Origin of the sequence: Phytopseudomonas daroniae (assembly GCF_004327275.1) — a bacterium.
GTDB lineage: Bacteria > Pseudomonadota > Gammaproteobacteria > Pseudomonadales > Pseudomonadaceae > Aquipseudomonas > Aquipseudomonas daroniae.
The window spans coordinates 1-56856 of the sequence record NZ_QJUJ01000015.1 but is presented as its reverse complement, the minus strand read 5'-3'; the positions used below and the strand labels follow the sequence as shown (position 1 = coordinate 56856).

Sequence of the window (56856 nt, the reverse complement as noted above, 5' to 3'; positions counted from 1 at the left end):
CGCTCACTGCGTTCGCAGCTTGCTGCACCTTTACCTTATTCAGCTCACCCTTGCTGGCCGCCGACGAGGAGAGTTGCAAGACCGTCCGCCTCGGCGCCGTTGGCTGGACGGATGTGGTTGCTACCACCGCCGTAGCCAGCGAATTGCTGCAGGGTCTTGGTTACCAGACCACCCAGACGCAGGCGTCGCAGCAGATCATCTTCGCCGGCATCCAGAAAGGCCAGGTCGACGCCTTTCTCGGCTACTGGAAGCCGATCATGGACGACAACATCAAGCCTTTCCTCGCCTCCGGCGCGGTGAAGGTGGCCGATCAGCCCTCGCTGGACGATGCCGTGGCAGTGCTGGCCGTACCCGGTTACGCGGCCGAGAAGGGCCTGAAAACCCTGGCCGACATCGCCCGCTTCAAGGACGAGCTGGATGGCAAGATCTACGGTATCGAGGCGGGTTCCGGAGCCAACACGGCGATCCAGAAGATGATCGACGGCAACCAGTTCGGTCTCGGTGATTTCAAATTGGTGGAGTCCAGCGAAGCCGGCATGCTCGCTGCCGTCGGGCGCGCGGTGAGGAATGAGAAACCGGTGGTGTTCTTTGGCTGGAAACCACACCCGATGAACCTGCAGATGCCGATCACCTACCTGACCGGCACCGAGGATGTGTTCGGCCCCAATGACGGCGCCGCTACCGTATCCACGGTCACTGCGCCGGACTATGCCCAGCGTTGTCCGAATGCCAACCGCTTGCTGACCAGCCTGCGCTTTACCAGCGAGCAGGAGGCGGAGCTTATGCAGCCGATCATGGATCGTCAGCCGGCTGCCAAGGTGGCCCGCGAGTGGATTGCCGCCAATCCACAGGTAGTCGTCGGCTGGCTGGAAGGCGTCACCACCTTCGACGGCAAACCGGCCAGCGAAGCGCTAGCAAACTAATACTCAACTTGCCGTGACCGTGCCTGCGCGCGGGGGCGGCGTTCGTCCCGAACAAAGGAGATCGACCGTGAACCATGAAATCATCGTCACCTGCGCGGTCACCGGCGCTGGCGATACCGTGGGCCGCCATCCGGCCATTCCGGTGACGCCGAAGCAGATCGCCGATGCCGCCATCGAAGCCGCCAAGGCCGGCGCCACCGTTGCCCACTGTCACGTGCGTGACCCGCAGACCGGCAAGCCGAGCCGCGACGTGGCGCTGTATCGCGAGTTGGTCGAGCGCATCCGCGAGAGCGACACCGATGTGATCATCAACCTGACCGCCGGCATGGGCGGCGACCTGGAGATCGGTCGGGGCGAGCAGCCGCTGGAGTTCGGTGCCGGCACCGATCTGGTCGGGCCGTTGACTAGGCTGGCCCATATCGAGGAGCTGCTGCCGGAGATCTGCACCCTGGATTGCGGCACCCTGAATTTCGGTGATGGCGACTTCATCTACGTCTCCACTCCGGCACAACTGCGTGCGGGTGCCAAGCGCATCACCGAGCTGGGTGTGAAGGCCGAGCTGGAAATCTTCGACACCGGCCACCTGTGGTTCGCCAAGCAGATGATCAAGGAGGGCTTGCTGGACGACCCACTGATCCAGCTATGCCTGGGCATTCCCTGGGGCGCACCAGCGGATACCGCGACCATGAAGGCCATGGTCGACAACCTGCCGGCGGGTCTGACCTGGGCCGGCTTCGGTATCGGTCGCATGCAGATGCCCATGGCTGCCCAGGCCATGTTGCTAGGCGGCAACGTGCGGGTCGGCCTGGAAGACAACATCTGGCTGGACAAGGGCGTGCCGGCCAGTAACGGCTCGCTGGTCGAGCGTGCGGTAGAGATCATCGAACGTCTTGGCGGGCGGGTGCTGAGCCCGGCCGAAGGACGCGAAAAGATGAGCCTCAAACCTCGTTGAGCCTGCGATCTGGAGCCTGATATGTCTTTCGTTACCACTGTCAAAACCTTCGCCGCCCTTGGCACTGGCGTAATTGGCGCCGGTTGGGTCGCCCGCGCCCTGGCCCACGGCCTCGACGTGCATGCCTGGGATCCGGCGCCCGGCGCCGAGGCCGCGCTGCGGACACGCATTGCCAACGCCTGGCCGGCGCTGCAGAAGCAGGGACTGGCGCCGGGCGCCGCGATGGAGCGCTTGCGCTTTTTCGACGACCTCGAGGCCTGCGTGGCCGATGCCGATTTCATCCAGGAGAGCGCGCCCGAGCGGCTCGACCTCAAGCTCGAACTGCACGGTCGGATCAGTGTGGCTGCGCGGCCGGATGTGATCATCGGTTCCAGTACCTCGGGCCTGCTGCCCAGCGAGTTCTATGCCGAAGCGCAGCACCCGGAGCGCTGCGTGGTCGGCCATCCCTTCAACCCGGTGTACCTGCTGCCGCTGGTGGAAGTGGTCGGTGGCGAACGCACCGCGCCTGACGCGGTGCAGGCCGCCATCGCCATCTACGGCGCTTTGGGTATGCGCCCGTTGCACGTGCGCAAGGAAGTGCCGGGCTTTATCGCCGACCGCCTGCTCGAAGCGCTATGGCGTGAGGCGCTGCACCTGGTCAACGATGGCGTGGCCAGCACCGACGAGATCGACGATGCGATCCGCTTTGGCGCCGGGCTGCGCTGGTCGTTCATGGGTACCTTCATGACCTACACCCTGGCTGGCGGCGACGCCGGCATGCGCCATTTCATGGCCCAGTTCGGCCCCGCTCTGAAGCTGCCCTGGACCTATCTGCAGGCACCCGAACTGACCGAATCGCTGATCGATGACGTGGTCGCCGGCACCAGTGTGCAGCAGGGCCAGCGCAGCATTGCCGAGCTGGAACGCTATCGTGACGACTGCCTGCTAGCGGTGCTCGATGCCGTGCGCCAGACCAAGGCGCGCCACGGTTTCGCCTTCGAGGAATGAGCATGTTGCCCGTCACCTACCGTACCGCCGTGCAAGCCGATTGGGTGGATTACAACGGCCATCTGCGCGATGCCTATTACCTGCTGATCTGCAGCTTCGCCACCGATGGGCTGATGGATCTTGTCGGCCTGGACGAGGCGGGCAGGGCACGTACCGGGCACACGCTCTATACCCTGGAATGCCACATCAATTTCCTCGCCGAGGTGAAACTCGGTGTGGGCGTTCAGGTGCGCACCCAACTGCTCGACCATGACCGCAAGCGCCTGCATATCCTTCACCGCCTGGAGACCGTCGAGGGCGAGCGACTGCTGGCCGAAAGCGAGCAGATGCTGATGAACATCGACACGCCAAGCGGCCGCTCTGCGCCGTTCGATGTGCAGGTGGCGCAACGGGTTGCCGAACTGGCTGACTCGCAACAGGGCGTGCCGCGCTCCGTCCATGTCGGTCGAGTGATCGGGTTGCCGGTGAGGTAGCGCTTCAAGACAAGGCTTCTACAGGTGCGCAACTGACCCGTACGTGTGCAGCCACAATCGCCCGCAAGCGGGCTCCTACCGAGCCTGCTGCCAACCGGGGCTCTTCTGTAGGAGCCGGCTTGCCGGCGATCATTAGGTGCTCGATCAGCCGCAGGGGGTAACGCGCCGAGCTGCGGGTCGCCCGCAAGCGGGCTCCTACTGAACCCTGTTGCCAATCGATCCTCCCTGTCGGAGTCGGTAAGTTTGCTTCTGCAGATTATCCGCGCATCACCCGCCAGGCCGGCGTATTGTCGTTGGGGTTGTAGGTCAGCTCGCTTTTGTCGGTCTTCTCTACGCCGATGGCTTTCAGCCAGGTTTCCAGGTCGCCAGTGCTGATTTTGCCGTCGCGGCGGTCGTTCTTGGCCAGGTTGTCGAGCTGGTCGAAGAAGCCCTGGTTGTCGAGCAGGAAGCGCGCGGCCTCTTTCTCGGCGTCGCTGCCGTCGCCATCCGCGATCTTCTCCAGATCCTTCTTGCTGACGATGTCGTCCTTGCCGTTCCAGTCATCCCAACGGTCGCGGATGGTATCGATGATGCTCTGGTGCTCGTCGAAGAAGGCCCGGTCGAACTTCTCCTCATGGGCACCGACCATTTTCAGCCAGGTGTTGAGGTCGTTGGTGCTTACCTTGCCATCCTGGCCGCCCTTGCCCCATTGGGTGTCGAGCTGGTCGAAGAAGTCGTTGTTGTCGAGCAGGAACTGCGCGGCCGCTTTCTCCTCGTCGCTGCCATCGCCATTGGCGATCTTTTCCAGATCCTTCTTGCTGACGATGGCGTCCTTGCCGTTCCAGTCATCCCAGCGCTCACGGATGGTGTGGATGACCTCGCGATTCTCCTGGTAGAAGGCCCTGTCGTACTTGGCCAGGTGCAGGTCATCGTCGAGGCGATTGATAGACGAGCCCCCTTCCTGGGGCGTGTCCTTGAAATGCTCCCACTCGTCCTTCTGATAGTCGTAGATGCTTTGCCCGGCCGGGGCGTCGCGGCCGTCGTATTCGTAGAAGCTGTAACGTGCGTATTCGAGCTTGTCGCCCCAGTCTTCCTGGGTCAGGCCGAGTTCGGCGAGATCCTTGAACCACTGGCCTTCCTTGTCGGTGGCTTTCTGCTTTTTCTCGTGATCGACGAAAATGCCGATGATCCCGGCGATCAGCCCGAGGCCTGCGGTGATCAGGAACAGCGGTCCGGTGGCGCCCGCCAGTGCACCGATGCTGGCGAACAGGCCGACGGTGCCGATCACGCCGGCCGTTGTGCCGGCCACGCCACTGATGATTTGCAAGGCACCGGCAGCCTTGCCCAGGTCGCTGTTGTTGGCGATGGCGTCCTTGATCGCGAAGCCGCCCATCACGATATCGGCGACGCTGAGGATATCCGGGGCCACGCCCAGCACCTTGGTCAGCGTGCCGCCAATTTTCGCCGCCAGGCCAGGTTTGATCGATGGTGTATCGGTGGTGCTCAGCGCATCCTGGATGGTGCGCGTGTCGACGATGCCCTGTACCGAGGTATTGCTGCGCACGGAGGCGTTGACCCGTTCGATGGCATCATCGACGACGTCGGCGGCCGGAGGCGTGCGATTTTCGTGCTCGAACATCTCGTTGATCGATTGACGATCGAGCTCCAGGTTGCCGTCGAACGGATCGCTGCCGGCCGGCGTGCTGCGGCCTGACTCTTCCAGCCGTTCGTTGACCACCCGATCGAAGGACTCGCGGCTCGGTGGGGTGATGTTGCGCTCTTCGAAATACTCCACGGCGTCTTCGTAGATCGAAGACAGGGCGTCGGTGTAGGTGGAATAGCCGGAGGAGGTGATGGACGGTGGCAGCGCACGGTTGGCGGCGTCGTCCAGATGGTTGGCGAACTCGTTGACCGAGGCATCGTCGGGAATGTCGCCCAGACCGTTGGCCGCACGGCGTTCGGCGATAGCGTCATTGATGTGCTCTTCGCTGATGGTCAGGTTCTGTTCTTTGGCGATCTGGTTGAGGCTGTTGTAGCGAGACCAGTCCTCGGGCGGGTTGCCGCCAGCGCGGGTGATGATGTCGTCGAGCAGGGCGCGACTGCCGGCGTCGTCCAGGGAGCCGATGCCCGACGCTTCGGCCGAGAGCCTGACCTGGTCGAGTGCGTCGCTGCCGCCGCCGCTGTTCAATGAGCCCAGCTCGATCATGCTGTTGGCGCGATCCTGCACCGCTTCGGGAATGCCAGAGATGCCCTTGTCGCGCAGGAATCCTTCGATCTTCTTGCCGAGCGCGCTTTCCTTGCCCCAGATTTCCGGCACGGTCTTGCTCAGGCCCAGCAGCTCGGCGGTGTTGGTTTTGGTGAACAGGTCGAATATGCCGGTCTTCTCGAACTGCGCGCCGCCACCGAGGAAGGTGATGAAGTCCTTGGCGATGGCCAGGCGCTCCAGCGGCTCGTCGGCCAGCTGGCCGTTCTTCGCCGAGAGCATGTAGATGGCGCCGCCCAGTGAGCCGAAGGCGGAGATGGTGCCGAGCACGCCGTATTTGTTGAGGGTGCCCAAGGCCTTGGCGAAGTCGTCCTTGCTGACATCCATGGGCACGTACTTGCCCTGCATCTGCTGGTCGAACTCGGCCTGGGTGATGGTGCCATTGTTCAGTTGGTTGCTGAGCTCGACGAAGTCGGCCATCTTGGTCTTGTCGTTGAGCAGCTCGTTGTAGAACTTCTCGATGGTCTCCTGCACTCGACGCGGGATGTCGGCGGACTTGAGCACGGTCTTGATCAGCGCGCCCATGTCCTTGTAGGCCATTTCCTTGTATTCGTCGGGAATCGCACCGGGGTCGCCGACCAGGGTGTCGATCTCGATCAGAATGCCGTTCTGCTTGAGCGCCGATTCAGCCTGGCGGGCGCGCTCCGGGTCGAGCAGTTCCAGGCTCGAAGCGAGGCGGGCGACTTCCGCTTGGCCTTCGCTGTTCAGGCCCTGTTTCTTCATGTCCGCCAGGTATCTGACGAAGTCCAGGCTGGTCAGGGTTTCGTAGATTTCGTCCGCCAGCTTGGTCTTGTCTTCGCCGCTGACCTTCTCGATGGCGCTGTCCAGCTCGGCCTGGAATTCCTTGCCGATCTTGTCTTTCTCGCCGTCACCGCTGGTGAACATCTCGCTGAGCAGCTTATCCACCGAGTTGCCGTTGAGGATGTCCTGCATGTCCTCTTCGCTGAGGGTTTCGCCATCGGTGTCGAACTTTCGCCAGGTGGTGTCGCCGCCACGCGGGTCTTCTATGTAGGGGGTGATCTGGTGGCCGCTCTCCATGGCGGCCTTGGCCTCGATGGCCTTGACCAACTTGTAGATGTCGCTGTCCTTGCCGACCTCGCCGTCGTCGATGAGCTTCTTGTACTTGTCGAGCAGGTTCTTGGTGGCCAGCTCGACCACCGTCATCTCATCCTTGTCGTCCTTGTTGGCTTTCTCGCCACTGCTCTGGCCGAGCAGATCCAGAGCATCGAGGTCGGGCAGATCGTACTTTTCACGAAGTTCCTGGATCGAGTCGCCGCCTTTGACGTGATCACTCCACATCCCCGCGACACGGTCGTACATCTCCTTGTTTTCGTGCTGGGATACGACGTACTTCTTGCCGTCCTTGGTCTCGAACTGGATGACCCCATTGCCGAACTCGTCCGGGCCGCCCCAAAGGGCAATGTCATGCTCGGCCACATAGGTGTCGGCACCAGCGACCTCACGTCCATCGGCCACGCGCTGCTCGAGTGTGTAGCGTGACAGGCCGATCTGCTGCACCGAGGCGAACAGCTCGGGGGTCAGCGCCTTGGAGACGCTGACGGTTTCGCCGTCGGCGGTGATGTAGGTGATCACTTCGGCGTCTTCCAGGTTGCCCTGCCACTTGAACTGGGCGTAGTCGCCCCAGTCCTGCACCTCGGTGTTACGGTCGGCGATAAGGTGTTCGTCGCCCATCGCTGCAACCACTTGAGCTTTCTGTCCGGGCGACTGGTTGAGGGCGTGCAGGTTGACCAGAAACTTGTACAGCTCCGGGTTGACCGAACGCTCGACCACCACGCCCTGGCCGTTCAGCTCGTAACGGATCTTGCCGTCCTTGGCTGCTTCGACCTGGGTCTTGTCCACGGGTGGCCACTTCTCGTTATCGGTGGCGATGCGGTCTTCCTTGGGCTTCGTGTCACCCTTGGCCTTCAGGCTCAGGCGCATGAGGCTATCGAATCGCAGGCCATCACCGCCTGTCTGTTCGTTGGGGCCTTTGCTCAGTGGTTTCACGCTCACGGTAGATTCCTCGCGAAGTGGAAGCTGGTGGCCGAGCCGCTTCGCAGAGGGAGCCGCGTGTGCGTCTATGGCCGGGACTGCCTCGATTGTTTCGCTTACCGGCGTGAAATGCTGTGAAACATCCCGTTCATAAACCGAGCGGGCAAAGAGAAGCCCCGCCGGTGTTGAGTCCGGCGGGGCTGCGGGGCCATTTTCGGGGTGGCAGGCCGGTCAAAGGCGAAAGCAGCCACAAGCTGCAAGCTTCAAGCGGCAAGTTAAAAGCGGCTCGGAGCGCTCCATTGCTCTTGCTTCTATCTTGTAGCTTGAAGCTTGTGGCTTGCAGCTCAATGGCTGCTTACGCCACTCTGCAGCCGTATGTCGCTTACTGCGCGGTGACGTCGCGCAGGTAGGGAGCGGGTGCAGCGCCGAGGTTGTTGAGCATGCGTTCGCTGTACCAGTCGATGAAGTTGACCACGCCGAACTCATAGGTCTTGGAGTAGGGGCCGGGCTGGTAGGCGGTGGAGTTGATGCCGCGCTGGTTCTCTTCGGCCAGGCGCCGATCCTGGTTGTTGGTGGCGTCCCATACTTCACGCAGGCGTGCCACGTCGTAGTCCACGCCTTCGACGGCGTCCTTGTGTACCAGCCACTTGGTGGAGACCATGGTTTCCTGGGCGCTGATCGGCCACACCGTGAAGACGATGAGGTGATCACCCATGCAGTGGTTCCACGAGTGCGGCAGGTGCAGGATGCGCATGGAGCCCAGATCCGGGTTCTGGATGCGGCCCATGAGCTTTTTGCTGCCCTGTTTGCCATCCATGGTCATGGATACCGTGCCCTTGAGCAGCGGCATGCGCACGATGCGGTTGCGCAGGCCGAAGCTGGCGTGGGCGAAGGGAATTTTCTCGGCTTCCCACTTGGCCGCCGATTCGGCGACATGATCCTTGAATGACTGACTGGCCCGAGGGTCGGTAACGTCGTCCCACTCCAGCAAGGTGTTGAGCAGCTCCGGGTGCGAGCCGTTGCAGTGATAGCACTCGCGGTTGTTTTCCAGCACCAGCTTCCAGTTGGCCTTTTCCATCAGGGTGGTCTGCACCGCCACCTTGGTGTTCTCCATATCGTAGGGCTCCATGTAATGGGCCAGCGTGGAGAGGAACTCGTCGATAGCCGGTGGATTCTCGGCCAGTGAGATGAAGATGTAACCGCCCGCCGTCTTGCAGCTAACCGGCTTGAGGCCGAACTGCTGCATGTCGAAGTCGGCGCCCATTTCGGTGCCTGCGAACAGCAGCCGGCCATCCAGTTCGTACGTCCACTGGTGGTAGGGACAGACCAGCTTGGCCACCTTGCCCTTGTCGCTGGTGCACAGGCGCGAGCCGCGATGCCGGCAGACGTTGTGGAAAGCATGCACGATGCCATCGGCACCGCGGATGACGAGGATCGGGTTGTCGCCGATTTGCAGGGTCAGATAGTTGCCCTTGGTGGGGATTTCGCAGGTCATGCCGGCGATCAGCCATTCCTTGTGGAAGATCTCCTGCATGTCGAGCTGGAACACGCGTTCGTCGTTGTAGAACGGCTGCGGCAGGGAAAAGGTGCGCTCGCGGTTCTGCAGCATCTCGGCGGTAGCGGCGCGTGCCGGTTCCAGTGGATCGCCAAGGCTCAGCGTAGAGGTGACGGTCATCGGAAAACTCCTCGTGGCGAGCGCGCTGCGCACGCCGTAAAAGTGGCTATTGCGGTGGTACGCAAGGTGGCGCGTCGCTCCCTGATCGCCTGCCGAATGGCGTTTTGCTTAGGGGCTGCGGCTGGCGCTCTTATCCTGTTCGGCTTGGGGGCGAGTGTGGAGCCGGGCGCGGCGCGAACCTTATCCATGGGCGACATGCTCGAATCATTTCCCGACTCGGTACGCCAGTGTCTACGGGGCAGGTCGCCGTTAGCATGCCGATGTCGCTGGCAGGTAAATGGGCGACAGGTGCGTTGCGCACAATCGCGGCAAAGACAGGGCCGGTGAGCGGCCTGCGTGCGCGAGAGAAACGACCATGTCGAACGACTTCCTCTATCCCGTCACTACCCAGACCTGGAGCAATGGCCGCCACGTGGTGCGTTGCGTCAAGGTCATCCAGGAAACATGGGATGTCCGCACCTTCTGCTTCATGGCCGACCAGCCGGTGCTGTTCTTCTTCAAGCCGGGGCAGTTCGTCACCCTGGAGCTGGAGATCGACGGCCTGCCGGTGATGCGCTCCTACACCATTTCCAGCGCGCCCTCGGTGCCTTACAGTTTTTCCATCACCATCAAGCGGGTGCCGGGCGGCAAGGTTTCCAACTGGCTGCACGACAATCTCGCCGAAGGGCAGGAACTGGCGGTGCATGGCCCGGTGGGGTTGTTCAACGCCATCGACTTTCCGGCGGACAAGGTACTGTTTCTCAGCGGTGGGGTCGGCATCACCCCGGTCATGTCGATGGCCCGCTGGTTCTATGACACCAACGCCAACGTCGATATGGTCTTCGTGCACAGCGCGCGCTCGCCGAAGGACATCATCTATCACCGCGAGCTGGAGCACATGGCGGCGCGGATCAGCAACTTCAACTTGCATGTGATCTGCGAGAAGCACGGCCTGGGCGAGGCCTGGTCCGGCTACCGCGGATACCTCAACGAGTCCATGTTGCAACTGATGGCGCCGGACTATCTGCAACGGGAAATCTTCTGCTGTGGGCCTACGCCCTATATGGCGGCAGTCAAGCGGCTGCTCGAAGCCAAGGGCTTCGATATGAGCCGCTACCATGAGGAAGCCTTTGGCCCGGTGCCGGCGGAGGTGCGTCAGGATGTCCGGGAGCTTGCCGAGCAGGCCGCCGATGCGCCACGGGTGCCGGCGGCCGACCTCAATCAGGTGCAGTTCACCAGCACGGGCAAGAGCATTCAGGTCGGCCCAGGCGAAACCGTGCATGCGGCGGCGGCGAAACTCGGCCTGCATATCCCCAAGGCCTGCGGTATGGGCATCTGCGGTACCTGCAAGGTGCTCAAGACCGCCGGGGAAGTGGATATGGAACACAACGGCGGGATCACCGACGAAGACGTGGCCGAGGGGTACATCCTGTCCTGCTGCAGCGTACCGCGTAGCGATGTGAGCATCGATTACTGATATCGAGCCGTTGGCTAGAAAGTAGCCAACGGCCTGCAGGGCTTGCTGTTCGTGGGCTGCAGCCAGTGTCGAACAGCTTGTCCACAGTCAGGCGCACAGTAATTGTGTGCAAGCCTTGCTGCTGATTCGTCTGTCATCCAATGGGACACGCACCGTTCGGCTGCGCGGTGCAGGTATTGAACGAAAATGCAGCACACGCCTGCAGAAGCCACGGGCGTTGGAGGTGGTGGATTGTTGGACAGGTTATCCACAGCTGTATACACAGTTATTGTGTGTAAAACAGAGTGAGTCACTCCCGTGCAGGTGTTTTGAGTGATAAGTCAACCTTATGAAATCGTTCGATTTTTGATCGTTTCCCTACAGGCATGATGGATAAAGGCCTGCGGCCGAGTGACGACAGGTTATTCACAGCTTGATCCACGGACTTTGGGGAAAGGCAGCCGCAGGGTTATTCACCTGTAGCCAGCCCCGACGGTGCTTGCATGCTCTTGGTGAACGCTAGGCGCAGCGAAACACGCGTCGAACAAAAAATGATCAGTACGCTGCAGCCGCCGTATTCACTGGCCTGTAGCCTGTACTGAACACCTTATGCACAGGTAAGCGCACAGCTTCTGTGTGTAGATAACTCTCCAACCTTTTGAAATAGAACGTTTTTCGCTCAAATCGCTGAGACCCTTGTCTGGCAATGGCTGTAGGGGTTTACCTACAGTTTATCCACGTCATCGTCCACGGATTATGGGGACGGCTGTCCACAAGGCTTGGATGACACTTCCTGATAGCTGTGGACGAAATTGTCTCTGGCGGGAGTGATCAAAAAACAATCAGTCCGCTACAAGCCAAGTAATACCTGGCCTGTGAGTACATATGCACAGCTTGTGCAAAGGCTGCTGCACAGCGAGTGTGTGTAACCCTAAGCTCAACCTATTGAAATAGAACGTTTTTTGTACGAACCGCCAAAGGCGCCAAACTGTGTGGCCTGTAGCCCGTTGCCGACAGCTTATCCACAGCGTCGCCCACCTTATCTGGGGATTGTGTCATCGGTTATCCCCAGTCGCTGAAAATGGGCGCTCGAGCCGACCCTTATCAGCCGTTATCGATGGCTCGGGTGTTGAGGTGGTGAGCTGCACGAGTCCCATTACGCTATCTGGCGGTGTCGCTGTTGGGACTGAGCCAGCGCTGAGGGAGCCGGGATTTTACCCACAGCACGCCGGGCGGGTGGCAGAGATCGATACGCGAGGAGGGATGGAATGAAGCCCGGACTACGGGGCTGGAGATACCCGGTAGGCGAGGGTGGGTGAGATGAGCGTCTTGACCCCACCTTGATTGAGGGTCTTGCTGATGCTCTGCGTCAGGTGGCCGGTTTCAGCCGGCCATCACCTCGCGAATATCCGCTGCCAGTTGGCGGACACGGGCCTCTTCGGTGTCCCAGGAGCACATGAAGCGGGCGCCGCCAGCACCGATAAAGGTATAGAAGCGCCAGCCGCGGGCGGTCAGGGCGGCGATGGCGGGTTCGGACATCTGCAGGAACACGCCGTTGGCCTCCACCGGAAACATCAGGCTGACACCGGGCACGTCCTCCACCAGCTTGGCGAGCAGTTGCGCACAGTGGTTGGCGTGATTGGCATAGCGCAGCCAGGCGTCGTTCTGCAGAATGCCGACCCAGGGCGCCGACAGGTAGCGCATCTTCGAGGCCAGCTGCCCGGCCTGCTTGCAGCGGTAGTCGAAGTCTTCGGCTAGGTCACGGTTGAAGAACAGGATCGCCTCGCCGACCGCCATGCCGTTCTTGGTGCCGCCGAAGCAGAGCACATCGACACCGGCTTTCCAGGTCAGCTCCGCCGGGCTGCAGTTGAGGAAGGCGCAGGCATTGGAGAAGCGCGCGCCGTCCATGTGCAGGTTCAGGCCGAGTTCGTCGCAGGTCTGGCTGATCGCCTGGATTTCCTCGGGGCGGTAGACGGTGCCGACTTCGGTGGCCTGGGTCAGGGTGACCACGCGAGGTTTCGGGTAATGGATGTCCTTGCGCTTGAGGGCGATTTCGCGGATCGAGGCCGGGGTCAGCTTGCCCTGCTCGGTGTGTGCGATGAGCAGCTTGGAACCGTTGGAAAAGAATTCCGGCGCGCCGCATTCGTCGGTCTCGACGTGGGCGGTCTCCGAGCAGATCACGCTGTGGTAGCTCTGGCACAGCGCGGAAAGAGCCAGGGAGTTGGCGGCGGTGCCATTGAAGGCGAAGAACACGTCGCAGTCGGTTTCGAACAGGCTGCGGAAATGGTCGGCGGCGCGGGCTGTCCATTCGTCATCGCCGTAGGCGCGCTGGTGGCCCTGGTTGGCCTCTGCCATGGCTTCCCAGGCCTCGGGGCAGATGCCAGAGTAGTTGTCGCTGGCGAATTGCTGGGCGTTGTCGGGCATTGGAAAATCCTTGTCTGCGTCGCCCCGTGCGGGCGTATGCCGCTACTTTAGCCCGCCTTGGGTATGCATAGAACTCGCTGGCGCGACATATTGTTCAGGGCATTCATTCTGAACTCACAGGCGCCGATGGGCTCACAAAGCAGAGAGTCGTATTCAAGGACTCGCCGATTCCAAGCTACAGGAGCCCACCATGAGCTACCGTCATCTGATCGCACTTTTCGCACCGCTCGCCTTCGCCCTACCGGCCGTGGCAGCCGAGCCCTGGTCACCAGAAGCCAAAGCGACCTTCGTTCAGGAGTGCGTGAAAGGCGCTCAGTCCGGCCACTCTCAGGAGAAACTCACCGCGTTCTGCGACTGCGCCGCGACCAAGGTCAGCGAGGAGTTCAGCGAGGCGGAAATGGCCGAGATGAGCCAGCAGGTTCCGCCGGATGCAGCGCTGCAACAGCGTCTGGTCACTGCCTCGAGCAGTTGCAACGCGCAATTGCAGTAGTCAGTGTCGTACGGACGGCGCAGGGTGCAGCCCTGCGCCGCCTTTTGATTTGCGCCGAGGCGCAGACAGCCTCTACCGTGCAGCTTCATCCCCCAGCGTGACGCATGCGCATGCCTCCAGCCCCACCTGCTTCCCTGCAAATGCCTTTTGGCCGTGACGCGGCCCTCGATCTGATCAAATGGCTGGCGCTGCTGACCATGCTGATCGATCACCTTCGCCATGTCTGGCCCTCCCTGTATTTTCTCTACGTGCCTGGCCGCCTGGCCTTTCCGCTGTTCTGTCTGGCGATCGCCGCCAATGTCGCACGGCCGAGAGTCGGCGCTTCGAGTGGCGTGTCCCTGAGCTATCTCGGCTGGTTGCTGCTGTTCTCGCTGCTGTCCGAGTGGCCTTACCGCATGCTGGTGCCTACGGCGGAATCGCTCAACGTGCTGCCGACCCTGGTGCTTGGCCTGCTGATCGCCAACGCCGTGCAGCGGCCGCAGCTCCAGGCCTGCTTGCTGGGTGCGGCTGCGCTGGTGATCGCCGTGTTCGGCCATGACTGGCTGATGTTCGGCTCCTTTGGAGCCGTGTTGCCCGCCGCCTTCCTGCTGGCGCTGCGCAAACCCTATATCGCTTGGTTGCTGCCGATGCTCTGCTGCCTGGCGGCCAACTACTGGGCACCGTTCTACCGCGACGCCGCTCGTGGCGACCCGTTCGCCTGGAGCGTGCTCGGCATCTGCCTGCTCGCCCCGCTGATCGGTCTCTTGCTGTTGCGTCAGCGCCCGCCGTTCCCGATACCGCCGGTACGGCGCTGGGCCTACCTGTTCTACCCCGCGCACTTTCTTGTCCTGGTGGCGCTGCGCAGCGTCTGACCGGCTTTCACGCATGCGTGATTGCGACACTCGCCCATGTCGCAAACGCAATCTCCCGTGGCGTGCATAGGCATCTGGTTCTCGAGGGCGAGTCATACCATCGCTGCAACAAGACTCATATCGAGCAACCGAGCCAGATGCGGCGCCTTCAGGCGCCTCGGGGAGATACGTGATGTTCAGCAAGCAAGACCGGATTCAGGGCTACGATGACGCACTGCTCAGCGCGATGAATGCAGAGGAGCGTCGTCAGGAACATCACATCGAACTGATCGCCTCGGAAAACTACACCAGCAAGCGGGTGATGGAGGCGCAGGGCAGCGGCCTGACCAACAAGTACGCCGAAGGCTATCCGGGCAAGCGCTACTACGGCGGTTGCGAGCATGTGGATAAAGTCGAGCAGTTGGCCATCGATCGCGCCAAGCAGCTGTTCGGTGCCGATTACGCCAACGTGCAGCCGCACTCCGGTTCGTCGGCCAACTCCGCCGTATACCTGGCGCTGCTGCAGGCCGGCGACACTATCCTCGGCATGAGCCTGGCCCATGGTGGTCACCTGACCCACGGCGCCAAGGTCAGCTCGTCCGGCAAGCTGTACAACGCCGTGCAGTACGGCATCGATACCGACACCGGGCTGATCGACTACGACGAAGTCGAGCGCCTGGCCATCGAGCACAAGCCGAAGATGGTCGTCGCCGGTTTCTCCGCCTACTCCAAGACCCTGGATTTCCCACGCTTTCGTGCCATCGCCGACAAGGTCGGCGCATACCTGTTCGTCGACATGGCCCACGTTGCCGGGCTGGTCGCGGCCGGTCTGTACCCGAATCCGATTCCCTTCGCCGATGTGGTCACCACCACCACCCACAAGACCCTGCGTGGGCCGCGTGGCGGGCTGATCCTCGCCAAGGCCAACGAAGAAATCGAGAAGAAACTCAACGCCGCGGTTTTCCCGGGCGCCCAGGGCGGCCCGCTGATGCATGTGATCGCTGGCAAGGCGGTGTGTTTCAAGGAAGCTCTGGAGCCGAGTTTCAAGGACTACCAGGCACAGGTGATCAAGAATGCCCAGGCCATGGCCGAGGTATTCATCGAGCGCGGTTTCGACGTGGTCTCCGGTGGTACCGACAACCACCTGTTCCTGCTCTCGCTGATCAAGCAGGGCATTACCGGCAAGGATGCCGACGCTGCTCTTGGCCGCGCCGGCATCACGGTGAACAAGAACGCCGTGCCCAACGATCCGCAATCGCCGTTCGTGACGTCCGGCCTGCGTATCGGTACCCCGGCGGTCACCACCCGCGGCTTCAAGGAAGTCCAGTGCCGTGAGCTGGCGGGCTGGATCAGCGACATCCTCGAGCACCTCGGCGACGCCGATGTCGAGGCCCAGGTGGCCGGGCTGGCTGCCGGGTTGTGTGCCGATTACCCGGTCTATCGCTAACGCATTGTCGTCACGTAGGGGCCGCAGGCTTTGACACCGTAGGATGGGTGAAACCCATCGAAAACTGATGAGTTTCACCCATCCTACGGTTCAGGTGAGCTCCTACAAGCAAGCAGAATTCAGGAGTTCCCCATGCAGCGCTATTCCGGCTTCGGCCTGTTCAAGCATTCCTTCAGCCACCACGAGAACTGGCAGCGCATGTGGCGCAACCCGACGCCCAAGCCGGTCTACGATGTGGTCATCATCGGTGGTGGCGGTCACGGCCTGGCCACCGCCTATTACTTGGCCAAAGTGCATGGCATCAAGAATATCGCGGTGATCGAGAAGGGTTGGCTGGGCGGCGGCAACACCGCGCGCAACACCACCATCGTACGCTCCAACTACCTGCTGGACGAGTCGTCGGCGCTGTACGAACACGCCATGAAGTTGTGGGAAGGCCTGTCCCAGGATCTGAACTACAACGTGATGTTCTCCCAGCGCGGTTGCTACCACTTGTGCCATACCCTTCAGGACTTGCGTGACGCCGAACGTCTGGTGACCGCCAACATCCTCAACGGCATCCCCAACGAATTGCTCGACACCAAGCAGGTGGCCGAGGAAATCCCCTACCTGGATTGCAGCGCCAATACCCGTTATCCGGTGCTTGGCGCCTCGGTACAGCGCCGTGCCGGCAATGCCCGTCACGATGCCGTGGCCTGGGGCTACGCGCGCGCCGCCGATGCCCTGGGTGTGGATCTGATCCAGCAGACCGAAGTCACCGGCTTCCGCAAGCAGGACGGTGCGGTGATCGGCGTGGAAACCAACAAGGGTTTCATCGGCGCCAAGCGCGTCGGCATGGTGGTGGCGGGCAACACCGGGCCGCTGGCACACAAGGCCGGCTTCAGGTTGCCGATCGAATCCCATCCGTTGCAGGCCCTGGTTTCCGAACCGATCAAGCCGATCATCGACAGCGTGATCATGTCCAACGCCGTGCACGGCTACATCAGCCAGTCGGACAAGGGCGACCTGGTCATCGGTGCCGGTATCGACGGCTGGGTCGGCTATGGCCAGCGCGGCTCCTACCCGATCATCGAGCACACCATCGAGGCCATCGTCGAGATGTTCCCGGTGCTCTCGCGGGTGCGCATGAACCGTCAGTGGGGCGGGATCGTCGACACCACGCCGGACGCCTGCCCGATCATCGGCAAGACACCGGTCAAGAACCTGTTCATCAACTGCGGTTGGGGAACCGGCGGCTTCAAGGCCACACCGGGCTCCGGCCATGTGTTCGCCGCGACCCTGGCCAAGGGCGAGCCCCATCCGTTGGCTGAACCGTTCTCCATCGAGCGCTTTCACACCGGCGCGCTGGTGGATGAGCACGGCGCCGCGGCAGTCGCACATTGAAAGGTTGCGCGCAGCGCAACAACTGATGCCCCTCTCCCTCTGGGAGAGGGTGCCCGAAGGGCGGGTGAGGGTTGTTTCAGGCGCCACGATTGGCCCGGGAGCCCCTCTCCCCAGCCCTCTCCCAGGGGGAGAGGGAGCGGAACGAGCCCTTCTCGACGATTCGAGCAGGTAACAAGATTCACCGGAGGCTCCAACCATGCTGCACATCTTCTGCCCGCACTGCGGCGAACTTCGCGCCGAAGAGGAATTCAGCCCGGCCGGCCAGGCCCACATCCCGCGGCCGCTGGATCCGGCTGCCTGCAGCGATGCCGAATGGGGCGAGTACATGTGGTTCCGCGACAACCCCCGTGGCCTGCGTCATGAGCTATGGCTGCATGCTGCCGGTTGCCGCAAGTATTTCAACGCCACCCGCCACACCGTCAGCTACCAGATTCTCGAGACCTACCGGATCGGCGAGAAACCCAGCGTGACCGAAGCAGTCGCCGAGCCAGCACCGCTCGCCCAAGGAGCCACGGCATGAGCCAGATCAATCGCCTCGCCAACGGCGGTCGCATCGACCGCAGCCAGCCGCTGAGCTTCACCTTCAACGGCCAGTCCTACAGCGGGTATGCGGGCGACACCCTGGCTGCCGCGTTGCTGGCCAATGGCGTCGATATCATCGGCCGCAGCTTCAAATACTCACGCCCGCGCGGCATCGTTGCCGCGGGTGCCGAGGAGCCGAACGCCGTACTGCAGGTCGGCTCCCGCGAAGCCACTCAGGTACCGAACATTCGCGCGACCCAGCAGGCGCTCTATGCCGGTCTGGTGGCCGGCAGCACCAACGGCTGGCCGAGCGTGAACACCGACCTGATGGGCATTCTCGGCAAGGTCGGCGGCGGCATGATGCCGCCCGGTTTCTACTACAAGACCTTCATGTATCCGCAGAACATGTGGCTGACGTACGAGAAGTACATCCGCAAGGCCGCCGGGCTCGGCCGTGCGCCGAAAGAGAATGACGTGGACACCTACGATCACGTCAACCGGCACTGTGACGTGCTGGTGGTCGGCGCGGGCGCGGCTGGTCTGGCCGCAGCGCTGGCTGCCGCGCGCAGTGGTGCGCGGGTGATTCTCGCCGACGAGCAGGAAGAGTTCGGCGGCAGCCTGCTGGATACCCGTGAGCAACTCGACGGCCTGCCCGCTACCGAGTGGGTGAGCAAGGTGGTGGCCGAGCTGAAGACCTTCCCGGAAGTCGTCCTGCTGCCGCGTGCCACGGTCAACGGTTACCACGACCACAACTTCCTGACCATTCACGAGCGCTGCACCGATCACCTCGGCGACAGCGCGCCGCTTGGCGCATTCGCCCATCGTCCGGCCCGCCAGCGTCTGCACCGCGTACGTGCCAAGCGCGTGGTGCTGGCGGTCGGTGCCCACGAGCGCCCGCTGGTGTACGGCAACAACGATGTGCCGGGCAACATGCTGGCCGGGGCCGTTTCCACCTACGTGCGCCGTTATGGCGTGGCGCCCGGCAAGAAGCTGGTGCTCGCCACCACCAACGATTACGCCTACAAGACGGCCCTGGACTGGCTCGATGCCGGTCTCAAGGTGGTGGCCATCGCCGATGCGCGCAGCAACCCGCGCGGCAGCTGGGCCGAAGAGGCGCGCTCCCGGGGCGTACGCGTACTGACCGGCAGCTCGGTGCTCGACGTCAAGGGCAGCAAGCGCGTGGAGGCCGCACGCATCGCCGCCATCGATCCGCAATCCTTCAAGGTCACCAGCCCCGGCGAGTGGCTGGAGTGCGATCTGATCGCCAGCTCCGGCGGCTATAGCCCGGTGGTGCACCTGGCGTCGCACCTGGGCGGTCGCCCGACCTGGCAGGAAGACATCCTCGCCTTCGTGCCCGGCGATGGCCTGGGTATGCAGGCACGGGTTTGCGCCGGTGCGGTGAATGGCGTGTTCAAGCTCGGTGACGTGCTGGCTGACGGTTTCGAAGCGGGCGCCAAGGCCGCGGCCGAGAGCGGCTTCGCAGCCGTCAGCGGTGAGCTGCCGCGTGCCGAAAAGCGCGTCGAGGAAGCCTCCATCGGTCTTTATCAGGTGCCCCACGACAAGCCCACGGCGCGTGCTCCCAAGCAGTTCGTCGACCTGCAGAACGACGTCACCACCGCTGGCATCGAGCTGGCCGTGCGCGAGGGCTTCGAGTCGGTCGAGCACGTCAAGCGCTACACCGCGCTGGGCTTCGGTACCGACCAGGGCAAGCTGGGCAATATCAATGGTCTGGCCATCGCTGCCCGCGCCCTGGGCGTGAGCATTGCGCAGATGGGCACCACGATGTTCCGCCCCAATTACACACCGGTTTCCTTCGGTGCGGTAGCCGGGCGCAACGCCGGTGCGCTGTTCGAGCCCAAGCGCTACACCGCGCTGCAGGCCTGGCACGTCCGGCAGGGCGCCAAGTTCGAGGATGTCGGCCAGTGGAAGCGGCCGTGGTACTTCCCGCGTGGCGCCGAAGACCTGCATGCCGCCGTCGCCCGCGAGTGCAAGGCGGTGCGTGCCAGCGTCGGCCTGCTGGACGCCTCGACCCTCGGCAAGATCGACATCCAGGGCCCGGACGCCCGCGAGTTCCTCAACCGCGTCTACACCAACGCCTGGACCAAGCTCGACGTGGGCAAGGCGCGCTATGGCCTGATGTGCAAGGAAGACGGCATGGTCTTCGATGACGGCGTGACCGCCTGCCTTGCCGACAATCACTTCCTGATGACCACCACCACGGGCGGCGCCGCTCGGGTGCTGCAGTGGCTGGAGCTGTACCACCAGACCGAATGGCCGGAGCTGAAGGTGTACTTCACCTCGGTCACCGACCACTGGGCGACCCTGACCCTGTCCGGCCCCAACAGCCGCAAACTGCTGGCCGAGGTCACCGATATCGATCTGTCGCCGGAAGCCTTCCCGTTCATGACCTGGCAGGAAGGCTTGGTCGCCGGCGTGCCGGCCAGGGTGTTCCGCATCTCCTTCACCGGCGAGCTGAGCTACGAGGTGAACATCCAGGCCGACTACGCCATGGGCGTGCTGGAAAAGATCGCCGAAGCCGGCAAGCAATACGACCTGACCCCGTACGGCACCGAGACCATGCACGTGCTGCGTGCCGAGAAGGGCTTCATCATCGTTGGCCAGGACACCGACTCCACCGTCACTCCGGACGATCTCAACATGGGCTGGTGCGTCGGCCGCACCAAGCCGTTCTCGTGGATCGGCTGGCGCGGCATGAACCGCGAGGACACCCTCAAGGAAGACCGCAAGCAACTGGTCGGCCTCAAACCGGTGAACCTCAATGACGTGCTGCCCGAGGGCACCCAACTGGTATTCGACCCGAACCAGCCCAAGCCGATGAAGATGGCCGGCCACGTGACCTCCAGCTACATGAGCGCGACTCTGGGCCACGGTATCGCCCTGGCATTGGTCAAGGGCGGCATCAAGCGCATGGGCCAGAAGGTGTTCGCACCGACCCGCGACGGTCGGTTGATCGAAGCGGAGATCGTCAGCTCGGTGTTCTACGACCCGAAAGGCGAACGGCAGAACGTGGTTTGAGCAGCGGCAAGCTCCAAGTTGCAAGCCGCAAGCAAGAGCGAAAGGGTGGCGTCCTCGAAGGCGTCTCCCACCTATGAAGGACTGACGACATGACAGCAGCAAACGTCTACCAGCAGCGTCCCGATGATTCCGGCGTAAAAGTCGAGTCGCCGCTGCACCATGCCGGCTTCAACGAGCTGGTCGGCAAGGGCAGAAGTGGTGCGGGCGTGACCCTGCGCGAGAAGAAGCTCCTGGGGCACCTGACCTTGCGTGGTGACGGCAAGGACGCGGCTTTCGCCGAAGGTGTGCACAAGGCCCTGGGGTTGGAACTGCCGGTGGCCCTGGGCCTGGTGGCCAAGGGCGACAGCTCGGTGCAGTGGATGAGTCCGGACGAGTTCCTGGTCATCGTGCCGCGTGGCGAGGAGCTCGCCACCGAGCAGAGGCTACGTGAGGCGCTGGATGGCCAGCACATTCAGGTGGTCAACGTCAGCGGCGGGCAGACCCTCCTCGAACTGAGCGGCCCGAACGTGCGCGACGTGTTGATGAAATCCACCAGCTACGACGTTCATCCCAGCCAGTTCCCGGTGGGCAAGGCGGTCGGCAGCAACTTCGCCAAGACCCAGTTGTATATCCGCCATACCGGCGAAGACACCTGGGAACTGCTGGTGCGCCGCAGCTTCGCCGATTACATCTGGGCCTGGCTGCAGGACGCCAGTGGCGAGTACGGTCTGGCGGTCGAGGCCTAGGCTCTCGTTTCGGTGAGTGGCAGGATCAAGGCGCAAGCGGACGGTCGTAGTATCAAGGCGTAAGCAGACGTAGGGTGGATCGGGGCGCGTAGCTGATGCTCTTTTCATCCACCATTGTGATTGCAGGGCGGTGGACGGATCGGGCCGCGTAGGCAAGCGTCGTCCACCCTAGGAACCAGCAGTTCGAGCATGAAACTGAGCAAGCCCAGAGAACCCTCACCCCCGGCCCCTCTCCCGGGGGGGGAGGGGTGAACATCATCGGAGTTTGTTATGAGCCGCACCCCCGACACCTGGATTCTTACCGCCCACTGCCCGAGCCTGCTTGGCACGGTGGATGTGGTCACACGTTACCTGTTCGAACAGGGCTGCTACGTCACCGAACACCACAGCTTCGATGACCGGCTGGCCAGCCGATTCTTCATCCGCGTCGAATTTCGTGCCCAGGCCGATTTCGATGAATCGGCCTTCCTCGCCGGCCTCGGCGAGCGCACCGCGCCGTTCGATATGCACACCGAACTGACGCCGCCGGGCTATCGCGCCAAGGTGGTGATCATGGTCTCCAAGGCCGATCACTGCCTCAACGATCTGCTCTACCGTCAGCGCACCGGGCAGTTGCCGATGGACATCACCGCCATCGTCTCCAACCATCCGGATCTCAAGCCGCTGGCCGACTGGCACGGCATCCCGTATCACCACTTCCCCCTCGATCCCAACGACAAACCGGCGCAAGAGCGCAGGGTGATGCAGGTGGTCGAGGAAACCGGCGCCGAGCTGGTGGTGCTCGCCCGCTACATGCAGGTACTGTCCGCCGACCTGTGCCGCAAGCTCGACGGCCGGGCGATCAACATCCATCACTCGCTGTTGCCCGGCTTCAAGGGCGCCAAGCCCTATCACCAGGCTTACCAGAAGGGCGTGAAGCTGGTCGGTGCCACGGCGCACTTCATCAATAACGATCTCGACGAAGGCCCGATCATCACCCAGGGCGTGGAAAGCGTCGATCACGCGCACTACCCCGAGGATCTGGTCGCCAAGGGCCGTGATATCGAGTGCCTGACCCTGGCCCGTGCCGTCGGTTATTTCCTCGAGCGTCGGGTGTTCCTCAACGCCAACCGCACCGTGGTGCTGTAGCGCCAACGACATCCTGGCGGCTGTATCTGCCGCACATGGAACGTCGACTGTCGGTTCTGCGCCCACGCAACCGACAGCCGCTGGCTACTCTCCCCAGACCTGCGTTCGACGATCGATCGTCGATACGCCGATTCGGCGCGCCTCCTGCCAGTTTACGGCGCGTGCCGATACAGACGCTTCAACGCTCCGCTACAAGGCCTGCGCGACAGCCGTCGCGTCTTTGTATCCACAAGAAGAAAGGAGAGACATATGTCTGGTAATCGCGGTGTCGTCTATCTCGGCACAGGCAAGGTCGAAGTACAGAAGATCGACTACCCGAAAATGCAGGATCCGCGTGGTCGCAAGATCGAACACGGTGTCATCCTCAAGGTGGTCTCCACCAATATCTGTGGCTCCGACCAGCATATGGTACGTGGCCGTACCACCGCCCAGGTCGGCCTGGTGCTCGGCCACGAGATCACCGGTGAAGTGATCGAGAAAGGCAGCGATGTCGAGAACCTGAAGATCGGCGACCTGGTGTCCGTGCCCTTCAACGTCGCCTGCGGCCGCTGCCGCTCCTGCAAGGAACAGCACACCGGCGTCTGCCTGACCGTCAACCCGGCGCGTGCCGGTGGTGCCTATGGCTACGTGGATATGGGCGACTGGACGGGCGGTCAGGCCGAATACGTGCTGGTACCTTACGCCGACTTCAACCTGCTGAAACTGCCGGATCGCGACAAGGCCATGGAGAAGATTCGCGACCTGACCTGCCTCTCCGACATTCTGCCGACCGGTTACCACGGTGCCGTCACGGCCGGCGTCGGCCCTGGCAGCACCGTCTATGTGGCGGGTGCCGGCCCGGTTGGCCTGGCGGCAGCGGCTTCGGCTCGGCTGCTCGGCGCGGCGGTGGTCATCATCGGTGACGTCAATCCGGTGCGCCTGGCACACGCCAAGGCACAGGGGTTCGAAATCGCCGACCTGTCCAAGGACACGCCGCTGCACGAGCAGATCGCCGACCTGCTCGGTGAACCGGAAGTGGATTGCGCCGTCGATGCGGTGGGCTTCGAGGCCCGGGGGCATGGCCATGCCGGCGCTCAGCACGAGGCACCTGCCACGGTTCTCAACTCGTTGATGGGCGTGGTACGGGTGGCCGGCAAGATCGGCATTCCCGGCCTCTACGTCACCGAAGACCCGGGCGCGGTGGACGCGGCGGCGAAGATCGGCAGCCTGAGCATCCGCTTCGGTCTCGGCTGGGCCAAGTCGCACAGCTTCCACACTGGCCAGACCCCGGTGATGAAGTACAACCGCGCGCTGATGCAGGCGATCATGTGGGATCGCATCAACATCGCCGAGGTGGTCGGCGTGCAGGTCATCAGCCTGGACGATGCGCCACGCGGTTACGGCGAGTTCGATGCCGGCGTGCCGAAGAAATTCGTCATCGACCCGCACAAGACCTTCAGCGCGGCGTGAAGCCAGCCGGGAGCGGGGCCAGCCGGCTCCGCTTCCAGGTTTCGGAAGCGGCTATGGCGTTGCTCAGGTGTGTGGGAGCCGCGCCCCCGCGGCGATGGGTGGTCGCACCGCGAATCCCGTTGTATGGCTGCCATCGCATCGCCCCGAGGTCGGGGCTCCTACGCGTGCGATACTGCATCGTTGACATGGCCCTGGCCTCGATGCGGCCAAGACGTATGGATCCCCCCCTGACAATATGCATTTGCCACTGGAGACCGGCATGTCCTTCGACCGAGGTATTTCCCTGATCACCCTTGGCGTCGACGACGTTCAAGCCAGCGCGGCGTTTTACCAGAGACTGGGCTGGAAACGCTCCTCGGCCTCCCAGGAGCAGATCGTTTTCATCAAGCTCAAGGGACTCGTGCTGACGCTGTTCGCCCGGGATGAACTGGCCCGGGACGCGAACATCGACGAGCAACCGGGCAAGCCGGCCTTTTCCGGCGTGACCCTGGCGCACAACCTGGAAAGCCCGGAGGCGGTGGACGCCGCCATGGCCCACGCCATCGCCTGCGGAGGCACACTGCTCAAGGCACCGGAGAAGGTCTTCTGGGGTGGCTACTCCGGTTATTTCGCCGACCCCGATGGACATGTGTGGGAGTTGGCCCACAACCCCTTCGCGCCGCTGGACGAGTCGGGGCACATGATCCTGCCCGATTGAACACGGCGCACCGCGATGGCGCGTGCCGTACTTGGCTGGCCGGGGAACGGAACTTGCATTGCCTAGGGTCTGTTGACGTTTCAGCACGACCGCGCCGGAGCCCGTTTTGCCGCGAGGCAAGGCACGAGACGTGAAGTTTGGTCGTTCCAAATGAGCGTCGAGAAACGCAGCATTCGCGGCAACGTCAACAGACCCTAGCACCCTTCAGGCTGTATTCGGAGCATCCCCATGCGCCACCTCGATACCGATGCCCTGGCCGCTTTCGTCGCGGTCATCGACCACGGCGGCTTCACGGCGGCAGGTGAGCACATCGGCAAGACCCAGGCCGCCGTGAGCCTGATGATCTCGCGCCTGGAAGATCGCCTGGGCAAGCGGCTGGTCGAACGCTCGCGGCGTGGTGTCAGTCTGACCCGTGCCGGTGAGCTGCTGATCGGCTATGCACGGCGCATCCGCGAGCTGGAGGACGAGGCGCTGTTCGCGCTGGGAGAAAGCGAGGCGACACGTATTCGGGTGGGCATGCCCGACGATTACCTGGAAAGCATCGGCTCGCTGCTGCTGCGCGATTACCCGCTACGGCAGGCCGATGCCCAGGTCGAGGTAATCTGTGACTTCTCCTACCGCCTGGAGCAGATGCTGCAGGATGGCACCCTGGACATGGCCATCATTTCCCGGGAGAAGGATCGCCCCATCGGAGTGCTGCTCAAGCGCGAGGCCCTGCTCTGGTGCACGCATCCGGACAGGCGACCGGAACTGCTCTCGCCCTTGCCACTGGTGCTGTTTCCCGAGGGCTGCCGGGCGCGGCCCAAGGCCATCGCGGCCCTCGATCGGGCCGGGTGCCAGTGGCGTATCGTCTGTACCTCATCACATATCCAGGGCGTGCAGGCCGCCATCCGCATGGGCGAAGCGCTGACCGTGCTGCCCGCCACGGCCGTCCCCGCCGACTGGCGCATTCTCGGCCCCGAAGAGGGCCTGCCCGCCCTCGCCAGCCAGGAGCTCGCCCTGGTCATGCCGAGTGGCGCGCGCCTGGCCGTGCGCCGCCTGGCGCACTTCATCGAGCAGCAATTCGACGCCGATAGCTGCCAGGCCGCCATCGCCTGAGCGCTCTATCTAACGCGAACGAAGCTGTCTCCGCGCGATGCGATGGCAGCCATACAGCGGGATTCACGGTGCGACCACCCATCGCCGCGGGGTCGCGGCTCCCACAGAGCCAGGGCAAACCGCCGTTTTGTGGGGCAAATGCTTGACTGACTGGCATTTGGGGCTAGGCCCAGGCTTCGGCCACTTCGCTGAATATCTCCAGCATCTGCTCCAGCACGGCACGGGTATGCGCGACCGAAAGGTAGATGCGCCCGTATCCGGCGGGCATCGTCAGCAGGCCGCGCCGGCGCAGTGCCAGGTGCAGATCCAGCGAGCGCTGCGGCTTCAGCCAGGCGCTGGCCTCGCTGTAATCGCGCGGTGCCCGTGGCGCGTGCCAGCAACTGAAGACACTGCCATAGCCGCTGGTGCTCAGTGCCAGGCCGTTGCGCGCGAAGACCTGTTCCAGCGCCTGACGCAACCAGTTACCGTCGGCCTGGTGCGCCGCGTAGTCGAAGCGCTTGAGCTTGTCGAGCGTCGCCAGGACAGCCGCGCAGGCCGGTGGGTTGCCGCTGTAAGTGCCGGCGCGCACGACTTTGCCGGTTTCGAATTCGCGCATGACTTCTGCCGTTCCCAGCACCGCCGCGACCGGAATACCGCTGCCTATCGCCTTGCCGACGCAGGCCAGATCGGCGTCCACCGCGAAGGCCTGGCTGAACAGCCCGGCACGCACCTGGAAGCCCATCAGCACTTCGTCGAGGATCACCAGTGCGCCATGGGCGTGGGCGCTCTTGCACAGTCGCTCCAGATAACCGGGCGCCGGAACCACGCAGCCGGCGTTGGCCAGCATCGGCTCGAGCAGTACCGCGGCGATGTCGGGGTGCTGCGCGAACAGTCGCTCGATGTCGTCGAAGTCGTTGTAGCGCAGCAGGGTCATGCCGTCCTTCACCGGCCGCGCGCCGGGCATCTCGGCGTCAGCGCTGGCGGCGTTGCCGAAGGCGACCGGGTCGTACCAGCCGTCGTAGCCGGCGGCGAACTTGGCCACCAGCTTGCGCCCGGTATAGGCCCGGGCGGCACGGCAGGCGAGGTGCACCGCTTCGCTGCCGGTGTTGACGAAGATCACCTGATCCAGCGCGCCAGTACAGCTCGCCAGCGCGCTGGCCGCCTGCTCCTCCAGGGCGTGGGCGTAGGATGGCATGGGCGCGCGTCGCAGCGCCTCGGTCACCGCGTCCAGCACGTCCGGGTCGGCATGGCCGAGCTTGGCCGCGCCGAAGCCCATGGCCGTATCGATATAGGCGCGGCCATTCGTATCCCAGACCTGATGGGCCGCGGCACGCTGTGCCAGAAAGGGGATTCCGTCCAGAGCGGGCAAAGCGCGGCCGGCGCTGGATATTCCACCAACGAGATGGTGCATCGCATGATTTCCTTGAAGTCGGGTAGAGCGGTTCAGTGATAAAGGGGGGTCAGTAACCGGCCATTCTCGGCAGCCACTCGGTGAGTTCGGGGAAGATCACCAGCAGCACGATGGCCACGGCGCTGGCTATCCAGAACGGCACCAGGCGCCGCGATACCGCGCCGATGCTCAGCTTGGCGACGTTACAGACGACGAAGATGTTGGTGCCCACCGGTGGGGTGAACAGGCCGACGCCGAGGGTGACGGTGAACAGCACGCCGATCTGGTAGGGTTCCAGGCCCGCGCTCTGGGCGATCGGCACCAGGATCGGCGCGAGGATGATCAGCGCCGGGCCCAGATCCAGCCACAGGCCGACCACCACCAGGGCGAGAATGACCAGGACGATGTCCACCACCGCGCCGCCATGCAGGCTGGTGATCCAGGTGGCGATGGTCTGTGGCACCTGCTCCACGGTCAGCAGCCAGCTGAAGGGTACCGCCACGGCCATGATGATCATGATCGCCCCGGTGGTGCTGACCGCTTCGATGATCGAGGGCCAGAGCACGTCCCAGGACAGCTCGCGATAGACCAGCGCGCCGACCAGCAGGGCGTAGATCACTGACAGCGCCGCTGCCTCGGTGGCCGTGGCCAGGCCGCTGACGATCGAGCCGAGAATCAGCGGCGGCATCAGCAGCGCCGGCAGCGCCGCGCGCAGGTCGAGGAAGAGGCGCCGCCAGCTCGGCCGGGTGTCCTGGCGCGGGAAGTTCTCCTTCACGCCGACCACGTAGGCGGCGACCATGAAGGTCAGCGCCAGCAGCACGCCCGGCAGGATGCCGGCCATGAACAGGCCGCCGATGGAGGTGTTGGTCAGCACGCCGTAGATGATGAACACCACGCTCGGCGGCAGGATGATGCCCAGGGTGCCGGACGCCGCCGTGACCGCGGCGGCGAAGGCCTTGGGATAGCCCCGCTCCTCCATGGCCGGGATCATCACCTTGGCCACTGCGCCGGTGTCGGCGGTGGCCGAGCCGGTCAGGCCGCCGTAGACGAACGAGGTGGCCACGTTGACCAGGCCGAGACCGCCGCGAAAGCGTCCGAAAATGTGCTCGGCGATACGCATGATCTGCCGGGTCAGGCCGCCGCGGTTCATCAGCTCGCCGGCGAACAGGAACAATGGAATGGCCATCAGCGAGATCGAGTCGGCGCCGCGGATGGTCTGCTGCGCCAGCCAGCCCACCGGTACGCCGACATCGCCGAAGATCAGGGTGATGATGGTGGCGGCGGCCATCGACCAGACCACCGGCACGCCCAGCAGGAGGAGCAGGAAGAAGCCACCGAACAGCAGGGCGATGATCATCGGGTCGCTCCCAGTACGCGGCCGCGGCCGGAAAATACCTTGAACAGGCGGATGGCCGCGATCAGCAGCAGAACCACCGCACAACTGATCAGGGCCAGGGTGGTGATGCCGGTGGGCCAGCGCAGCACCGGCGTGGGAACCCAGGCCGAGCGCTTGAGCACCGCCAGTGCGCTGTACAGCAGCCAGCCGGACACGCCGGCCAGCAACACGGCGCAGAGCACCGTCATGGCGTGCTGGGCGCGGGCCGGCATGAGCTTCAACAGGCCGTCGAAGCAGACGTTCTCACCGCGCAGCTCGGCGATGGCGGTGCCGATGAAGGTGATCCAGATGAAGCCGATGCCGGCGATCTCGAACGACCACTCGAAGCCCGACAGCTTGAAGCTGCGCGCGGCCATGCCCGCCACGATGGCGGTGAAGGTGGCGATAAACAGCAACCCACCGATCAGGCACAACACGCGCTCGCCCCAGCCTTGCCGGGCGCTGGTTTCAGGCAACTGACTCATGCGGGCTCCTTCAGGGCTGGGCGCTGGCTGCGGCGGCGCTGCGCACGTGCTGGATGAGTTCGTCGCCCCATTCCCTGGCGAAGGTGTCGTACACCGGGCCGGCCATGGCCCCGAACGGTGCGGTATCGACCTGGTTGACCTTGACGCCCTTGGTCTGCAGCTCGGCGATCACCTGCTCGGTCACGGCGCCCAGCTGGCCGCGGTACCAGGCGGTGACATCGGCCACGGCGGCATCGAGCGCGTCGCGCTGGGCAGGCTCGAGGCTTTCGTAGGTGTCGAGATTCATGTACCACCAGTTCGCCGACCACAGGTAGTTGGCGATCGACAGGTAGCCTGCCGGCTCGTACCACTTCTGGTCGTAGTAGTCGCGGGCCTCCGGTTCGGCGCCGTCGACCACGCCGGATTGCAGCGAGGTGTAGACCTCGCCGTAGGGAATCGACTGGGCCAGGGCGCCGAACTGCTTCATGGTGGCGAGGATGGTCGGCATCGGCGGCGTGCGCACCTTCATGCCGGCCAGATCCGCGGGTGTGACGATGGCCTTGCGGCTGCCGACGAACTGACGGAAGCCCGAGTCCAGTGGGGCCAGCACCTTGTAACCGTGATCGTGGCCGAAGCCCAGTACTTCCTTGCCGGCGTCCGTATCGAAGAAGGCATAGACATTGGCCGCATCCTGGAACAGGAAGGGCAGGGTGACCACGTTCAGCCTCGGGTCGATGGGTTCGACCACGCCACCCAGGCCGATGTCGATCGAGCCCATGCCCACGGATTCGGCGATCGGGCCTTCATCGCCCAGCTGTCCGTCGGGGAACACCCTGGCTTTCAACTCGCCGCCGCTTCTGGCCTCGAGTTCGGCGGCGAAGCGCGTCATCGCCTGGTTGACCAGGCTGTCGCCGCTCGAGGCGTGGGCGACACGCAATGTGCGCTCCGCCCAGCTGTGGCCCGATGCCAGCAGGCACACGGCGGACAACGTGATCATGGGCAGCAGGCCGGCGCCACGCAGCAGGTTTGTCGATTTCATGTTGAACCCTCCCCGTTGAATAGCCTCGAGTGTACCCAGCGGCTTTCAGCGGCAGGCGGGTTTCGCCATAACAATAACTAATGCCGGCATGCGCTTTTTTATGGCCTGCCATCCCTGGCGGCCACCCTGCGGGCTGTCGCCAGCGACGTTAAAAATGGCTCCCGGACATTTTTTATGGCCTGCCAGAGCCGTTCGGCGCCCGTAGGAGCGTCGACCCCGGCGCGAGGCGCTGGCGGCCTTTCCACAAACCGTGTCACGGCCACCAATCGCCGCGGGGGTCGCGGCTCCTGCATGAATCTGGCGAGTCGAACGCTATCCGTAGCTCGGGTCGAGCCGTACTCCGGCCACGATCCACATGGCGGCGTAACCCGCAGGTATGGGGGGAGACGCGGCACACCACGCTCGCGATGCCTGTACCGGCCGGGGTGAGCTCAGGGTCGGTACAGCTTCAGGCTTTCCACCCGCGCGCGGTACGCCGCCAGGCGCTCCTTGAGCTGATCCTTGCGCGAACTGGCCACGCAGTGCAGCAGCACGTTGAGGGCGCTGGTCAGGCCGCCGGTGGACTCCAGGATCAGGCCGGTCTTGGTCTTCATGGTGATGATGTGGGGGGTGTCGATATGCCGGGCGATGCCGTACTCGTCGGTGAACACCACCAGGTCGGTGCCCTGCTGCAGGCAGTTGTTGGCGAAGGCGACGCCGGCCTCGGCATAGGGCGCGATGTCGATCAGGATCACGCAGCAGCGCTGGTTGTGGCTGTCGATCCACTGGCCGAGCACGCCGCTGTAGAGGTCGAGGAACTCCACGCCCGAGCGCACCAGGGCCAGGCGGTTGGCGAAGTCCTCGGCCAGCCCGCGGATGGTCTGGAAGCCGCAGACGAACACCCGTTCGGCGTCGCTGACCCGGGCGACGATGTCCTGCCAGTGCTGGCTGCCGAGCTGGTTGGCGAAGGCGCTGAGCGCCTCGATCTCCTCGTTGAGGTGGGCCAGCAGGTCGTCGGGCTGCTGTTCGACGCGGTCGATCAGCGTGGTGTTGAGCAGTGATTGCACGCGGACTTCGTCGCGCAGTTCTTCCTTGAGGCTCTTCAGGCCCTTGTAGCCGAGCCGGCGCAGGAAGCGGCTGACGGTGTTGGGGCTGACCCCGCTCTTGGCCGCCAGGCTGGCGCCGTTCTCGAACGCCAGGGTTTCCAGGTTGGCCTGGATATAGGCCCACAAGGTGCGCTCGGCCGGCGTCAGCTTGCCTTCCAGGTGTTGCATCTTGCCATCGAGCATGTCCGTTTCCCCTGCCATGCCAAATCGTTATGACATTTAAATGTCAAATTGTTGGTCTTTGGAATAAATATATTCTACGCTACAACCGTACCGCAAAGAGACCTCGATCTGCCGCTATACGGGTGAAGAAAGCCAGCAGAAGCCTTTCCGCCCCGCGCTCGACTCTTGCGCAATTCCTGCCGCAACAAGCAAATGCCGCGCCTTCGAGCGGTCATAACAGTGGAGAACAGGAATATGCCCATCCCGCGTCCCCTGCGTCATCTCGCCCTGTGCGTCGCCTGCGGCGGCAGTCTCGTCTCCGGCGCCGCCCAGGCTGCCGAGGAACTGCGGCTATACAACTGGGGGGATTACATCAACCCCGAGGTGCTGAGCCGCTTCAGCGCCGAAACCGGCATCAAGGTGTCGCTCGACACCTACGGCAGCAACGAGGAAATGCTCGCCAAGCTGCAGGCCGGCGCCAAAGGCTACGACATCGTCTTCCCCTCGGTACACATGCACGACAGCATGGCCGCGCTCGGCCTGTTGGAGAAGACCGACATCAACCAGGATCCGGGCTTCGCCAACATCGATCCGGCCTTCCTGCGCGCCAAGTCCGATCCCCAGGGCGAGTACTGCATGCCTTACGCCTGGGGCACGGTGGGCATCTTCTACAACAAGAGCAAGGTGTCCAGGCCGATCGAGAGCTGGGACGATTTCTTCGCCGAGGCGCAGGCCGGCAAGAAGGTGATCATGCTCGACGACATGCGCGAAACCCTCGGCGTCGGTCTGATCAAGGACGGCAAGTCGGTCAACAGCAGCGATGCCGCCGAGCTCAGGCAGGCCGCCGACTGGCTGATCGAGCGCAAGCCGCTGATCTCCGCCTTCACCTACGATAGCGTGCCGATGGTGCAGTCCGGCGATGCCGCGGCCGCGCATTATTTCGTCGGCGCGATGATGTACGTGAAGCAGGATCCGCAGAATCTCGCCTACGTCATCCCCAGAGAAGGTGCGACCCTGTACCAGGAAGACATGTGCGTGCTCAGGAGCGCGCCGAACAAGGCCAACGCCAAGCGCTTCATGAGCTTCTTTCTGCAACCGGAGATCGCCGCGCTGAACACCGCGCAGCAGATGAACGGCACGCCCAACAAGGAAGCGCTCAAGCTGCTGCCGGCCGAGCTGCGCGACAACCCGCAGGTCAACCCGCCCGCCGAGGTGATGGCCAAGCTGCAGATCTTCGAGGATCTGGGCAAGGGCCTGCGTCAGTACGACCGGGTGTGGACGCGCGTGCGTACCGCCAACTGAGTGCTGGCAGGTCGCAGCTGAAGCATCGTATCGAAGTAGCCTGGGTATCGCTTCGCTCAACCCATCCTACGGATGTATGGGCAGGGCTTTAGCTGCGGCGGCTTTACATCTTTCCGGGAGTTGTCATGACTGTCTTCACCCAGACCGCGCCGGTGGTCGAGATTCGCGCCGCCGTGAAGCATTACCGCGCCCCCGAAGGGCATCTGGTGCGCGCCCTCGATGGTCTCGACCTGGCCGTCGGTGCCAACGAATTCGTCACCCTGCTGGGGCCGTCCGGCTGTGGCAAGACCACGCTGTTGCGCACCATCAGCGGCTTCGAGCAACTGGACGGCGGCGAGTTGCTGATCCAGGGTCAGTCGATGAACCTCGTGCCGCCGCACCGCCGTCCGGTGCATACGGTGTTCCAGAGCTACGCGCTGTTTCCGCACATGAGCATCGGCGACAACGTCGGCTATGCGCTGGATGTGCGTGGCGTGGGCAAGGCCGAGCAACGCCAACGTGTCGGCGAAGCGCTGGAGCTGGTCGGCCTGGCCGACATGCAACTGCGCAAGCCCGGCCAGCTTTCCGGCGGCCAGCAGCAGCGCGTGGCGCTGGCCCGCGCCATCGTCGACCGCCCGGCGCTGCTGCTGCTCGACGAGCCACTGTCGGCGCTCGACCGGCAGTTGCGCCAAGCCATGCAGCGCGAGCTGAAGAACCTGCAGCACGAACTGGGTATCGCCTTCGTCTTCGTCACCCATGACCAGGAAGAGGCGCTGACCATGAGCGACCGCATCGTCGTGCTCAATGGCGGCCATATCCAGCAGATCGGCGCCCCTGCGGAGATCTACCATCGCCCCGTCAATGTCTTCGTCGCCGGCTTCATCGGCGAGAGCAACCTGTTCGACGTGCATGTCGGCTCAGTCAATGACGGCACCGCCTACCTGATGGACAGCCAGGGTGACTTGCTGCTGGCCCGCAATCCCCATTTGCGCGTCGGTCAGTACGCCCAGTTGATGCTGCGCCCGGAACAGTTCCACCTGCAGTGTCCGGGCGAGGGTTTCGCCGCGCTCGACGGAAAGCTGGAACAGGTGCTGTTCATCGGCAAGGATTTCGAGCTGCTGCTGCGTACCGTCCATGGCCGGCAGATCAAGGCGGTGCTGCGCGATGCCGCGCTGCAGGGCGTGCAGCGCCTGCGCCCGGGTGACGCGCTGCAACTCTGGTATGGCCTGGAGGCCGCGCACCTTATCCAGGGAGGTGCCTGATGCTGGGCGAACGCTTGCGCCTGATCGGCATGCTCGGCCCGGTGACGCTGGTCATCGGCGTGTTCTTCCTCTCTCCGCTGGCGATCATGGCGCTCTACAGCCTGCTCGAGCCGGGGTTGTATGGCGGTGTTGAATGGAATTTCTATCCGGACAATTTCGGCCGCGTGCTGGGCTGGGCCGATGGCACCGTTGAGGACTTCGACCCGGTCTACCTGGCGATCATCCTGCGCTCGTTCAAGCTGGCCGGGCTGACCGTGCTGGCGACCCTGGCGCTGTGCTATCCGGCCGCCTTCTGGGTGGCTCGCCAGCCCGAGCGCATGCGCAACTTCTGCCTGTTCCTGATCACCCTGCCGTTCTTCACCAGCCTGATCGTGCGTTTGTACGCCTGGCTGCTGATCCTGCGCCCCAGCGGCGTCATCAACACCACGCTGCTGGCGCTGGGCATCCACAATCCGCTGGAGCTGATCTACACCGAGACGGCGGTGCTGATCGGCATGACCTACATCTTCATCCCGTTCATGTTCATGCCGGTCTACGCCAGTGTCGAGAAGCTCGACCGGCGCCTGCTGGAAGCCTCGGCCGATCTTGGCGCGAGCCGCTGGCAGACCTTCTGGAAGGTGATCTTCCCCATGACCCTGCCGGGTATCGCCGCCGGCTCGATCATCGTGTTCATCCCCAGCCTGGGCAACTTCATCGTGCCGTCGCTGCTGGGCGGCGCGCGCGTGCTGATGATCGGCAGCCTGGTCGAGCAGCAGTTCCTCGCCGCGCGCAACTGGCCGTTCGGCGCGGCCCTCGCGATGCTGCTGATGGCGGCGGTACTGATCTGCCTGGTGCTCTACGTAGTGGTTCAGGGACGCAACAGCATGCAGGAGACCAGCCGATGAACACGATGCTCGCATGGCTCGGCCGCCGCCTGCTGGGCGGCTACAGCCTGGCCTTCTTCGTCTTCCTGTACCTGCCGATCGGCCTGATCGTCGCCTACTCGTTCAACAGCAACCCGATCAACATGATGATCTGGGACAGTTTCAGCCTGGACTGGTACCGCTCGTTGTTCGGCCTATCCACCAGCCTCAGCGAGAACGCGCTGTACGTGGAGTCCACCGACCAGTTGCTGGCGGCGCTACGCACCAGTCTGATGGTGGCGCTGACCACCACGGCGATCTCCACCGTGATCGGTACGCTCACCGCGCTGGCCCTGGCGCGCCATCGCTTCCGCCTGCAGACGTTCTACCGGGTGCTGCTGTTCATGCCGATGCTGATGCCCGACATCGTGCTCGGCATTGCCCTGCTGATCTTCTTCGTCGGCGTCGGACTGCCGCTGGGCAAGACTTCGATCATCATCGGCCACTGCACCTTCCTGATCAGCTACGTGTTCCTCATCGTCAGCGCGCGCCTGGCCGGCATGGACACACGCCTGGAAGAGGCCTCGGCCGACCTCGGCGCCTCGCCTTGGATCACCTTCCGCCGGGTGACCCTGCCGCAGATCCTGCCCGGAGTGGTCGGTGGGGCATTGCTGGCGTTCATCATCTCGATGGACGACCTGGTGATCACCTACTTCATCGCCGGTGTCGACTCGACCACGCTGCCGGTCTTCATCTACGGCATGATCCGTCGCGGCATCAAGCCCGAGATCAACGCCATCGCCACCCTGCTGCTGATCGCCTCGCTGCTGATCGCCGCTCTTGGCCTGTACCTGCGCAACCGCAAGCCCGCCATTTCCCAGGATGACTCCCATGGCTAAACCTCGCGCCCGCGAACTCGGACTGCCGTTGCCCGGCACCACCGGCCCGCACAACGCCATCACCGACGTGCCCGGTGTGCTGGTCGGCTACCGCACCCTCAATGGCGTGGCCGACAACGGCCGGCGCATCCAGACCGGCGTCACCGCCATCCTGCCGCGCGGCCGCGACCCCGAGCCGCAACCGGTATGGGCGGGATTCCACGCGCTCAACGGCAACGGCGAGATGACCGGAACCCACTGGATCGAACACGGCGGCTACTTCGTCGGCCCGCTGTGCATCACCAACTCGCACAGTGTCGGTATCGTTCACCACGCCGCCACACGCTGGATCGTCCGCCAGTACGCCGATGCCTGGCAGCGCGAGCACCTGTGGGCCATGCCCGTGGTGGCCGAGACCTACGACGGGGTGATCAACGACATCAACGGCCAGCACGTCGGCGAGGCCGATGCCCTGGCCGCGCTGAACGCGGCAAAAAGCGGGGCCATCGCCGAAGGCAACGTCGGCGGTGGCAACGGCATGATCTGCTACGGCTTCAAGGGCGGCACCGGCAGCGCTTCGCGACTGGTCGAGGTCGACGGCCAGACCTACACTCTCGGTGCCCTGGTGCAGGCCAACCACGGCCAGCGCGCCTGGCTCAAGGTGTGCGGCGTGCCGGTGGGCGAGCGCCTGGCCGACGAGTTGCCGGCCGGGCTGGAGCGCGAGCGCGGCTCGATCATCGTCATCCTCGCCACCGACGCGCCGCTGCTGCCGCACCAGCTCAAGCGCCTGGCCCAGCGCGCCGGTATCGGCATCGGCCTGGGCGGCACACCCGGCGGCAACAACTCCGGCGATATCTTCCTTGCCTTCAGCGTCGCCAATCCTCGGGCATTGCCACAGCTGTCGACGACCAGGCTGAATCTCGACTACCTCAACGACGAGTGCCTCGACGCACTTTATCTGGCGGCTGTCCAGGCCACTGACGAGGCCGTGCTCAATGCCATGCTAGCCGCAGAGGATGCGCCGATGCAGAAGCCCGAAGGCCTTTGCAGGGCGCTCGATGGCGAGCGTTTGCTGGCAATGATGGCTAAGGTCTGATCAACGGTGTACCAGATCGCTCTTGAGCTGGGCGATGCGTTGGTCTTTTTCTTCCCATAAACCGCTGACCCAGGCCTGTACGTACTGGCGGAATTCGCCATCGTTCTGGTAATCGCCCTGCCACAGGGCGGGATCAAGTGGTCGCGTACGGATATCCATGATGACCCTTGGCACCTGGCCGCTGATCAGCTTCCAGAAACCGGGCGGGGTCTTTTCCGCATAGACGATGGTGACGTCGAGAATGGCGTCCAGTTGTTCGCCCAGGGCGGCGAGCACGAAGGCCACACCACCGGCCTTGGGCTTGAGCAGGTACTGGTAGGGCGAGCCCTGCTGAGCCTGTTTGGCCGGGGTGAAGCGGGTGCCTTCCAGGTAGTTGACCACGGTAACCGGCAGTTCCTTGAATTTCTCGCAGGCATGCTTGGTGATCAGCAGATCCTGTCCCTTGAGGTGCGGATATTTTTCCAGCTTTGCCTTGGAATAACGCTTCATGAACGGGTAATCCAGCGCCCAGAACGCCAGGCCGAGAAAGGGCACCCAGATCAGTTGCTGCTTGAGGAAGAACTTGAAGTAGGGCGCCTTGCGGTTGAAGGCTTGCACCAGCGCCGGGATGTCGACCCAGGACTGGTGGTTGCTGATCACCAGGTAGGAAGTGTCCTGATGCAGCTCGCCACCGCCGCGTATATCCCACTGGGTGGGCGTAAGAGCCGCGAAGATGCGTTTGCAGTTTTCCGCCCAGAACTCGGCAACCCACATCACCTGGCGCGAGCAGGCGGCCTTCAGTGCCTTGCCCGGCAGCACGAACTTGCCGAGGGCGATGAGCAGCATCGGCCCGATCAGGATCAGGGTATTGAGCAGCAGCAGGAGGATAACGGTGAGGCCGGTGAGCAGGCGGCGCATGGCAACTCCTTGTGGGCGCGAGGTGCCCATCATAGGCAGGCGCGACGTTCGCGCCAAATCGGTGCGCGGTTCGGTGCGTTACGCGATATGAGTTTGGCGAGTGGCCAAGGTTTAAATCGCATCATGCTGTGCGACGGTGGCCAGGTCGAGCGCGCCGGCACCTGAAATTTTCTGGGTATCGCTGTACTCAACCCAGACGTAGGGTGGATCGGGGCGCGTAGCTGACGCCTTTTTCATCCACCATCGCGGAGCCGGGGCTGGTGGACGGATGAAGCGCCGTCCACCCTAAGGGTCAGAACAGTCGGGCGAGCAGGGCGGTGACCGCCGTTTCCACCCGCAGAATGCGCTCGCCGAGCTGCACGGGCTGCAGACCGGCCTCAGCCAGTTTGTCCACCTCATAGGGAATCCAGCCGCCTTCGGGGCCGATGGCCAGGGTGACCGGCTGCTCGACAGCGCGGGGGCACGCCGGGTAGTGACCGGGATGACCGACCAGGCCGAGAGTGCCAGCCGCCAGTTGCGGCAGTCGATCCTCGACGAAAGGCTTGAAGCGCTTCTCGATGATCACCTCGGGCAGTACCGTATCGCGGGCCTGTTCCAGGCCGAGAATCAACTGCTCGCGAATCGCCGCCGGCTCGAGAAAGGGCGTCTGCCAGAAACTCTTTTCCACCCGGTAGCTGTTGAGCAGGATCAGCCGCGGCACGCCCATGGCGGCGACGCTTTGCAGCACGCGCTTGAGCATCTTCGGTCGTGGCAGGGCGAGCAACAGGGTAATCGGCAGCTTGGCCGGTGGTGGTTGGTCGAAGCTGACCTGTAGTTCGGCGCTGCTGGCGTCCAGCTGCAGTAGCTGACCGCGGCCCATGTCGCCGCCGAGGCGGCCGACCCTCAAGGTGTCGCCGTTCTCGGCGCGGTGCACCTCGTGCAGGTGAGTCAGGCGGCGGCCATCGAGGCGTACGCGGTCGGCGGCGATGAAGTCGCCGTCCTCGAGGAGCAGCAGGTTCATGGCTGCGTGCTGGGCGGCTGGTCGGCCGGGGTTTCCTCGTCGTCGGGCTCGCCGCTACGCTTGCGGATCAGGCTGCCGGCGATGATGCCCAGCTCGAACAACAACCACATCGGCACTGCCAGCAGGGTCTGCGAGAAAATGTCCGGCGGCGTCAGGATCATGCCGACCACGAAGCAGCCGATGATCACGTAGGGGCGAGTCTTGCGCAGGTACTCGACATCGACCACGCCGATCCAGATCAGCAGCACCACGGCCACGGGAATCTCGAAAGCCACGCCGAAGGCGAAGAACAGCGTCATCACGAAATCGAGGTAGCTGGCGATATCGGTCATCATCGACACACCTTCGGGCGTCACGCTGGCGAAGAAGTGGAAGATGATCGGGAACACCAGAAAATAGGCGAAGGCCATGCCGCTGTAAAAGAGAATGATGCTGGAGACCAGCAACGGGATGGCGATGCGCTTCTCGTGTTTGTACAGGCCCGGTGCGATGAAGCCCCAGACCTGATGCAGGATCACCGGCATGGCCAGGAACACCGCGACGATCATGGTCAGCTTGAACGGGGTGAGGAACGGCGAGGCCACGTCCGTGGCGATCATCGTCGCGCCTTCCGGCAGGTACTCACGTAGCGGTGCGGAAACCAGGGTGTAGATCTTCTGCGCGAAGTAGAACAGGCCGGCGAAGATCAGGAAGATCGCCGCCACGCAGCGCAGCAGGCGCGTACGCAACTCGGCGAGATGGGAAACCAGCGGCATTTCCTGGTCGTTGTCGGAGAGTCGACTCATGGTTGCGGCGTCTTGTCCTGGCTGGCGACGGGCGCCGGTTCGGGCCCTGTAACGGGGGTGTGCTCAGGCGCAGCGGCTGCCGGGGCGGGCTCGGCGCCGGGTGCCGAATACTGCGTGGGCGGCGGCGTTTCGGCCTGGGGCGCGGGTGTGCTCGGTGGCAGAATGTCGTTCTTCACCGCCTGCATTTCCCGCTCCAGGTCGAGAATGTGTTCGTTATGCAGCTGGCGCCGGATCTCGTCGGCGCCGATTTCGCGCTCGACCTCCGACTTGATCGCATTGAAGCTGCGCTTGATGCGGCCGATCCACAGCCCCGCGGTACGCGCGGCACCGGGCAGGCGCTCGGGGCCGAGCACCAGCAGGGCGATCAATCCGACCAGCAGCAGCTCGCTGAAACTGATACCGAACATGCTCTGGCCTCAGTCCTTGCGCAGGGGTTCTTCGACCTTGCTGGCCTGGCCTTCGACGGTGTGCGGCTGGTTCAGCGGCGTCTGTTGCTGGTGCGGTTGCTGAGCCTGCGGGTCGGCCGGTTTGCTTTCGTCTTCGTTCATTGCCTTGCGAAAACCCTTGATGGTTTCACCGACGTCGGAACCAAGGTTCTTGAGTTTCTTGGTGCCGAACACCAGCACGACGACGATAAGGATGACTACCCAGTGTTTCCAATCGAAAATGCCCATGTTTTGTTGTCCTCGTCAGAGTCTCTATCAGGCTGTTGAAAACCTACCTACGTTTTCAGCGGCCCGCTATTGGTTGTCGCTATCCGGGCGCGCTGCTTTCTCCGCATGCCCGGACAGGCCGAAACGGCGATCCAGTTCGTCCAGCACCGCCTGCGGGTGCTGATCCAGCGCGGCCAGCATGACCAGGCTATGGAACCATAGATCGGCAGTTTCGTAGATCAGGTCGCTGCAGTCACCGCTGGTGGCAGCGTCCTTGGCGGCAAGAATGGTTTCCACCGATTCCTCGCCGACCTTCTCCAGGATCTTGTTCAGACCCTTGTGGTACAGGCTGGCCACGTAGGAGCTGTCCGGTGCCGCACCCTTGCGCGATTCCAGCACCTCGGCCAAGCGTTTGAGGGTATCAGTCATGGCGGTGTTCCGGTGCATATATGGTGTGCGGATCTTTCAACACGGCGTCGACGGTCTTCCAGGCACCCTTCTCGAACACCCGGTAGAAGCAGCTTTCGCGACCGGTGTGGCAGGCGATGCCGCCGAGCTGTTCGACCATCAGCACGATCACGTCGGCGTCACAGTCCAGGCGCAGCTCGTGGAGCTTCTGCACGTGGCCGGATTCCTCGCCCTTGCGCCACAGCTTGCCGCGCGAACGCGACCAGTAGATGGCGCGCTGTTCGCTGGCGGTCAGGGCCAGGGCTTCGCGGTTCATCCAGGCCATCATGAGGATGCGGCCGGTCTGGTGATCCTGGGCGATGGCCGGTACCAGGCCGTCCTCGTTCCAGTTGATTTCATCTAGCCAGTCGTTCATTGCTCTCTCGTATTCATGGCGCAGCGGCGCCTGCTCTCTCGTTGCCAAGTGTGCCAGCCACGGCGTTGGCTGGCTATCGGCGCAGGATCAGGTACAGACCACTGGCGCTCATCAGCCAGGTCGGCCAGGCCGTGGCCGGTTCGCTCAGGTTGCCGGCGCCCAGAGCCAGCACCACGCCACCGCCGAGCAGTGCTGCGCCGATCAGCCGCACTGCCCAGCCATCGCGTTCGCGCCACGGCGGTGGCGGGTCGTTGGCATGGGGCTGGGCCATGCGCTCGAGCAGGCTGCGGGTCATGTTGGCCAGGTGTGGCACCTGCTCGACCTGGCTCTGCAGGTTGTGCAGCAGGTTGCGCGGGCTGACGCGCTCGCGCATCCAGCGCTCGAGGAACGGCTGGGCGGTCGTCCACAGATCCAGATCCGGGTAAAGCTGGCGACCCAGGCCTTCGATGTTCAGCAGGGTCTTCTGCAGCAGCACCAGCTGCGGCTGGATTTCCATGTTGAAACGTCGCGCGGTCTGGAACAGGCGCATCAGCAGCAGGCCGAAGGAGATGTCCTTGAGCGGGCGCTCGAAGATCGGCTCGCACACGGTGCGGATCGCCGCTTCGAAATCGTTGACCTGGGTTTCGGCCGGTACCCAGCCTGAGTCGATGTGCAGCTGCGCAACCTTGCGGTAGTCGCGTTTGAAGAAGGCCACCAGGTTGCGCGCCAGGTAGTCCTGATCCTCGGGGGTGAGGCTGCCGATGATGCCGCAGTCGATTGCGATGTACTGCGGGTTCCAGGGCGTTCGCGTGCTGACGAAGATATTGCCGGGGTGCATGTCGGCATGGAAGAAGCTGTGGGTGAACACCTGGGTGAAGAAGATCTCCACACCGCGTTCGGCCAGCCGTTTCATGTCTGTGCGCTGATCGGCCAGGGTCGCCATGTCGTTGACCTGCACGCCGTAGATGCGCTCCATCACCAGCACCTTGGGTCGGCACCAGTCCCAGTAAACCTGCGGTACGTAGAGTAGATCCGAACCCTCGAAGTTGCGCCGCAGCTGACTGGCGTTGGCCGCCTCACGGAGCAGGTCGAGCTCGTCGTAGATGGTCTTCTCGTAGTCGCTGACCACGTCCACCGGGTGCAGGCGGCGGGCTTCGGCCGAGGCGCGTTCGGCCAGTTTGGCGAGCAGGAACAGCCAGGCCATGTCGGCCTTGATCACTGGCTTGAGGCCGGGGCGCACCACCTTGACCACCACTTCCTCACCGCTTTTCAGCTGCGCGGCGTGCACCTGGGCCACCGATGCCGATGCCAGTGGCTGCGTATCGAAACGGGCGAACGCCTGGCTGACCGGCACGCCGAGCTGTTCTTCGATCAGCGCCAGGGATTTGGCCGGGTCGAACGGCGGTACGCGATCCTGCAGGTGCGCCAGTTCGTCGGCGATATCTGGCGGCAGCAGGTCGCGGCGAGTGGACAGCAACTGGCCGAACTTGATGAAGATCGGCCCCAGCTCTTCCAGGGCCAGGCGCAGGCTGGCACCGCGGCTCAGGGACGAGGGCTTGCGCGGCAGCCAGCGCCACGGCAGCAAAACACGCGGCGCACGCAGCCAGAACGGCAGCGGCAGGGCGAACAGCAGGTCATCCAGGCGGTAGCGGATGACCACGTAGAGGATGCGCAACAGACGACGAACGGCAAGCAGCTTCATGCGATGGGCTTATGGCGTTGGACGAGGCGCTCGATGCGCGCGTCGAGACGATCGAGGGAAAGTTTCAGGTCATCCAGTTCGGCAAAACGCGCCTCGGCCTCGCGGTAACCAACCAGGGCGCGCGACTCTTCGCTGAGGTAGTCGGCGAGGCTCAATTGCAGGCTGTGCAGATTGTCCCGCGTCCAGCCTGTGCGGCTGCGCAGGTGACCGGCCAGCAGCGGCGTGGCGACGGGGCCGAGCCAGCGCGACAGCTCGTACTCCCAGTCCAGTTCGAGATCCTGCAGTACGCCGGTCAGTTCCATCAGCGCGCCACTGTCGCCGTCGAGATCGACCTCCGGCTCGTGCAGCACGGCCTGCTTGTCCTTGGCCAGGGCCAGACGCAGCAGAGCGCTGGCGGGCGCGCGCAGGGTGCAGTCGACCTCGCCGGCCCACTGGCTGGCCAGACGCAGGCCTTCGCCATCGGCGAGGATGAACAGCTGTAACGCTGGTGCCCGCGATTCGACCGCAATCACTCGACCATTCAGCCGGGCCAGGCGTGGCAGGGCGGTGCTGTCCAGCGCCAGGACGCGGTTGAGGCCGCGCTCGACGCCTGCGAACAGGGCCTGGGTCAGCATCAGGGCTTGATACCGCGGTGCAGGGCGACGATGCCGCCGGTCATGTTGTGGTAGGTCACTCGGTCGAAGCCGGCACCCTGCATCATGGCCTTGAGGGTGTCCTGATCCGGGTGCATGCGGATCGACTCGGCCAGGTAGCGATAGCTCTCGGCGTCGTTGGTGACCAGCTTGCCCACCAGCGGCATGAAATTGAACGAGTAGGTGTCGTAGACCTTGGACAGCAGGCTGCTCTTGGGTTTGGAGAACTCCAGCACCAGCAGGCGACCGCCGGGCTTGAGCACCCGCAGCATGGAGGCGATGGCGGCGTCTTTATGAGTGACGTTGCGCAGGCCGAAGGCGATGGTCACGCAGTCGAAATGGTTGTCCGGGAAGGGCAGCTTTTCGGCGTCTGCCTGGACGAACGCGATGTTGCCCGACACGCCACGGTCGAGCAGGCGATCACGGCCGACCTTGAGCATCGAGGCATTGATATCGGCCAGCACCACTTCGCCGGTTTCGCCGACCAGGCGCGAGAACTGCCGGGCCAGGTCGCCGGTGCCGCCCGCGATATCCAGCACGCGGTTGCCACTGCGTACGCCGGACAGTTCGATGGTGAAACGCTTCCACAGACGATGCATGCCGGCGGAAAGCAGGTCGTTCATCAGGTCGTACTTGGCGGCCACCGAGTGGAACACTTCGGCGACCTTCTCCGCCTTCCTGCTTTCCGGAACATCCTGGAAGCCGAAGTGGGTGGTGGGTTCGCTGCCGTCGTTCTTGCGCGGATCGTTCATGTCGCCCTTTCCTGAAATCCGAGAGGCTCTATAAGCCGAGTGCGGGCATTCTAAACCGAAAACCCCGGCACAGGCTGCAAGCGCGGTAGTGGGTCACAGGGCGCTTCTTGTATATTCCCTCGCCAGCATTTTCAGTCAGGAGAGCCTTGATGGCCAAAATTACCGTCGACCGCCCCCACAACCTGGGGATCGAGGCTGCCCGGGGCAAGGCCGAAAGGCTGGCCGAGCGCCTGGCGCGGGAATACGACGTGCGTTATCAGTGGAACGGCGACACCCTGGAATTCAAGCGCAGTGGCGCCGACGGGCGGATCGCGGTCAGCGAGGATCGCGTTAACCTGCAGCTCAATCTGGGTCTGTTGCTGTCGGTGATGAGCGGCAAGATCAAGAGCGAAATCGAAGAAGTCCTGGATAAGGAATTGCAGGCCTGAACACCAGGTTCAGGCCTGCACTCTCGTAGGGTGGGTCACGCTTCACCGACCCACCATGCGGTACTCCGGGTGATCCTGGGTATCGCCGCGCTCAATCCAGACCATTCGTGAGGCTAGCTCCATACAAGTGTTCGCGAGCCTCTACGGCAGGCGCCGAGGCAACCGAAGCCAGAGCATCCAGCCAATCCCGCTGACCACTGCTCGGCTGCTGCGGCCAGCTCTGAGCCAGCGCCTCCAGGCGAAGCAACTGTTCCCGTTCCGCATCCAGTTCCAGCTGTTTGACCCTTTGCCGCAGGTCGGCCAGCGCCGGGTCTTGCTGCGCTGACGTACGCCAGGCCTGGCGCAGTGCTCTGAGCGGTTTGACGACGTCGCGTTGCCAATGCGCTGCGATCTGCCGTAATTGCGCTTCGAACTCACCGTCATGGGGCGTGCCGCGACGATCCAGCCACAGGCCACAGAGCAGCAGGCAGACGTCCGTGCCGGCGTCCTGCTGCGTCAGGCAAGCGGCCTCCACACCCGGGCGGGCGTACAGCGTGGTGGCGAAATCCCACAGGTCAGCAGTCATGGCACCTTCCGAGTATGCGGCAAGGGACTCTGGTAGAATCCGCCGCCATTATGATCCGACTCCTGAACCTTACCTTACAGCGTGGCCCGCAGCGTCTGCTAGAAGACGCCGAGCTGACCCTGCACGCCGGCCACAAAGCCGGTCTTATCGGTGCCAACGGCGCCGGCAAATCCAGCCTGTTCGCCCTGCTGCGCGGCGAGTTGACCCCGGATGCCGGCGATTGCCTGCTGCCCGGCGACTGGCGCATCGCCCATATGCGTCAGGAGGTCGATAGCCTCGAACGTCTGGCCGTGGACTACGTGCTCGACGGTGACCACAACCTGCGCCGCGTGCAGGCTGAGCTGGCGACTGCCGAACAGCGCCAGGACGGCAGCGCCATCGCCCGCCTGCACAGCGAACTGGACAGCGCCGACGGCTATACCGCCGACGCCCGTGCACGCAAGCTGCTGGCTGGCCTGGGGTTCGACAATGCGCAGATGGGGCAAAGGGTCGGCGACTTCTCCGGTGGCTGGCGCATGCGCCTGAACCTGGCCCAGGCGCTGATGTGTCCGTCCGACCTGCTGCTGCTCGACGAGCCGACCAACCACCTGGATCTGGATGCCATTCTCTGGCTCGAAGGCTGGCTGCAAAGCTATCCCGGCACCTTGCTGCTGATTTCCCACGACCGTGATTTTCTCGATGCGGTGGTCGATCACGTCGCCCATGTCGATCAGCGCAAGCTGACCCTCTATCGCGGCGGCTACAGCGCCTTCGAGCGTACCCGCGCCGAGCGCCTGGCTCAGCAGCAGCAAGCCTACGAGAAACAGCAGGCGCAGCGGGCGCACATGGAAAAGTACATCGCCCGCTTCAAGGCCCAGGCCACCAAGGCGCGCCAGGCACAGAGCCGCATCAAGGCATTGGAACGCATGGAGGAGCTGAGTGCGGCCCATGTCGACTCGCCCTTCGATTTCGTGTTCCGCGAGGCCGACAAGATTTCCACGCCGCTGCTCAGCCTCAGTGAGGGGCGCCTGGGGTATGGCGACAAGACCGTGCTGCAGCCGGTCAAGCTGAGCCTGGTGCCCGGCGCGCGGATCGGCCTGCTCGGCCCGAACGGCGCGGGTAAATCGACCCTGATCAAGAACCTTTCCGGTGAGTTGCAGCCCTTGGGCGGCAGCCTGCAGCGTGGCGAGAACCTGGTGATCGGCTACTTCGCCCAGCACCAGCTCGATGCCCTGGACGACAAGGCCAGCCCGTTGTTGCACCTGCAACGCATTGCGCCAGCCGAGCGTGAGCAGACCCTGCGCGATTTCCTCGGTGGCTTCGATTTCCGTGGGCCGCGCTGCGATGAGCCGGTGCTGAATTTCTCCGGTGGCGAGAAGGCACGCCTGGCTCTGGCGCTGATCGCCTGGGGCAAGCCCAACCTGCTGCTGCTCGACGAACCGACCAACCACCTGGATCTGGAAATGCGCCTGGCGCTGACTATGGCCCTGCAGGAGTTCGCCGGAGCCGTGGTGGTGGTGTCTCACGATCGTCATCTGCTCAAGAGCACCACCGACGAGTTTCTGCTGGTGGCGGATGGCCGCGTGGCGCCGTTCGACGGTGACCTGGAGGATTACGCGCGCTGGCTGGTGGATTATCGTCAGCGGCAGGCGGCTCCGGCGACTGCGGCACCGGCCGGCACCGGCAACGACAAGCGTGGGCTGCGCCAGGCCGCCGCTGCGCTGCGTCAGCAACTGGCGCCGCACAAGAAGGCGGCGGACAAGCTCGAAGCCGAGCTCGGCCAGGTGCAGGGCAAGCTCGCCGCACTGGAAGAGCGCCTGGGCGATAGCGCCATCTACGAGGCGACGCGCAAGGAAGAGCTGCGCCAGGCTCTGGCCGAGCAGGCAGGGCTCAAGAGCCGTGAAGCCGAGTTGGAAGAGCAGTGGCTGGAAGCGCTGGAAACCCTGGAAATCTTGCAACAGGAACTGGAGGCAATAGGTTGAACTTCGATGTCACCGATCTGGCCTGGCTGACGGCCTGGAGCCAGCCACTGATGCGCACCGGTCAGGTGGTGCTGATTCTGGTTCTGGCCTGGCTGGCGCAGCGTATTCTCACCCGCGGCATCACTCGGCTGGGCCACCGTTACCCCCAGCTGCCGGGAGAGCTGCTGGTGCCGTTGCGTGGCCTGACTCGCTGGCTGATCCTCGGCAGCGCCTTCATGCTGGTGCTCGAGCGACTGGGTGTCTCGGCACAGGTTCTGTGGGGCGCCTTGACCGGCTTCGTCGCCGTGGCAGCCATCGCCTTCTTTGCCATCTGGAGCGTGCTGTCGAACCTGTTCTGTGCCTTGCTGATCTTTGCTCTCGGGCCGTTCCGTATCGGCGACTGCGTCGAGGTGCTGGAAAGCGCCGACAAACCCGGCGTACGTGGCCGCGTTCTGGACATCAATCTGTTCTATACCACCCTGGAAGACCTGACCGGTGATGCGCCGGGAACCTGGGTACAGATTCCCAACAGCCTGTTCTTCCAGAAGGCCGTGCGGCGCTGGCGCAACGGCGATGTTCCTGCTCCGCGCAAGATCGAATCCTGATCGTCACTCATTCGAGGTCGTCACTATGGCTCTGGAAACCTGGCTCGCTTTCTTCGTCGCCTGTTGGCTGATCAGCCTGTCGCCGGGAGCCGGTGCCATCGCGTCGATGTCGGCCGGCCTGCAATACGGCTTTCTGCGTGGTTACTGGAACGCACTGGGCCTGCAGCTCGGCCTGGCGCTGCAGATCGCCATCGTCGCGGCCGGCGTCGGCGCGGTGCTGGCGACCTCGGCGCTGGCCTTCAGCCTGATCAAGTGGTTCGGTGTTGCCTACCTGGTGTACCTGGGCTGGCGCCAATGGCGGGCGCTGCCTGCCGACATGAGCATCAGCGGCGAGCGCCCGATTGGCCGGCCGCTGAGCCTGGTGTTGCGTGGCTTTCTGGTGAATTTCGGCAACCCCAAGGCAATCGTGTTCATGCTGGCGGTGTTGCCGCAGTTCATCAACCCCCATGCGCCGCTGGTCGAGCAGTACCTGACCATCGGCGTGACCATGATCGTCGTCGACCTGATCGTCATGGCCGGCTATACCGGCCTGGCCGTACGCGTTCTGCGCCTGCTGCGTACGCCGCGCCAGCAACGGATCATGAACCGCAGCTTTGGCGTGCTGTTCGTCGGTGCTGCAGCGTTGCTGGCCACCGTGCGTCGCGCGCCGGTCTGAGGCTGGCGGGCATGCGTGTGTGGATCGATGCCGACGCCTGTCCACGATTGGCCCGCGATCAGGTGGTCAAGTTCGCCCTCAAGCGTAACTTCGAGGTCGTCATGGTCGCCGGGCAAGCGCAGCCCAAACCGGCTTTCGCCTGTGTGCGTTTGATCGTTGTGCCGAGCGGGCCGGATGCGGCTGATGATTATCTGGTGGAACACGCCGTGCCAGGTGAGCTGGTGATCTGCAGCGATGTGCCGCTGGCTGATCGCCTGGTGAAGAAAGGTGTGGCGGCGCTGGATCCGCGAGGCAAGGAATTCGACGAACGCAACATGGGCGAGCGTCTGGCGGTGCGCAATCTGTTCACCGACCTGCGTGAGCAGGGGCAGGTCGGTGGTGGTCAGGCCGCTTATGGTGATCGCGATCGGCAGGCTTTCGCCAACTCGCTGGATCGTCTGCTGACGCGCCTGTCACGCGGTTGAATGAGCGGCCGGATCCCGAATCCTAGCCTGGGTTGAGCGAAGCGATACCCGGGGCTGGAAGGTGGCGGATGTAGGCAATCCGACGAGCCGAGATTGGCGCTGAATGGCCTGGTGGGTCGGTAAAGCGTGACCCACCCTACGAAAGGCCAAACGGCAAGCCTGTCACTCGTGGGTCAGTTCCAGTACGCGATCTACCAGTTTGTTGATCCCCGATGCTGCCTGGGAGATTGAATTGGCCAGCATGTAAGCCGGGGTGGTCACCAGTTTGCGCTTGGGATCTTCGACGATGTCTTCGACGTTGCACTCGACGTGCTCGGCGCCCATCTTGCCCAGGGCGGCGGCCGTGTCGGCATCATGGCCGATGGTACAGATCACGCCAGCACCGAAGATGCGTGCGGCCAGAGCCGGGGCGATGCAGATCAGCCCTATGGGCTTGGCGGCGCTGACGAACGACTGCGCAGCGGCCAGCACGTCGGCCTGTACGCTACAGTCGCTGCCGCTGCTGGCGAAGTCGGAAAGATTCTTGGCGGCGCCGAAACCACCCGGCAGGATCAGAGCATCGAAGTCGTCGGCACGCAGTTCGCGCACGTCCTTGATATTGCCGCGGGCAATGCGCGCGGACTCCACAAGCACGTTACGCGCCGGCTGCATTTCTTCGCCATTGAGGTGGTTGAGTACGTGTACCTGGTCGATATTGGGCGCGAAGCACTGCACCTCTGCACCGCGCTGGTCGAGACGCAGCAGGGTGATTACGCTCTCGTGGATTTCCGAGCCGTCATAGACGCCACAACCGGAAAGAATCACTGCGACTTTTTTGTTCATCGACCAACTCCTGATGAGGTACGAACCGAGCCCGGATCTGATGTCCGGCGGTCTTGCCTGGGGAAATGTATCTTCTGTTATGACTGGACTGTCAGCCAATTGTTACAGGTGTTTAAGCGTGCGCAGGGCTATCGTCAACCGTCGTGTTTCAGCTGCTGCGCTGTCTGCGACGGTATAGCCAGATGCCAAGACCGAGAACCAGCAAACCGCCGAACAGGTACAGCTGAACCTGATGCAGCTCGCCAAGCAGGCTTTCGAGTACGCGGCCGAGCTTGTAAGCCAGGGTGCCGAGCACGACGGCCCAGATCGCCGCGCCGATGGCATCGAGGATCACGTAGCGGCGTCGCGGGTAGCCGGAGAGGCCGATAGCCAGTGGCATCACCGTGCGCATGCCGTAGAGGAAACGAAAGCCCAGCACCCACAGATCCGGGTGGCGGCGCAGATACACCAGCGCCTTATCGCTCAGCGCCTGCCACTGCGGGCGGCGATCGAGGATGCGCCGCCCATGACGGCGACCCAGGTGGAACCACAGCTGATCACTGGCGTAGGTGCCGAGAAAGGCGAAAACCATCACCAGCTCGATGTCGAGAATGCCGCGCAACGCCAGGTAGGCCGCCAGCAACAACGACATTTCGCCTTCGAGAAAAGTGCCCAGCGCCAGGGCCGGGTAACCGAAGTGCTGCAGCAGATTTTCCAGCATGCAAGTTGACCGTAGAGGAGAGAGTTCAAGGTACGCCGTTCGACAACGTAAAACAGCATTTGTCGGGAGACTGTGAAATGGCCAGCCGCAGCTTTTTTCCGACTGCGTAGGCTTTTGGCTTTTTCGATGTGCCTTATCAACTGCGACGCACCGTCGCAGTATTCGTTATCGGCGTCATCATTTGGTCATAATGGCGGCTTATAACTGTCACACTTCGCCCGCTCGAGCGGGCCCAGGAGTCTGCCGTGAGCTTTACCCCCGCCAACCGCCTGTTCCCAGCCACCCGCCTGCGTCGCAATCGTCGTGACGACTTTTCCCGGCGTCTGGTGCGCGAGAACGTGCTGACCACCAATGACCTGATCCTGCCGGTATTCGTGCTCGACGGCGAGAATCAGCGTGAAGCGGTGGCGTCCATGCCGGGCGTTGAGCGTCTGTCCATCGACCTCCTGCTGCAGGAAGCGGAAAAGTGGGTAGCGCTGGGTATCCCGGCTCTGGCCCTGTTCCCGGTAACCCCCGCAGAAAAGAAAACCCTCGACGGTCGCGAAGCCTGGAACCCGGATGGCATCGCCCAGCGCGCCACCCGTGCGTTGCGCGCGCGGTTCCCCGAGCTTGGGGTGATCACCGATGTGGCCCTCGACCCGTTCACCACCCACGGCCAGGACGGCATTCTTGACGAAGAAGGCTATGTGCAGAACGACATCACCGTCGATGCACTGGTCAAGCAGGCGCTGTCCCATGCTGAAGCCGGCGCCCAGGTGGTGGCACCCTCGGACATGATGGATGGGCGCATTCAGGCCATCCGCGAGGCGCTGGAGCTGGCCGATCACGTCAACGTACGGATCATGGCCTACTCTGCCAAGTATGCCAGCGCCTATTACGGCCCGTTCCGCGATGCGGTGGGTTCCTCGCTGAACCTGGGCAAGGCCAACAAGGCTTCCTACCAGATGGATCCGGCCAACAGTGACGAGGCGCTGCACGAAGTCGCCGCCGACCTGGCCGAAGGCGCCGACATGGTCATGGTCAAGCCGGGCATGCCATATCTGGACATCGTTCATCGGGTCAAGAGCGAATTCAAGGTGCCGACCTTTGTCTATCAGGTCAGTGGCGAATACGCGATGCACATGGCCGCCATTCAGAACGGCTGGCTCAGCGAGGCGGTAATCCTCGAGTCGCTGACGGCCTGCAAACGAGCGGGTGCCGACGGCATCCTCACTTATTTCGCCGTGCGTGCGGCCGAACTCATACGACAGGGGCAATAGCCCCTCCAGGGCATTTCAATGAACAGCGAAGGACTCAGTGAGAACGAACAGCACGATGTACCGGCAGTCAGCCTGCCGGTGATCGACGAGGCGCCGGTGGAAACAGTAGTGGAAACGCCAGTAGTCGAAACCACGGCGGTGGCCGTGGCAGTGCCCAGTCTGGATGACAGTAGCCTGTACATCCATCGCGAGCTGTCGCAGCTGCAGTTCAACATCCGCGTGCTGGAGCAGGCGCTGGACGAGTCCTATCCGCTGCTCGAACGTCTCAAGTTCCTGTTGATCTTCTCCAGCAACCTCGACGAGTTCTTCGAGATCCGCGTCGCCGGGCTGAAGAAGCAGATCAATTTCGCCCGCGAGCAGGCCGGTGCCGACGGCCTGCAGCCGCACCAGGCACTGTCGCGGATTGCCGAGCTGGTACATGAGCAGGTCGGCCGCCAGTACGCCATCCTCAACGACACCCTGTTCCCGGCGCTGGCCAAGCACGGCATCAACTTCGTACGCCGGCGCTACTGGACGACCAAGCTCAAGGCCTGGGTGCGTCGCTACTTCCGCGACGAGATCGCACCGATCATCACGCCGATCGGTCTCGACCCGACTCACCCGTTTCCGCTGCTGGTCAACAAGAGCCTGAACTTCATCGTAGAGCTGGAGGGCGTCGATGCCTTCGGCCGCGACTCTGGTCTGGCGATCATCCCGGCGCCGCGCCTGTTGCCGCGCATCATCAAGGTGCCGGAAGACGTCGGTGGTTCTGGTGCCAACTACGTGTTCCTGTCGTCGATGATCCATGCCCACGCCGACGACCTGTTCCCCGGTATGAAGGTCAAGGGCTGCTACCAGTTCCGCCTGACCCGTAACGCCGACCTGTCGGTGGATACCGAGGACGTCGAAGACCTGGCCCGCGCTCTGCGTGGCGAGTTGTTCAGCCGTCGCTACGGTGACGCTGTGCGCCTGGAAGTGGTCGACACTTGCCCGAAACACCTCACCGATCAGTTGCTCAAGCAGTTCGGCCTGTCGGAGCACGAGCTTTACCAGGTCAACGGCCCGGTCAACCTGACCCGCCTGTTCAGTATCACCGGTCTGGATAGCCATCCGGAACTGCAGAATCTGCCCTTCACGCCGGTGATCCCCAAGCTGCTACAGAACAGCGAGAACCTGTTCAGCGTGATCAGCAAGCAGGATATCCTGCTGTTGCACCCCTTCGAGTCCTTCACCCCGGTGGTGGACATGTTGCGCCAGGCGGCCAAGGATCCCCATGTCCTCGCGATCAAGCAGACGCTGTATCGCTCGGGCGCCAACTCGGAGATCGTCGATGCGCTGGTGGAGGCCGCGCGCAACGGCAAGGAAGTCACCGCAGTGATCGAGTTGCGCGCGCGTTTTGACGAGGAGTCCAACCTGGCCCTGGCCAGCCGTCTGCAGGCTGCAGGCGCGGTGGTGATCTACGGTGTGGTGGGTTTCAAGACCCACGCCAAGATGATGCTCATTCTGCGTCGTGAGAATGGTGAGATTCGCCGCTATGCGCACCTGGGCACTGGCAACTACCACGCCGCCAACGCACGTCTATATACCGACTACAGCCTGCTCACTGCCGATGTGGCGCTGGGGGAGGATGTGTCCAAGCTGTTCAGCCAACTGATCGGCATGGGCAAGACCCTGCGCATGAAGAAGCTTCTGCATGCACCCTTTACCCTGAAGAAAGCCCTGCTCGACCTGATCGCCAAGGAAACCCACCTGGCCAGCGAGGGCAAGCCGGCGCATATCATCGCCAAGTTCAACTCGCTGACCGATCCGAAGATCATTCGCGCGCTGTACAAGGCCAGCCAGACCGGTGTGAGGATCGATCTTGTGGTGCGCGGCATGTGCTGCCTGCGTCCGGGGATTCCGGGGGTATCGCACAATATCCAGGTGCGCTCGATCATCGGTCGCTTCCTCGAGCACACTCGGGTGTTCTACTTCCTCAATGGCGGCGAAGAGAAGATCTACCTGTCCAGCGCCGACTGGATGGAGCGTAACCTCGACAAGCGGGTGGAGACCTGCTTCCCGGTAGAGGGCAAGAAGCTCATCACCCGGGTCAAGAAGGAGCTGGAGGCCTACCTGACGGACAACACCCATGCCTGGGTACTGCAGCCTGACGGACGCTACCTGCGGATTTCCCCGACCGGTAACCAGAACTCGCGCAGTGCCCAGGCCAGCCTGCTGGAAAAGCTCAGCGCACCGGTGATCATTCCGCGCTGAGTCGCCTTCAGGCGATATTCGGCGTTGCGGCATGGTGGGTTACGGCGCAGCAGGAATTGCATGCGCCGGGCTGCCTGGAACAGGCACCTAACCTGCGCGGCCCGACCCACCCTACGGTTTCTCCCGTGCGATTGAAATCCAATCAGCCGGGTCAAAACCACGCCTCGTTCATCGCCAGGCACGTGTCGTCACGTTGCTCCAGCAGATCCAGGTCGTGATGACAGCCCGGTACTTCGCGGAGCAGGAAGTAGCGCGCGGCCTGCAGCTTGCCGCGGTAGAAGTCGGCGTCCGCCGGGTTACCGCTCTGTCGACCGCCCTCGGCGTGGATGGCCTGTTCCAGCCAGCGCCAGCCGATCACCATATGCCCAAACACCTTGAGATACAGCGCCGAGTCTGCCAGGGCGCTGTTGAGGCGACCCTGCTGCAGATCGCCAAGCAGCGCCAGCGTCACGTTCGACAGGCGCGCCAGTAATTTTTCCAGCGGCTGACGCAGTGCGTCCAGTTCGGTAAAGGGCTCGGCGCGCTGGCAGGTATCGATGATCTGTCGGCTCAACGCCTTGAGCGCCGCGCCACTCTGCTGGCCGACCTTGCGCCCCAGCAGGTCGAGTGACTGAATGCCGTGGGTGCCTTCGTGGAGCGGATTGAGGCGGTTATCGCGGTAATACTGTTCCACCGGGTGATCGCGGGTATAACCGTGGCCGCCGAGAATCTGGATTGCCAGGGCATTGGCCTGGAGGCAGTACTCGGACGGCCAGGATTTGGCCACCGGGGTCAGCAGGTCGAGCAGTTGCCCCGCCTGCTCGCGCTGCTCGGCGTCTACCAGGGTCTGGCTATCGTCGAACAGACGGGCGCAATACAAAGCAAGATCGAAGGCACCTTCCACGTAGGCCTTCTGGGTGAGCAGCATACGGCGCACGTCGGCGTGCTCGATGATCGCCACCTGATCACTTGCCGAACTCTTGCCGTCGGGCAGGCGGCCCTGCGTACGCTGGCGTGCATATTCCAGAGAGTACAGATAACCGGCGTAGCCGAGCATCACTGCACCCATGCCGACACCGATGCGCGCCTCGTTCATCATCTGGAACATGTAGGACAGGCCTGCGTGTGGTTTGCCCACCAGATAGCCGACACAGTTACCTTGATCGCCGAAATTCAGCGCCGTGGACGTGGTGCCACGCCAGCCCATCTTGTGGAACAGACCCGCCAGGGTCACGTCGTTGCGTGGGCCCTGGTTGCCATCTTCATTGATCAGAAATTTCGGCACGATGAACAGCGAGATGCCTTTCACCCCGGCGGGTGCATCGGGCAGTCGGGCCAGCACCAGATGGACGATGTTTTCGCTCAGCCCATGGTCGCCACCGGAGATGAAGATCTTGTTGCCCTTGAGGCGGTAGCTGCCGTCGGCCGCCGGCTCGGCGCGGGTGCGAATGTCGGCGAGGGAAGAGCCGGCGTGGGGCTCGGTCAGGGCCATGGTGCCGAAGAAGCGACCCTCGATCATCGGCTGCAGGAAGCGGCGCTTCTGCGCCTCATCGCCGAAGGCTTCGATGAGGTTGGCGGCAGCCATGGTCAGCATGGGGTAAGAGGCCGTGGCGATATTGGCTGCCTGGAAATGGGCGAAGCAGGCCTGGGACAGCAAATTGGGTAGTTGCATGCCACCGGCTTCGAAGTCCCTTGTCGCGTTCAGAAAGCCGGCATCGATAAAGGCCTGCAGCGCGGGTTTGACTTCGGCGATCAGTTGCGCGGTGCCTTCGACATACTGCGGTTCCTGTTCGTCGCCTTTGCGGTTGTGCGTGGCGAACAGCTCCTCGGCAATGCTGCGCGCGGTCTCCAGCGCCGCCTCGAAGGTTTCCCGGTTGTGCTCGTTGAACCGCTGGCGGCTGGTGAGTGCTTCGGCGTTCAGCACTTCATAGAGTTCGAACGCCAGATTGCGGGCGCTGAGCAAGGTCTCGGGCATGATGGCTCTCCGGTTTAGTGAAGCCAGTCTAGAGGGCTGCAAGTGGCCCGCCAGCATCATCGACAGCCGTGATGCCGAGAAACAAGCCGGACGCTGCCCGGGCCAATCCACGCCAGGCGCTGCGCCGCGGGCGCAGGACGGCTACAATTCGCCCCCTGCTCAGGAGTCGATGATGAATTACCGCCACGCCTTCCACGCCGGCAACCATGCCGATGTGCTGAAACACCTGGTGCTGTGCCGCCTGTTCGCCCTGCTGGCGCGCAAGGAGGCGCCCTATGCCTACCTCGATAGCCATGCTGGCGTTGGTCTGTACGACCTTGCGGGGGATCAGGCCAGTCGCACTGGCGAATGGCGTGAAGGGATAGGCCGCCTGTGGGAGGCCACGGATGTGCCGGATCCACTGCTCGATTACCTGGAAGTGATCCGCACGATGAACCCCGATGGCGTCCTGCGTCATTATCCCGGTTCGCCGGAGTTGGCGCGCTTGCAGACTCGCGAGCAGGATCGCCTGCACCTGAACGAAAAACATCCCGAGGATGGTCGCCTGCTCAAGGAGAACATGGCAGGCGACCGCCGCGTTGCCGTACACCTGGGCGAGGGCTGGCACGTGCCACGAGCCCTGCTGCCGAGCCGCGAGAAGCGCGCTGTATTGCTGATCGATCCGCCCTTCGAAAAGGCCGACGAACTCGAACGCTGCGTGACAGCGCTTAATGAGGCCATCGGACGCATGCGCCAGACCGTGGTCGCGATCTGGTATCCGATCAAGGACGAGCGTCAGCTCAAGCGTTTCTACCGCGATATGGAAAAGAGCACGGCACCCAAGCTGCTGCGTGTCGAACTGTTCGTGCACCCGGCCGACGAGGCGCAGCGCCTCAACGGCTCCGGCCTGCTGATCAGCAATCCACCTTGGGGGCTGGAAGACGAACTACGTGCGCTACTGCCCTGGTTGACCGAGCGCCTTGCTCAGAGCCAGGGCAGCTTCCGCCTGGACTGGCTGATCGCGGAGTAGGGGATACCCGGCTGGCCGACGGCTTCAAGGCGAAAGCAGACGTAGGGTGGATGACGCTCTTTTCATCCACCATTGCGATCGCTAGGTTGGTGGACGGATCGGGCCGCGCAGGTGAAGCGTCGTCCACCCTTGTATCTCGACTACCTCCTCGCCAGAGGCGATAGTTCCCGACTGATCATCGGGGGAGGAGCTGCAAGCCGTGTCCACCCTAAAGCCTTGAGCTTGTAACGTAGATTGCG

Annotated in this window: 51 protein-coding genes (1 of these 51 only partly in view); 29 read left to right on the top strand and 22 right to left on the bottom strand. The window is 63.5% G+C overall.

Annotation, left to right across the window (positions count from 1 at the left end):
• The 4 genes from choX to DNK10_RS24565 all read left to right on the top strand — a co-directional run.
• Positions 1 to 923, top strand: partial view of a choline ABC transporter substrate-binding protein gene (gene choX / locus DNK10_RS24580; protein ID WP_131178226.1) — the 3' portion only. The gene continues 7 nt to the left of window position 1, outside the view; the window shows 923 of its 930 coding nt (coding positions 8–930); its start codon lies off the left edge, out of view; the stop codon is at positions 921 to 923.
• Between the two features lie 67 nt (positions 924 to 990).
• Positions 991 to 1875 (top strand): 3-dehydrocarnitine:acetyl-CoA trimethylamine transferase CdhC, encoded by an 885-nt coding sequence (gene cdhC / locus DNK10_RS24575; protein ID WP_131178225.1) that lies wholly within the window; start codon positions 991 to 993, stop codon positions 1873 to 1875.
• A 21-nt stretch (positions 1876 to 1896) separates the two neighbouring features.
• A complete protein-coding gene (locus DNK10_RS24570; protein WP_131193359.1) occupies positions 1897 to 2862 on the top strand; it encodes an L-carnitine dehydrogenase in 966 nt (321 codons plus the stop codon).
• Between the two features lie 2 nt (positions 2863 to 2864).
• Positions 2865 to 3335 carry a thioesterase family protein gene (locus DNK10_RS24565; protein ID WP_131193358.1) on the top strand — a complete coding sequence of 157 codons (471 nt, stop codon included), beginning with the start codon at positions 2865 to 2867 and terminating at the stop codon, positions 3333 to 3335.
• Positions 3336 to 3591: 256 nt separating this feature from the next.
• Here DNK10_RS24565 and DNK10_RS24560 read toward each other — a convergent pair whose 3' ends face one another.
• Together DNK10_RS24560 and gbcA are read right to left on the bottom strand one after the other, a co-directional pair.
• A complete protein-coding gene (locus tag DNK10_RS24560) occupies positions 3592 to 7590 on the bottom strand; it encodes a hypothetical protein (protein ID WP_131193357.1) in 3999 nt (1332 codons plus the stop codon).
• 361 nt (positions 7591 to 7951) lie between these two features.
• Entirely contained in the window at positions 7952 to 9244 is a 1293-nt protein-coding gene (gene gbcA, locus DNK10_RS24555; RefSeq protein ID WP_131178221.1) for a glycine-betaine demethylase subunit GbcA, read from the bottom strand.
• Positions 9245 to 9599: 355 nt separating this feature from the next.
• On the opposite strand from gbcA, the gene gbcB reads away from it, so the two are divergent.
• Entirely contained in the window at positions 9600 to 10700 is a 1101-nt protein-coding gene (gene gbcB / locus DNK10_RS24550; RefSeq protein WP_131193356.1) for a glycine-betaine demethylase subunit GbcB, read from the top strand.
• Positions 10701 to 12062: 1362 nt separating this feature from the next.
• On the opposite strand, the gene DNK10_RS24545 is transcribed toward gbcB, so the two are convergent.
• Entirely contained in the window at positions 12063 to 13103 is a 1041-nt protein-coding gene (locus DNK10_RS24545) for a threonine aldolase family protein (protein ID WP_131193355.1), read from the bottom strand.
• Between the two features lie 190 nt (positions 13104 to 13293).
• On the opposite strand from DNK10_RS24545, the gene DNK10_RS24540 reads away from it, so the two are divergent.
• The 11 genes from DNK10_RS24540 to DNK10_RS24490 all read left to right on the top strand — a co-directional run bounded on the left by DNK10_RS24540 (position 13294) and on the right by DNK10_RS24490 (position 25908).
• Positions 13294 to 13593, top strand: coding sequence for a hypothetical protein (locus DNK10_RS24540; protein ID WP_131178215.1), 300 nt, complete (start codon positions 13294 to 13296; stop codon positions 13591 to 13593).
• 110 nt (positions 13594 to 13703) lie between these two features.
• A complete protein-coding gene (locus DNK10_RS24535; protein ID WP_131193354.1) occupies positions 13704 to 14444 on the top strand; it encodes a TraX family protein in 741 nt (246 codons plus the stop codon).
• A 172-nt stretch (positions 14445 to 14616) separates the two neighbouring features.
• A complete protein-coding gene (gene glyA, locus DNK10_RS24530) occupies positions 14617 to 15870 on the top strand; it encodes a serine hydroxymethyltransferase (RefSeq protein ID WP_131178214.1) in 1254 nt (417 codons plus the stop codon).
• 132 nt (positions 15871 to 16002) lie between these two features.
• Entirely contained in the window at positions 16003 to 17253 is a 1251-nt protein-coding gene (locus tag DNK10_RS24525) for a sarcosine oxidase subunit beta family protein (protein ID WP_131193353.1), read from the top strand.
• A gap of 196 nt (positions 17254 to 17449) precedes the next feature.
• Positions 17450 to 17773 carry a sarcosine oxidase subunit delta gene (locus tag DNK10_RS24520; protein WP_131193352.1) on the top strand — a complete coding sequence of 108 codons (324 nt, stop codon included), beginning with the start codon at positions 17450 to 17452 and terminating at the stop codon, positions 17771 to 17773.
• Positions 17770 to 20811 (top strand): sarcosine oxidase subunit alpha, encoded by a 3042-nt coding sequence (locus DNK10_RS24515; protein ID WP_131193351.1) that lies wholly within the window; start codon positions 17770 to 17772, stop codon positions 20809 to 20811. Before DNK10_RS24520 ends, DNK10_RS24515 begins: the two co-directional genes overlap by 4 nt.
• Positions 20812 to 20900: 89 nt before the next feature.
• Entirely contained in the window at positions 20901 to 21536 is a 636-nt protein-coding gene (locus tag DNK10_RS24510; protein ID WP_131178210.1) for a sarcosine oxidase subunit gamma, read from the top strand.
• 270 nt (positions 21537 to 21806) lie between these two features.
• Positions 21807 to 22664, top strand: a complete 858-nt coding sequence (gene purU, locus DNK10_RS24505) for a formyltetrahydrofolate deformylase (protein ID WP_131193350.1) — start codon at positions 21807 to 21809, stop codon at positions 22662 to 22664.
• Positions 22665 to 22913: 249 nt separating this feature from the next.
• The gene (fdhA, locus tag DNK10_RS24500; RefSeq protein ID WP_131178207.1) at positions 22914 to 24113 is read left to right on the top strand and encodes a formaldehyde dehydrogenase, glutathione-independent; all 1200 of its coding nucleotides are present in this window, start codon (positions 22914 to 22916) and stop codon (positions 24111 to 24113) included.
• Positions 24114 to 24372: 259 nt separating this feature from the next.
• Positions 24373 to 24810 (top strand): VOC family protein, encoded by a 438-nt coding sequence (locus DNK10_RS24495; RefSeq protein ID WP_131193349.1) that lies wholly within the window; start codon positions 24373 to 24375, stop codon positions 24808 to 24810.
• A 228-nt stretch (positions 24811 to 25038) separates the two neighbouring features.
• A complete protein-coding gene (locus tag DNK10_RS24490) occupies positions 25039 to 25908 on the top strand; it encodes a LysR substrate-binding domain-containing protein (RefSeq protein WP_131193348.1) in 870 nt (289 codons plus the stop codon).
• Between the two features lie 163 nt (positions 25909 to 26071).
• On the opposite strand, the gene DNK10_RS24485 is transcribed toward DNK10_RS24490, so the two are convergent.
• The 5 genes from DNK10_RS24485 to DNK10_RS24465 form a co-directional block, all read right to left on the bottom strand.
• The gene (locus tag DNK10_RS24485) at positions 26072 to 27298 is read right to left on the bottom strand and encodes an aspartate aminotransferase family protein (protein ID WP_131193347.1); all 1227 of its coding nucleotides are present in this window, start codon (positions 27296 to 27298) and stop codon (positions 26072 to 26074) included.
• Between the two features lie 49 nt (positions 27299 to 27347).
• Entirely contained in the window at positions 27348 to 28634 is a 1287-nt protein-coding gene (locus tag DNK10_RS24480) for a TRAP transporter large permease (RefSeq protein WP_131193346.1), read from the bottom strand.
• A complete protein-coding gene (locus DNK10_RS24475; protein WP_131175252.1) occupies positions 28631 to 29137 on the bottom strand; it encodes a TRAP transporter small permease in 507 nt (168 codons plus the stop codon). Before DNK10_RS24475 ends, DNK10_RS24480 begins: the two co-directional genes overlap by 4 nt.
• Before the next feature lie 10 nt (positions 29138 to 29147).
• Positions 29148 to 30155, bottom strand: a complete 1008-nt coding sequence (locus tag DNK10_RS24470) for a TRAP transporter substrate-binding protein (RefSeq protein ID WP_131193345.1) — start codon at positions 30153 to 30155, stop codon at positions 29148 to 29150.
• A 431-nt stretch (positions 30156 to 30586) separates the two neighbouring features.
• On the bottom strand, positions 30587 to 31441 hold the full coding sequence (locus tag DNK10_RS24465) for a MurR/RpiR family transcriptional regulator (RefSeq protein ID WP_244216319.1): 855 nt from the start codon (positions 31439 to 31441) through the stop codon (positions 30587 to 30589).
• Positions 31442 to 31657: 216 nt separating this feature from the next.
• Here DNK10_RS24465 and DNK10_RS24460 point away from each other — a divergent pair, with 216 nt between their 5' ends.
• The 5 genes from DNK10_RS24460 to DNK10_RS24440 all read left to right on the top strand — a co-directional run bounded on the left by DNK10_RS24460 (position 31658) and on the right by DNK10_RS24440 (position 36761).
• Entirely contained in the window at positions 31658 to 32704 is a 1047-nt protein-coding gene (locus tag DNK10_RS24460; RefSeq protein WP_131193344.1) for a polyamine ABC transporter substrate-binding protein, read from the top strand.
• A 125-nt stretch (positions 32705 to 32829) separates the two neighbouring features.
• Positions 32830 to 33945: an ABC transporter ATP-binding protein gene (locus tag DNK10_RS24455; protein WP_131193343.1), complete on the top strand. Its 1116-nt coding sequence runs from the start codon at positions 32830 to 32832 to the stop codon at positions 33943 to 33945.
• On the top strand, positions 33945 to 34829 hold the full coding sequence (locus DNK10_RS24450; RefSeq protein ID WP_244216318.1) for an ABC transporter permease: 885 nt from the start codon (positions 33945 to 33947) through the stop codon (positions 34827 to 34829). Before DNK10_RS24455 ends, DNK10_RS24450 begins: the two co-directional genes overlap by 1 nt.
• Entirely contained in the window at positions 34826 to 35686 is an 861-nt protein-coding gene (locus DNK10_RS24445; RefSeq protein ID WP_131193341.1) for an ABC transporter permease, read from the top strand. The genes DNK10_RS24450 and DNK10_RS24445 overlap by 4 nt, the downstream gene beginning before the upstream one ends.
• Complete coding sequence (locus tag DNK10_RS24440) at positions 35679 to 36761, top strand: DmpA family aminopeptidase (protein ID WP_131193340.1); 1083 nt, start codon at positions 35679 to 35681, stop codon at positions 36759 to 36761. The genes DNK10_RS24445 and DNK10_RS24440 overlap by 8 nt, the downstream gene beginning before the upstream one ends.
• Here the strand turns inward: DNK10_RS24440 and DNK10_RS24435 are convergent, their stop codons facing one another.
• The 10 genes from DNK10_RS24435 to ubiE all read right to left on the bottom strand — a co-directional run bounded on the left by DNK10_RS24435 (position 36762) and on the right by ubiE (position 43984).
• Complete coding sequence (locus DNK10_RS24435) at positions 36762 to 37658, bottom strand: acyltransferase (RefSeq protein WP_131178199.1); 897 nt, start codon at positions 37656 to 37658, stop codon at positions 36762 to 36764.
• Between the two features lie 292 nt (positions 37659 to 37950).
• Positions 37951 to 38658 (bottom strand): 16S rRNA (uracil(1498)-N(3))-methyltransferase, encoded by a 708-nt coding sequence (locus DNK10_RS24430; RefSeq protein WP_131193339.1) that lies wholly within the window; start codon positions 38656 to 38658, stop codon positions 37951 to 37953.
• Entirely contained in the window at positions 38655 to 39443 is a 789-nt protein-coding gene (gene tatC / locus DNK10_RS24425) for a twin-arginine translocase subunit TatC (protein ID WP_131193338.1), read from the bottom strand. The genes DNK10_RS24430 and tatC overlap by 4 nt, the downstream gene beginning before the upstream one ends.
• A complete protein-coding gene (gene tatB, locus DNK10_RS24420) occupies positions 39440 to 39850 on the bottom strand; it encodes a Sec-independent protein translocase protein TatB (RefSeq protein ID WP_131178196.1) in 411 nt (136 codons plus the stop codon). The genes tatC and tatB overlap by 4 nt, the downstream gene beginning before the upstream one ends.
• A 9-nt stretch (positions 39851 to 39859) precedes the next feature.
• Positions 39860 to 40117, bottom strand: a complete 258-nt coding sequence (locus tag DNK10_RS24415; RefSeq protein ID WP_131193337.1) for a twin-arginine translocase TatA/TatE family subunit — start codon at positions 40115 to 40117, stop codon at positions 39860 to 39862.
• Positions 40118 to 40183: 66 nt separating this feature from the next.
• Entirely contained in the window at positions 40184 to 40525 is a 342-nt protein-coding gene (locus DNK10_RS24410; RefSeq protein ID WP_131178194.1) for a phosphoribosyl-ATP diphosphatase, read from the bottom strand.
• Positions 40518 to 40919, bottom strand: a complete 402-nt coding sequence (gene hisI / locus DNK10_RS24405) for a phosphoribosyl-AMP cyclohydrolase (protein WP_131178193.1) — start codon at positions 40917 to 40919, stop codon at positions 40518 to 40520. Before hisI ends, DNK10_RS24410 begins: the two co-directional genes overlap by 8 nt.
• A gap of 73 nt (positions 40920 to 40992) precedes the next feature.
• Positions 40993 to 42600 carry a ubiquinone biosynthesis regulatory protein kinase UbiB gene (ubiB, locus tag DNK10_RS24400; protein ID WP_131178192.1) on the bottom strand — a complete coding sequence of 536 codons (1608 nt, stop codon included), beginning with the start codon at positions 42598 to 42600 and terminating at the stop codon, positions 40993 to 40995.
• The gene (locus DNK10_RS24395; RefSeq protein ID WP_131178191.1) at positions 42597 to 43214 is read right to left on the bottom strand and encodes a ubiquinone biosynthesis accessory factor UbiJ; all 618 of its coding nucleotides are present in this window, start codon (positions 43212 to 43214) and stop codon (positions 42597 to 42599) included. The genes ubiB and DNK10_RS24395 overlap by 4 nt, the downstream gene beginning before the upstream one ends.
• A complete protein-coding gene (gene ubiE / locus DNK10_RS24390; protein WP_131193336.1) occupies positions 43214 to 43984 on the bottom strand; it encodes a bifunctional demethylmenaquinone methyltransferase/2-methoxy-6-polyprenyl-1,4-benzoquinol methylase UbiE in 771 nt (256 codons plus the stop codon). Before ubiE ends, DNK10_RS24395 begins: the two co-directional genes overlap by 1 nt.
• A 149-nt stretch (positions 43985 to 44133) precedes the next feature.
• Between ubiE and DNK10_RS24385 the strand changes: the two genes are divergently transcribed.
• Positions 44134 to 44412 (top strand): polyhydroxyalkanoic acid system family protein, encoded by a 279-nt coding sequence (locus DNK10_RS24385; protein WP_131193335.1) that lies wholly within the window; start codon positions 44134 to 44136, stop codon positions 44410 to 44412.
• A gap of 91 nt (positions 44413 to 44503) precedes the next feature.
• On the opposite strand, the gene DNK10_RS24380 is transcribed toward DNK10_RS24385, so the two are convergent.
• Positions 44504 to 44977: a TIGR02444 family protein gene (locus DNK10_RS24380; RefSeq protein ID WP_131193334.1), complete on the bottom strand. Its 474-nt coding sequence runs from the start codon at positions 44975 to 44977 to the stop codon at positions 44504 to 44506.
• Between the two features lie 50 nt (positions 44978 to 45027).
• Between DNK10_RS24380 and abc-f the strand changes: the two genes are divergently transcribed.
• The 4 genes from abc-f to DNK10_RS24360 are packed head-to-tail and all read left to right on the top strand — an operon-like array spanning position 45028 to position 48641.
• A complete protein-coding gene (abc-f, locus tag DNK10_RS24375) occupies positions 45028 to 46938 on the top strand; it encodes a ribosomal protection-like ABC-F family protein (protein ID WP_131193333.1) in 1911 nt (636 codons plus the stop codon).
• Positions 46939 to 46988: 50 nt separating this feature from the next.
• Positions 46989 to 47522: a mechanosensitive ion channel family protein gene (locus tag DNK10_RS24370; protein ID WP_131178335.1), complete on the top strand. Its 534-nt coding sequence runs from the start codon at positions 46989 to 46991 to the stop codon at positions 47520 to 47522.
• A 25-nt stretch (positions 47523 to 47547) separates the two neighbouring features.
• Positions 47548 to 48177 (top strand): homoserine/homoserine lactone efflux protein, encoded by a 630-nt coding sequence (gene rhtB / locus DNK10_RS24365; protein WP_131178186.1) that lies wholly within the window; start codon positions 47548 to 47550, stop codon positions 48175 to 48177.
• Between the two features lie 11 nt (positions 48178 to 48188).
• The gene (locus tag DNK10_RS24360) at positions 48189 to 48641 is read left to right on the top strand and encodes a YaiI/YqxD family protein (RefSeq protein ID WP_131193332.1); all 453 of its coding nucleotides are present in this window, start codon (positions 48189 to 48191) and stop codon (positions 48639 to 48641) included.
• Positions 48642 to 48803: 162 nt separating this feature from the next.
• On the opposite strand, the gene elbB is transcribed toward DNK10_RS24360, so the two are convergent.
• Together elbB and DNK10_RS24350 are read right to left on the bottom strand one after the other, a co-directional pair.
• Positions 48804 to 49463: an isoprenoid biosynthesis glyoxalase ElbB gene (elbB, locus tag DNK10_RS24355; RefSeq protein WP_131178184.1), complete on the bottom strand. Its 660-nt coding sequence runs from the start codon at positions 49461 to 49463 to the stop codon at positions 48804 to 48806.
• A 148-nt stretch (positions 49464 to 49611) separates the two neighbouring features.
• On the bottom strand, positions 49612 to 50163 hold the full coding sequence (locus DNK10_RS24350) for a DedA family protein (protein WP_131178183.1): 552 nt from the start codon (positions 50161 to 50163) through the stop codon (positions 49612 to 49614).
• Between the two features lie 245 nt (positions 50164 to 50408).
• Here DNK10_RS24350 and hemB point away from each other — a divergent pair, with 245 nt between their 5' ends.
• Positions 50409 to 51422, top strand: a complete 1014-nt coding sequence (hemB, locus tag DNK10_RS24345; protein ID WP_131193331.1) for a porphobilinogen synthase — start codon at positions 50409 to 50411, stop codon at positions 51420 to 51422.
• 18 nt (positions 51423 to 51440) lie between these two features.
• Complete coding sequence (gene ppk1 / locus DNK10_RS24340; protein WP_131178181.1) at positions 51441 to 53654, top strand: polyphosphate kinase 1; 2214 nt, start codon at positions 51441 to 51443, stop codon at positions 53652 to 53654.
• 151 nt (positions 53655 to 53805) lie between these two features.
• Here ppk1 and DNK10_RS24335 read toward each other — a convergent pair whose 3' ends face one another.
• Entirely contained in the window at positions 53806 to 55608 is a 1803-nt protein-coding gene (locus DNK10_RS24335; protein ID WP_131193330.1) for an acyl-CoA dehydrogenase family protein, read from the bottom strand.
• A gap of 172 nt (positions 55609 to 55780) precedes the next feature.
• Between DNK10_RS24335 and DNK10_RS24330 the strand changes: the two genes are divergently transcribed.
• The gene (locus DNK10_RS24330) at positions 55781 to 56617 is read left to right on the top strand and encodes a 23S rRNA (adenine(2030)-N(6))-methyltransferase RlmJ (protein WP_131178179.1); all 837 of its coding nucleotides are present in this window, start codon (positions 55781 to 55783) and stop codon (positions 56615 to 56617) included.
• Positions 56618 to 56856 lie beyond the last annotated feature (239 nt).

Coding starts and splice junctions, on each gene's coding strand:
- DNK10_RS24570 (WP_131193359.1), top strand. CDS start 1,897: ATGTCTTTCGTTACCACTGTCAAAACCTTCGCCGCCCTTGGCACTGGC.
- DNK10_RS24565 (WP_131193358.1), top strand. CDS start 2,865: ATGTTGCCCGTCACCTACCGTACCGCCGTGCAAGCCGATTGGGTGGAT.
- gbcA (WP_131178221.1), bottom strand. CDS start 9,244: ATGACCGTCACCTCTACGCTGAGCCTTGGCGATCCACTGGAACCGGCA.
- gbcB (WP_131193356.1), top strand. CDS start 9,600: ATGTCGAACGACTTCCTCTATCCCGTCACTACCCAGACCTGGAGCAAT.
- DNK10_RS24545 (WP_131193355.1), bottom strand. CDS start 13,103: ATGCCCGACAACGCCCAGCAATTCGCCAGCGACAACTACTCTGGCATC.
- DNK10_RS24540 (WP_131178215.1), top strand. CDS start 13,294: ATGAGCTACCGTCATCTGATCGCACTTTTCGCACCGCTCGCCTTCGCC.
- DNK10_RS24535 (WP_131193354.1), top strand. CDS start 13,704: ATGCCTCCAGCCCCACCTGCTTCCCTGCAAATGCCTTTTGGCCGTGAC.
- glyA (WP_131178214.1), top strand. CDS start 14,617: ATGTTCAGCAAGCAAGACCGGATTCAGGGCTACGATGACGCACTGCTC.
- DNK10_RS24525 (WP_131193353.1), top strand. CDS start 16,003: ATGCAGCGCTATTCCGGCTTCGGCCTGTTCAAGCATTCCTTCAGCCAC.
- DNK10_RS24520 (WP_131193352.1), top strand. CDS start 17,450: ATGCTGCACATCTTCTGCCCGCACTGCGGCGAACTTCGCGCCGAAGAG.
- DNK10_RS24515 (WP_131193351.1), top strand. CDS start 17,770: ATGAGCCAGATCAATCGCCTCGCCAACGGCGGTCGCATCGACCGCAGC.
- DNK10_RS24510 (WP_131178210.1), top strand. CDS start 20,901: ATGACAGCAGCAAACGTCTACCAGCAGCGTCCCGATGATTCCGGCGTA.
- purU (WP_131193350.1), top strand. CDS start 21,807: ATGAGCCGCACCCCCGACACCTGGATTCTTACCGCCCACTGCCCGAGC.
- fdhA (WP_131178207.1), top strand. CDS start 22,914: ATGTCTGGTAATCGCGGTGTCGTCTATCTCGGCACAGGCAAGGTCGAA.
- DNK10_RS24495 (WP_131193349.1), top strand. CDS start 24,373: ATGTCCTTCGACCGAGGTATTTCCCTGATCACCCTTGGCGTCGACGAC.
- DNK10_RS24490 (WP_131193348.1), top strand. CDS start 25,039: ATGCGCCACCTCGATACCGATGCCCTGGCCGCTTTCGTCGCGGTCATC.
- DNK10_RS24485 (WP_131193347.1), bottom strand. CDS start 27,298: ATGCACCATCTCGTTGGTGGAATATCCAGCGCCGGCCGCGCTTTGCCC.
- DNK10_RS24480 (WP_131193346.1), bottom strand. CDS start 28,634: ATGATCATCGCCCTGCTGTTCGGTGGCTTCTTCCTGCTCCTCCTGCTG.
- DNK10_RS24475 (WP_131175252.1), bottom strand. CDS start 29,137: ATGAGTCAGTTGCCTGAAACCAGCGCCCGGCAAGGCTGGGGCGAGCGC.
- DNK10_RS24470 (WP_131193345.1), bottom strand. CDS start 30,155: ATGAAATCGACAAACCTGCTGCGTGGCGCCGGCCTGCTGCCCATGATC.
- DNK10_RS24465 (WP_244216319.1), bottom strand. CDS start 31,441: ATGGCAGGGGAAACGGACATGCTCGATGGCAAGATGCAACACCTGGAA.
- DNK10_RS24460 (WP_131193344.1), top strand. CDS start 31,658: ATGCCCATCCCGCGTCCCCTGCGTCATCTCGCCCTGTGCGTCGCCTGC.
- DNK10_RS24455 (WP_131193343.1), top strand. CDS start 32,830: ATGACTGTCTTCACCCAGACCGCGCCGGTGGTCGAGATTCGCGCCGCC.
- DNK10_RS24450 (WP_244216318.1), top strand. CDS start 33,945: ATGCTGGGCGAACGCTTGCGCCTGATCGGCATGCTCGGCCCGGTGACG.
- DNK10_RS24445 (WP_131193341.1), top strand. CDS start 34,826: ATGAACACGATGCTCGCATGGCTCGGCCGCCGCCTGCTGGGCGGCTAC.
- DNK10_RS24440 (WP_131193340.1), top strand. CDS start 35,679: ATGGCTAAACCTCGCGCCCGCGAACTCGGACTGCCGTTGCCCGGCACC.
- DNK10_RS24435 (WP_131178199.1), bottom strand. CDS start 37,658: ATGCGCCGCCTGCTCACCGGCCTCACCGTTATCCTCCTGCTGCTGCTC.
- DNK10_RS24430 (WP_131193339.1), bottom strand. CDS start 38,658: ATGAACCTGCTGCTCCTCGAGGACGGCGACTTCATCGCCGCCGACCGC.
- tatC (WP_131193338.1), bottom strand. CDS start 39,443: ATGAGTCGACTCTCCGACAACGACCAGGAAATGCCGCTGGTTTCCCAT.
- tatB (WP_131178196.1), bottom strand. CDS start 39,850: ATGTTCGGTATCAGTTTCAGCGAGCTGCTGCTGGTCGGATTGATCGCC.
- DNK10_RS24415 (WP_131193337.1), bottom strand. CDS start 40,117: ATGGGCATTTTCGATTGGAAACACTGGGTAGTCATCCTTATCGTCGTC.
- DNK10_RS24410 (WP_131178194.1), bottom strand. CDS start 40,525: ATGACTGATACCCTCAAACGCTTGGCCGAGGTGCTGGAATCGCGCAAG.
- hisI (WP_131178193.1), bottom strand. CDS start 40,919: ATGAACGACTGGCTAGATGAAATCAACTGGAACGAGGACGGCCTGGTA.
- ubiB (WP_131178192.1), bottom strand. CDS start 42,600: ATGAAGCTGCTTGCCGTTCGTCGTCTGTTGCGCATCCTCTACGTGGTC.
- DNK10_RS24395 (WP_131178191.1), bottom strand. CDS start 43,214: ATGCTGACCCAGGCCCTGTTCGCAGGCGTCGAGCGCGGCCTCAACCGC.
- ubiE (WP_131193336.1), bottom strand. CDS start 43,984: ATGAACGATCCGCGCAAGAACGACGGCAGCGAACCCACCACCCACTTC.
- DNK10_RS24385 (WP_131193335.1), top strand. CDS start 44,134: ATGGCCAAAATTACCGTCGACCGCCCCCACAACCTGGGGATCGAGGCT.
- DNK10_RS24380 (WP_131193334.1), bottom strand. CDS start 44,977: ATGACTGCTGACCTGTGGGATTTCGCCACCACGCTGTACGCCCGCCCG.
- abc-f (WP_131193333.1), top strand. CDS start 45,028: ATGATCCGACTCCTGAACCTTACCTTACAGCGTGGCCCGCAGCGTCTG.
- DNK10_RS24370 (WP_131178335.1), top strand. CDS start 46,989: ATGCGCACCGGTCAGGTGGTGCTGATTCTGGTTCTGGCCTGGCTGGCG.
- rhtB (WP_131178186.1), top strand. CDS start 47,548: ATGGCTCTGGAAACCTGGCTCGCTTTCTTCGTCGCCTGTTGGCTGATC.
- DNK10_RS24360 (WP_131193332.1), top strand. CDS start 48,189: ATGCGTGTGTGGATCGATGCCGACGCCTGTCCACGATTGGCCCGCGAT.
- elbB (WP_131178184.1), bottom strand. CDS start 49,463: ATGAACAAAAAAGTCGCAGTGATTCTTTCCGGTTGTGGCGTCTATGAC.
- DNK10_RS24350 (WP_131178183.1), bottom strand. CDS start 50,163: ATGCTGGAAAATCTGCTGCAGCACTTCGGTTACCCGGCCCTGGCGCTG.
- ppk1 (WP_131178181.1), top strand. CDS start 51,441: ATGAACAGCGAAGGACTCAGTGAGAACGAACAGCACGATGTACCGGCA.
- DNK10_RS24335 (WP_131193330.1), bottom strand. CDS start 55,608: ATGCCCGAGACCTTGCTCAGCGCCCGCAATCTGGCGTTCGAACTCTAT.
- DNK10_RS24330 (WP_131178179.1), top strand. CDS start 55,781: ATGAATTACCGCCACGCCTTCCACGCCGGCAACCATGCCGATGTGCTG.